The organism is Streptomyces sp. NPDC044704 (assembly GCF_056433525.1).
The window spans coordinates 787,679-829,525 of the sequence record NZ_JBWKGY010000002.1 but is presented as its reverse complement, the minus strand read 5'-3'; the positions used below and the strand labels follow the sequence as shown (position 1 = coordinate 829,525).

Here is a 41,847-nt window from a genome sequence, read left to right as displayed (position 1 = left end):
GGCTCACCCTCATCCGCACGGTCATCACGCGAATGGAAGACAACAGACCGCCGACCCGACACATCAGGCGCCGCAACCGCAATCTGAAGCTCCACCCCACCGTCCTCCGGCAGCACCAACGGCGCAGCCAGCGTCAGCTCATCCACCAGAGCACAACCGACCTGCTCACCCGCCCGCAACGCAAGCTCCACGAAAGCCGTACCGGGCACGAGGACCGAACCCATCACACGGTGGTCAGCGAGCCAGGGGTGGGTCGCCAGCGACAGCTGGCCGGTGAGGAGCAGCCCTTCCGCGTCGGCCAAGGCCACCGAGGCGCCTAGCAGGGGGTGATCGGCGGACCTGAGGCCCGCGGTGGTGACGTCCCCGCCGAGGGTGCCGGCGTCGAGCCAGTAGTGCTCGCGCTGGAAGGCGTAGGTGGGCAGGTCCACGTGCTCGGCGCCGGTGTCGGAGTGGTACGCGTGCCAGTCGACGGCGGTGCCTCGGACGTGGGCCAGGGCGAGGGCCGTGGTGACGGTCCGCGGCTCGGGGCGGGCGTGGCGGAGCATCGGGGCGAAGGCCGCGGAGCCGGATTCGCCGGTGAGGCAGGCCTCCGCCAGTGCGGAGAGGACGCCGTCGGGGCCGAGTTCGAGGTACGTCGTCACGCCAGCGGCTTCTAGTGTGCGGACGCCGTCGAGGAAGCGGACCGCTTCGCGGACGTGCCGGACCCAGAACTCCGCAGAACCCATCTCGTCCGACACCAGGGCACCGGTCAGGTTCGACACGACCGGGATGCGCGGAGCGCCGTACGTCAGTTCCTGCGCGATCTCGCGGAAGTCGTCGAGCATGCCGTCCATGTGCGGCGAGTGGAAGGCATGGCTGACCGTGAGGCGCTTGCTCTTGCGGTCGGGGAACGACCCCGCGACCGCCATCGCCGCGTCCTCGTCACCGGCGATCACCACCGACCGCGGGCCGTTGACCGCGGCCACACTCACCCGGCCCGTCAACAGCGGCAGGACCTCGGCCTCCGAAGCCTGGAGGGCGATCATCACACCGCCCGACGGCAGCGCCTGCATCAACCGGCCGCGCGCCGCGACCAGCACGCACGCGTCCTCCAGGGACAGCACGCCCGCCACGTGCGCCGCGGCGATCTCGCCGATCGAATGCCCGGACAGGAAGTCGGGCTTCACACCCCAGGACTCCAGCAGCCGGAACAGCGCCACCTCGACGGCGAACAGCGCCGGCTGCGTGTACTCCGTCCGGTCCAGCAGCTCCGCGTCGGAGCCGAACAGTACGTCTCGCAGCGGCAGTTCGAGGGCGAAGCGTGTGCACACCTCGTCGAGCGCCGCAGCGAACACCGGGTAGGCGTCGTACAGTTCCCGGCCCGTGCCCGGGCGCTGGCTGCCCTGCCCCGTGAACAGGAAGGCCACCTTGCCCCGGGCTCCGGTCTCACCCCGTACGACGTGCGAGGCGGCGGCGTCGTCGGATGCCAGGGCCGCGAGGTCGGCGAGGGCCTCCTCCCGGTCGCCGGCCACGACGACGGCACGGTGTTCGAGGGAGGCGCGGCCGGTGGCCAGCGAGCGGCTGATGTCCACGGCCGTCTGGCCGGGGTGGGCGCGCAGGTGGGTGAGCAGGCGGTCGGCCTGGGCCCGCAGGGCCTCTTCCGTGCGGGCCGAGACGGGCCACGGCACGACCGGAGGCACGACGGTCCGGCGCTGCGGGGCGGCCTCGGGGGCGGTTCCTTCCGCGTCCACGTCCGCGCCCGGATCCGCATCCGTATCCGTATCGGAGGGGCCGGCGGGCGTCGCCGGCGGGGCCTGCTCGATGATCGTGTGCGCGTTGGTGCCGCTGATGCCGAACGACGACACCGCGGCGCGCCGGGGCCGGCCGGTCTCCGGCCATTCCATGGTCCGGCGCAGCAGCGATACGGCGCCGGCGGACCAGTCGACCTTGGTCGACGGTTCGTCCACGTGCAGGGTCTTCGGGATCCGGCCGTGCCGGATCGCCATGACCATCTTGATGATGCCCGCGACACCGGCGGCGGCCTGCGTGTGGCCGATGTTCGACTTGACCGAGCCCAGCCAGAGCGGGCTGTCTTCGGTGTGCTCCCTGCCGTACGTCGCGAGCAGGGCCTGTGCTTCGATCGGGTCGCCCAGGGTCGTGCCGGTGCCGTGCGCCTCGACGACGTCGATGTCGGCCGCGGTGAGCCGGGCGTCGTGCAGGGCCTGGCGGATGACGCGCTGCTGGGAGGGGCCGTTCGGGGCGGTCAGGCCGTTGCTGGCGCCGTCCTGGTTGACGGCGGACCCTCGGACGACGGCCAGGATGCGGTGTCCGTTGCGCTGGGCGTCGGACAGCCGCTCCACGAGGAGCATGCCCGCGCCCTCGCCCCAGCCGGTGCCGTCCGCTGCGTCCGCGAAGGACTTGCAGCGGCCGTCGAAGGACAGGCCGCGCTGCTTGCTGAACTCGGTGAAGGTGCCGGGTGTCGGCATGACGGTGACGCCGCCGGCGAGGGCGAGGGAGCACTCGCCCTTGCGGAGCGCCTGCATGGCCAGGTGCAGTGTGACGAGGGAGGACGAGCAGGCCGTGTCGACGGTGAGCGCCGGGCCTTCCAGACCGAACGTGTACGAGACGCGGCCGGAGGCGATGCTGCTGGAGCCGCCGGTGCCGAGGTAGCCCTCGACTTCCGGAGGTACGGCACGCAGACGCGACGCGTAGTCGTGGTACATGACGCCCGTGAACACGCCGGTCCGGCTGCCGCGCACCGAGGTGGGGTCGATGCCGGCCCGTTCGAAGGCCTCCCAGGAAGTCTCCAGCAGCAGCCGCTGCTGCGGGTCCATCGCCACGGCCTCGCGGGGCGAGATCCCGAAGAACTCCGGGTCGAACCGGTTGGCGGAGTGGAGGAAGCCGCCTTCCTGCACGTAGCTGGTGCCGCGGCCGTCCGGGTCCTCGTCGAACAGTTGCCCCGTGTCCCAGCCCCGGTCGGTCGGGAAGGCGGAGATGGCGTCGGTTTCCTCGGACACCAGCCGCCACAGGTCCTCGGGGGACTCGACGTCTCCCGGGTAGCGGCAGCTCATCCCGATGATCGCGATCGGCTCCTGCTCCTCGGACTCGACCTCCTGGAGCCGGCGGCGCGTCTCGTGGAGATCGGCCGTCACCCGCTTCAGGAAATACCGGAGCTTTTCCTCGTTCATGCGTTCATCCCTCGTGCAGAAACCTGAAAGTCAGAGTGGTTGGAGCGGGCGGGGCGGGATTGCCGCGTCATGAGATGCCGAACTCCTTGCCGATGAAGTCGAAGAGGTCGTCGTCGGTCGCGCTCTCCAGGGCCTCGGCGACGTCGGCGCCGTCGGCGTCGGCTGGGTCGGCGGCCCGGTCTCCGGCTTCGCTCCAGGCGGCCAGCAGGGCCGCGAGGCGCTCGGTGATGCGGTCGCGCCCGGCGTCGTCGGGCGTGGACCCGACGAGCGTCTTCTCCAGCCGGTCGAGTTCGGCGAGCAGCGGGGGTACCGCCGCGGCTCCGTCCTGCCAGAGCTCGTCCCGCAGGTACTCCACGAGAGCCGTCGGCGTCGGGTAGTCGAAGACGAGGGTGGCGGGCAGCCGTACGCCGGTGGCGGAGCCGAGGCGGTTGCGGAGTTCGACGGCCGTCAGGGAGTCGAAGCCGACCTCGTTGAACGACCGTGCCGGGTCGACCGCTTCGGGCCCGGCGAAGCCGAGGACGCCGGCGACGTACGTGCAGACCAGCTCCAGCAGTGCTTCGTTGCGCGCGGCCGGCGAGAGCCCGGTGAGGCGCTCGCGCAGTTCGGCTCCGCCGTCCGCGCCGGGGGCGGTGCTGCCCGCGGCCCGGCGGGCGGGCGTACGGACCAGGCCCGACAGGAGCGGTGGAAGCATCCCGCTGCCGGCCTGGGCGCGCAGTGCGGCGAGGTCGAGCTTCACCGGTACGAGGAGTGACTGCCCGGAGGCCGAGGCGGCATCGAACAACGCCACCCCCTCGCCTGCGGACAGGGCGTTCACGCCGCCACGGCCCAGACGGGACACGTCCTCGGCATCCAGGGCACTCCCCATACCGCCGGCTTCGGCCCACAGGCCCCAGGCCAGGGACGTACCCGTCAGGCCCTCAGCCCTGCGGTGGGCGGCGAGGGCGTCCAGGAAGGTGTTCGCCGCCGCATAGTTGGCCTGACCGGCGCCGCCGAACACACCGGCGGCGGAGGAAAACAGCACGAACGCCGACAGGTCCAGATCGCGGGTGAGTTCGTGGAGGTTCCAGGCCGCGTCCACCTTCGGACGCAGGACTGCCGACAGCCGCTCGGCGGTGAGCGAACCGACCACGCCGTCATCCAGCACACCGGCCGTGTGCACCACGGCCGACAGCGGGTGCTCCACCGGAACACCGGCCAGTACGGCCTTCAACGATTCCCTGTCGGCCACATCACACGCCGCCCACGACACCTCGGCACCCAGAGCCGAAAGCTCAGCCGTCAGCACCGACGCACCCTCCGCGCCGGAGCCACGACGGCTCACCAGCAGCAGACGCCGCACACCGTGCTCGGTCACCAGATGACGCGCGAACAGCCCGCCCAGCGAACCACTCGCACCCGTCACCAACACCGTGCCCTCGGCACCCCACCCGGCAGCCGGCTCATCGGCGCCGACCACCGCACGCGCCAGCCGCGGCACCAGAACCGAACCTCCCCGGACCGCCACCTCGGACTCGCCCGAGGCGAGTACGGCGGGCAGGGTGCGGTAGGACGCGTCGGTGCCGTCCGTGTCGGCCAGGACGATCCGGCCCGGGTTCTCGGACTGTGCCGAGCGCACCAGACCCCACACCGCGGCGTGGACCAGGTCGGCCACGCCCTCGCCCGGCAGGGCCGCTACCGCGCCCCGCGTCAGGACCAGCAGGCGCGCATCCGCGAACCGGTCGTCGGCCAGCCATTCCTTCAGCAGGTCCAGTACGCGGCCGGTCGACTCGTGGACGGCACCCGCCACGTCCTGCGGATCGGTGACCGGGGGCAGCGGGAGGCACACGAGGGCCGGGGTCTTGAGCGTCGCGAGTCCGTCGTGGGGTTCGTGGCGGATCCCCACGGAGTCGAGGCCGGAGTGCCCGTCGCCGAGCAGGGCCCAGGGGCGCTGGCCGGTGGCGGGTACCGGGGTGAGCGGTACGGCGGTCCATTCGACCTGGAACAGGGACGCGTGGCGGCCGCCGCGTGTGGCGGCGCCGATCTGTTCGGGCGATACGGTCCGCAGTGCGAGGGAGTCGACGGAGGCGACGGGTACGCCCGCCGTGTCGGCGAGTTCGATCGACACCGCGCCGTGGCCGGCGGGGGCCAGCCGGACCCGTACCGCGGAGGCGCCGGTCGCGTGCAGCCTGACTCCGGTCCAGGCGAACGGGAGTCGTCCCTGCCCGGTGTCCTCGACGAGCGTGCCGAGGCCGGCCGCGTGGAGGGTCGCGTCGAGGAGTGCCGGGTGGAGGCCGAACCAGTCGGCCGTCTGCCCGGTCTCCTCGTCCAGGCTCACCTCGGCGTACACGGCGTCGCCGTGGAGCCAGGCCGACCGCAGGCCCTGGAAGGCGGGGCCGTAGTCGAATCCGGCGGCGGCGAGTCCTTCGTAGAGGCCGTCGACGTCGACCGGTTCGGCTCCGGCCGGCGGCCAGGCGGTGAGGTCGGTGGCCGGGGCCTCGGTGTCGCTGCCGCGGGTGGCGAGGACGCCGGCGGCGTGCCGGGTCCACGGTTCGTCGGCGGCGCCGTCCTCGTCGCGGGAGTACAGGGACAGGGCTCGGCGGCCGGACTCGTCGGCTGCGGCGACGGAGAGCCTGAGCTGGACCCCGCCACGGTCGGGGAGGACGAGCGGGGCCTCCAGGGTCAGTTCCTCCAGGAGGTCGCAGCCGACCTGGTCGCCCGCGCGGACCGCGAGTTCCACGAAGGCCGTTCCCGGCAGGAGGACCGAGCCGAGGACGGTGTGGTCGGTGAGCCAGGGGTGGGTGGCCGATGACAGCCGGCCGGTGAAGAGGAACCCGTCCGAGTCGGGGAGTTCGACGGCCGCGCCGAGCAGCGGGTGGTCCGTCGCGCCGAGTCCGAAGCCGGCCGCGTCGCCCGGGGCGTGCGGGGCGGTGGGGGCCGAGTCGAGCCAGTACCAGTCGCGTTGGAAGGCGTAGGTGGGCAGTTCGACCTGGGCGGCGCCGGTCGGGGCGAAGTACGCGCTCCAGTCGGGCGTCGCGCCGTGGGCGTGGGCGTGGGCGAGGGCGGTGTTCAGGGTTTCGGGCTCGGCGCGGCCGGTGCGGAGGGTGGGCGTGAAGCGGGCGTTCGTGGCGGGTTCCGCGGCCGTCAGGCAGTCCTGGGCCAGGGCGGAGAGGACGCCGTCGGGGCCGAGTTCGAGGTAGGTCGTCACGCCGGACGCTTCCAGTGTGCGGACGCCGTCGAGGAAGCGGACGGCCTCGCGGACGTGCCGGACCCAGAAGTCCGCCGAGCCCATTTCGTCGGTGACGAGGGCGCCGGTGAGGTTGGAGACGACCGGGATGCGGGGGGCGGCGTAGGACAGGCCTTCGGCGACCTTGCGGAAGTCGGCGAGCATGCCGTCCATGTGCGGTGAGTGGAAGGCGTGGCTGACGGTGAGGCGTTTGGTCTTGCGGTCGGGGAAGGATCCTGCGACGGCCAGTGCCGCGTCCTCGTCTCCGGCGATGACCACCGCACGCGGGCCGTTGACCGCGGCGAAGCCGACCCGGTCGGTCAGCAGGGGCAGGACCTCTTCCTCCGTGGCCTGGAGGGCGATCATCACGCCTCCGGCCGGGAGTGCCTGCATCAACCGGCCTCGGGCCGTGACGAGTTCGCACGCGGCGTCGAGGGAGAGGACGCCGGCCGCGTGGGCGGCGGCGATCTCCCCGATGGAGTGCCCGGACAGGAAGTCCGGGCGCACGCCCCATGATTCGAGGAGTCGGAACAGGGCCACCTCGACGGCGAACAGTGCGGGCTGCGTGTACTCCGTCCGGTCCAGCAGTTCCGTACGGGTGCCGAACAGTACGTCCTTCAGGGGGATTTCGAGGTGCATGCGGTCGCAGACGGCGTCCAGGGCGGCCGCGAACACCGGATGGGTGTCGTACAGCTCACGGCCCATGCCCGGGCGCTGGCTGCCCTGCCCGGTGAACAGGAAGGCGAGTTTCCCGGCCCCGGCCGCGCCCACGGCGCCCCGGGTGACCCCGGCAGCGGCCGGGTCGTCGTCCTGCAGCGCGGTCAGGCCGCGCAGCAGCTGCTCCCGGTCCCCAGCGACGACCACGGCGCGGTGGTCGAACGCGGCGCGTGCGGTGGCCAGCGAACGGGCCACGTCGGCGTCACGGAGCTCTGGCGAGTCCTCCAGGTGGGCCCGCAGGCGGGCCGCCTGCCCGCGCAGCGCCTCGGCGGACTTCGCGGAGAGGACGTACGGCAGCACCGGCGGGACGGGTCCGGTCGCCGACGTGCCGGGTTCGTCGGGGGCCTGCTCGATGATCGTGTGCGCGTTGGTGCCGCTGATGCCGAACGAGGACACGCCCGCGCGCCGCGGACGGCCGGTCTCCGGCCACGGAACGGACTCCGTGAGCAGCGACACCGCGCCGTCCTCCCACTCCACGTGCGGGGTGGGCTCGTCCACGTGCAGGGTCTTCGGCAGGACGCCGTACCGCATCGCCATGATCATCTTGATGACGCCGGCGACTCCTGCGGCGGCCTGCGTGTGACCCATGTTCGACTTGATCGATCCCAGCCACAGCGGTTCGTCCGCCGCGCGTTCCCGGCCGTACGTGGCCAGCAGTGCCTGGGCTTCGATGGGGTCGCCCAGGGTGGTGCCGGTGCCGTGGGCCTCGACCACGTCGATCTGGTCGCCGGTCAGGCCGCCGGAGGCGAGGGCCTGGCGGATGACGCGCTGCTGGGACGGGCCGTTGGGGGCGGTGAGGCCGTTGCTGGCGCCGTCCTGGTTGACGGCGGAGCCGCGGACGACGGCGAGCACGGGGTGGCCGTTGCGGCGGGCGTCCGAGAGGCGCTCGACGAGGAGCATGCCGGCGCCCTCGGCCCAGCTGGTGCCGTCGGCGGCGGCGGCGAAGGACTTGATGCGGCCGTCGGCGGCGAGACCGCGCTGGCGGCTGAACTCGGTGAAGGTGCCCGGCGTCGACATGACGGTGACACCGCCGGCGAGCGCCATGGTGCATTCGCCGTTGCGGAGGGCCTGGATCGCCCAGTGCAGGGCGACGAGGGACGAGGAGCAGGCCGTGTCGACGGTGACCGCCGGGCCCTCCAGACCGAAGGCGTAGGAGACGCGGCCGGAGGCGATGCTGCCGGAGTTGCCGGTGCCGAGGTAGCCCTCGACGCCGTCCGGCACGGAGGTGATCCGGGTGGCGTAGTCGTGGTACATGATGCCGGCGAAGACGCCCGTGCGGCTGCCGCGCAGGGTGGCGGGGTCGATGCCCGCGCCCTCGAAGGCTTCCCACGAGGTTTCCAGCAGCAGCCGCTGCTGCGGGTCCATCGCCACGGCCTCGCGGGGGGAGATCCCGAAGAACGCCGGGTCGAAGCGGCCCGCGTCGTGCAGGAAGCCGCCGGAGCGGGTGTAGCTGGTGCCCTTGCCGTCGGGGTCCGGGTCGTACAGCGACTCCAGGTCCCAGCCGCGGCCCTGCGGGAACTCCGAGATGGCGTCGACGCCGCCCACGACCAGGCGCCACAGGTCCTCGGGGGTCTCGACCCCTCCGGGGTAGCGGCAGCTCATGCCGACGATCGCGATGGGGTCGTCGTGGAGCGCCGTGCCGGGGGATGCGGCCGTGGCCGCTTCGGCGCTCTCCCCGTCCGGGGACAGTCCGAGGACCTCGGTCCTCAGGTACTCCGCGAGGACGGTCGGCGTCGGGTAGTCGAACACGAGCGTGGCGGGGAGCCGTTCGCCGGTGACGGCGCCGAGGCGGTTGCGGAGTTCGACGGCGGTCAGGGAGTCGAAGCCGAGCTCCTTGAACGCCCGGTCGGCCGGTACCGCGTCGGTCGAGGCGTGACCGAGCACGGCGGCCACCTCGGCCCGGACCGCCGCCAGGAGGGCTGCCGCCCGCTCGTCGGCGGGCAGCGCGGCCAGCCGGGTACGGAGCTCCGGCTCGTCGCCGCCGGCGGTCTGCCCCGCCGCCCGGCGGGCCGGTACGCGGACCAGGCCGCGCAGCAGGTCGGGCACCGCACCGGTGCGGGCCCGGGCCCGCAGGGCCGCCAGGTCGAGCGGGAGGGGGACGAGCAGCGGGCCGTCCGTGCGGCGGGCCGCGTCGAAGAGGGCCAGGCCGGTCTCCGGCGTGAGGGCTCCGATGCCGCCGCGGTTGATGCGTTCGCGGTCCCCGTCGGCCAGGTCGCCGCCCATGCCGCCGACGCCGGTCCACAGGCCCCAGGCCAGGGAGGTGGCGGCGAGCCCCAGGGCCCGCCGGTGCGCGGCCAGGGCGTCCAGGAAGACGTTGCCCGCCGCGTAGTTGGCCTGACCGGGGCCGCCGAAGACGCCGGCGGCGGAGGAGAACAGGACGAACGCGGAGAGGTCGAGGTCCTGGGTCAGTTCGTGGAGGTGCCAGGCGGCGTCCGCCTTCGGGCGCAGTACGGCCGACAGCCGCTCGGGGGTGAGGGAACCGAGCACACCGTCGTCCAGCACACCGGCCGTGTGCACGACCGCCGTCAGCGGGTGTGCGGCCGGGATGCCGGCCAGTACGGCGGCCAGCGCGTCCCGGTCGGCCACGTCGCAGGCCGCCCACGTGACTTCGGCGCCCAGTCCGGTCAGTTCGGCCGTCAGCTCCGGGGCCTCACCGCGGCGGCTGACGAGCAGCAGGCGCCGGATCCCGCACTCGGTCACCAGGTGGCGTGCGAAGAGCCCGCCGAGCGAGCCGCTCGCACCGGTCACCAGTACGGTGCCCGTGGTGTCCCATGCGGCGGCCGCGCCGTCGGTCCTCGTCGTCCGCGCGAGCCTCGGTACGAGCACGGAGCCGTTGCGCAGCGCCACCTCGGGCTCGCCGGAGGCCAGGGCGGCCGACAGTCCGTCGGTGAGGTCGGTTTCGGAGTCGATGTCGACGAGGACGAACCGGCCCGGGTTCTCCGACTGCGCCGACCGCACCAGACCCCACACGGGGGCGTGCACCAGGTCGGAGACGCCTTCGCCCGGTACGGCTTCCACCGCGCCCCGGGTCAGGAACACCAGGCGCGAGTCCGTGGGGTCGCCGTCCGCGGTCCAGTCCTGCAGCAGTCCCAGTACCCGGCCGGTCTCGGCGTGCACCGCGGCGGCCAGGTCCCCGCCGGCGGGCTCCACGCACTGCACCACCGAGGCGGTGGCGGTCCCGTCGCCCTCGCCGCGCATCGACCAGTCGTGGAAGGTTCCGCCACCGGCCGATCGCGTCCACTCGACACGGAACAGGGCGTCGCGGGCCGGGTCGGGCGCGGTGCCGAGCTGGTCGCCGCCGACCGTGCGCAGGGCCAGTCCGGCGACCGAGGCGACGGGCGCTCCGGTGGCGTCGGCGAGGGTGAGGGCCACTTCGCCGTTGTGGGCGGTGGTCAGGCGTACGCGCAGCTCGCAGGCTCCGACCGCGTGCAGGCGGACGCCGGACCAGGAGAACGGGAGTCGTCCTTCGGTGCCGTCGCCGTCCGGGGTGCGCAGTCCGAGCGCGTGCAGGGCGGCGTCGAGGAGGGCGGGGTGCAGGCCGAACCGGGCGGCGTCGTCACGGGCGGTGTCGGGCAGGGCCACCTCGGCGTAGTAGGCGTCGTCGTGCCGCCAGGCGGCGCGCAGGCCCCGGAACACCGGTCCGTACCCGAAGCCGGAGTCCGTGAGTCCCTCGTACAGGCCTTCCACCGGGACGGCTTCCGCGCCGGCCGGCGGCCATGCGGTGAGGTCCTGCGGGGCCGGACCGGCGGCGGTGGTGAGGGCGCCGGCCGCGTGGCGCGTCCACGGGGCGTCCGGGTCCGCGCCCTCGGGGCGGGAGTGCAGGGTAAGGCTGCGGCGGCCCGCGGGGTCGGCGGCTCCGGCGGAGAGCCTCAGCTGTACGCCGCCGTGCTCGGGGAGCACCAGGGGGGCTTCCAGGGTGAGTTCCTCGACCAGGTCGCAGCCGACGTGTTCGCCGGCGCGGAGCGCGAGCTCGACGAATGCCGTACCCGGCAGGAGGGCCGCGCCCGCGACCCGGTGGTCCCCGAGCCAGGGGTGGGTGGCCAGCGACAGCCGGCCGGTGAAGAGGTGGCCGTCGGAGTCGGGCAGTTGGACCTCGGCGCCGAGCAGCGGGTGGCCCGCGGTGCCGAGTCCGGCGGCCGCGACGTCGCCGTCCGCGCGGCCGGCGTCGAGCCAGTAGACGGCCCGCTGGAAGGCGTACGTCGGCAGGTCGTGGCGCTGGGCTCCGAGCGGGGCGTAGAACGCCCGCCAGTCGACGGTGGCGCCGCGCACGTACGCGGTGGAGAGCGCCGAGAGGAGGGTCTGGGTCTCGTCGCGGCCGGAGCGCAGGGCGGGGGCGAAGGCCGTGGCGGCGGGGTCTCCCGTCAGGCAGGTCTGGGCCATGGCGGAGAGGGTGCCGTCGGGGCCGAGTTCGAGGTAGGTCGTCACGCCGGCGGCTTCCAGTGTGCGGACGCCGTCGAGGAAGCGGACGGCTTCGCGGACGTGCCGGACCCAGAAGTCCGCCGAGCCCATCTCGTCGGTGACGAGGGCGCCGGTCAGGTTGGAGACGACGGGGATGCGGGGGGCGGCGAAGGACAGTCCCTCCACCACCCGGCGGAAGTCGGCGAGCATGCCGTCCATGTGCGGCGAGTGGAAGGCGTGGCTGACCGTGAGGCGCTTGCTCTTGCGGTCGGGGAAAGCCCCCGCGACCGCCATCGCCGCGTCCTCGTCACCGGCAACCACGACCGAACGCGGGCCGTTGACGGCGGCGATGGCCACCCGGCCGGTCAGCAGGGGCAGGACCTCATCCTCGGAGGCCTCGACGGCGATCATGGCCCCGCCCGCGGGCAGCGCCTGCATCAGCCGGCCGCGCGCCGCGACCAGCACGCACGCGTCCTCCAGCGAGAGGACGCCGGCCACGTGGGCGGCCGCGATCTCGCCGATGGAGTGCCCGGACAGGAAGTCGGGCTTCACACCCCAGGACTCCAGCAGCCGGAACAGGGCCACCTCGACGGCGAACAGCGCCGGCTGCGTGTACTCCGTCCGGTCCAGCAGTTCTCCGTCCGTCCCGAACAGCACCTCCTTCAAAGGCAGTTCGAGAGCGAGGCGTTCGCAGACCCCGTCCAGCGCGGCCGCGAAGACCGGGTGCGCGGCGTACAGCTCGCGGCCCGCGCCGAGACGCTGGCTGCCCTGTCCGGTGAACAGGAAGGCGAGCTTCTCCCCCGCGAGGGGCGAGCCCTGGAGCAGTCCTGTCGCCGGGCGTCCCTCGGTGAGGGCCGTGAGTCCGGCGCGGAAGCCGTCGAGGTCCGCGGCGACGACGGTCGCCCGGTGTTCGAAGACGGCCCGGGTGGTCGCCAACGCGTTCCCGATGTCGACGGGTTCGGCCGCCGGGTGCGCTTCCAGGTGGGACAGGAGCCGTTCGCCCTGGGCGCGCAGCGCCTCCGGGGTGCGGGCGGTCAGGTGCCACGGGAGCGCCACCGGAGCGGCCGGCACGGCCGGGGCGGGCGGGGCGGGCGGGGCGGGCGGGCTCGCGGGGAGTTCGACGATGGCGTGCGCGTTCGTACCGCTCATGCCGAAGGAGGAGACCCCCGCGCGGCGCGGGCGGCCGGTGTCGGGCCAGGACCGCTGCTCGGTGAGCAGCGAGACGGCGCCGGCCGACCAGTCCACGTGGGGCGACGGCTCGTCGACGTGCAGGGTCTTCGGCAGGATGCCGTGACGCATCGCCTGGACCATCTTGATGATGCCGGCGACACCGGCGGCGGCCTGGGTGTGACCGAAGTTGGACTTGACGGAGCCCAGCCACAGCGGGCTGCCTTCCGGCCGGTCCTGGCCGTACGTGGCGAGCAGCGCCTGCGCTTCGATGGGGTCGCCGAGCCGGGTGCCGGTGCCGTGGGCCTCGACGGCGTCGACGTCGGCGGCGGTCAGGCCGGCATTGGCGAGGGCCTGGCGGATGACGCGCTGCTGCGAGGGCCCGTTGGGGGCGGTGAGGCCGTTGCTGGCGCCGTCCTGGTTGACGGCGGTGCCGCGGACCACGGCCAGCACCTGGTGGCCGTGGCGGCGGGCGTCGGAGAGCCGCTCGACGAGGAGCATGCCGACGCCCTCGCCCCATGCGGTGCCGTCCGCGGCGGCGGCGAACGGCTTGCAGCGGCCGTCGGCGGCGAGGCCGCGCTGGCGGCTGAACTCGGTGAAGACGTCGGGGGTGGTGATGATGGTGACGCCGCCCGCCAGGGCGAGGGAGCACTCGCCGGACCGCAGGGCCTGCGCGGCGAGGTGCAGGGCGACGAGGGAGGAGGAGCAGGCGGTGTCGACGGTGACGGCCGGACCCTCGAAGCCGAAGGTGTAGGAGACGCGGCCGGAGGCGATGCTGCTGGAGCCGCCGGTGCCGAGGTAGCCCTCGACGCCTTCGGGGACGGTGTTCAGGCGGGACACGTAGTCGTTGTGCATCTGGCCGACGAACACGCCGACCTGCTCGCCGCGCAGGCCCGTCGGGTCGATGCCGGCGCGTTCGAACGCCTCCCAGGAGGTTTCCAGGAGCAGCCGCTGCTGCGGGTCCATGGCGAGGGCCTCGCGCGGGTTGATCCCGAAGAACGCGGGGTCGAAGTGGTGGGCGTCGTAGAAGAAGCCGCCTTCGCGGGCGTACGAGGTGCCGGGGTTGTCGGGGTCGGGGTCGTAGAGCGCCTCGGTGTCCCAGCCCCGGTCGGCGGGGAGGTGCGCGATGCCGTCGCGGCCTTCGGCGAGCAGCTCCCACAGGTCCTCGGGGCTGCGGACGCCGCCGGGGAAGCGGCAGCTCATGGCGACGATGGCGATGGGGTCGTCGGTCTCGACGGCGGTGGTGGCCGGGTGGCGCGGGAGGGCGGCCGCGGCCTCGGAGCCGAGGAGTTCGTCCTTCAGGTAGCCGGCGAGGACCGTGGGGGTGGGGTAGTCGAAGACGAGGGTGGCGGGGAGGCGGACGCCGGCGGTGGCGCCGAGCCGGTTGCGGAACTCGACGGCGGTCAGCGAGTCGAAGCCGAGGTCCTTGAAGGCGCGGCCGGGCTCGACGGCGTCGGGGCTGGCGTGGCCGAGGACGGCCGCGACCTGGTCCCGTACGAGGTCGAGGAGCAGCTGGTCGCGCTCGTGGTCGGGGAGTCGTACGAGCCGCTCCACCAGCGGGGTTCCGGTGCCGGCGGCGGTGGCTTCGGCGGCCCGGCGGGCGGCGGGCCGGACCAGGCCGCGCAGCAGGGCGGGGACCATGCTCGCGTCGGCCTTGCGCAGGGGCGCGAGGTCGAGCTGCATGGGGACGAGGTGGGCGTCGCCGGTGCGGTGGGCGGTGTCGAGGAGGGCCAGGCCCTCCTCGGAGGAGAGGCCGAGGACGCCGGAGCGCGTCATGCGGTCCTTGTCGGCGGTGTCCAGTTCGCCGGTCATGCCGCTGGCTTCGGCCCACAGGCCCCAGCCGAGGGAGGTGCCGGGCAGGCCGTGGGCCTGGCGGTGGCGGGCGAGGGCGTCGAGGAAGACGTTCGCGGCCGCGTAGTTGGCCTGGCCGGCGCCGCCGAAGGTGCCCGCGGCGGAGGAGAAGAGGACGAAGTCGGCCAGGTCGAGGTGGCGGGTCAGCTCGTGCAGGTGGAGGGCGGCTTCGGCCTTGGGCCGCAGGACGTGGTCGACGCGCTCGGGGGTGAGCGCCTCGGCGATGCCGTCGTCGAGGACTCCGGCGGTGTGGATGACGGCGGTCAGCGGGTGTGCGGCCGGTACGGAGGCCAGGAGGGCGGCGAGCGCGTCGCGGTCGGCGGCGTCGCAGGCGGCGACGGTGACGTCGGCGCCCAGGGCCCGCAGGTCCGCGGCGAGTTCGGTGGCTCCGGCGGCGGCCTCGCCGCGGCGGCTGGTCAGGATCAGGCGGCGGGCGCCGCGGGCGGTGACGGCGTGGCGGGCCACGAGGGCGCCGAGGGTGCCGGTGCCGCCGGTGATGAGGACGGTGCCGTCGGGGTTCCACTCGGCGGGGACGGTCAGCACGATCTTGCCGGTGTGGCGTGCCTGGCTGAGGTAGCGGAACGCTTCGGGGGCCTGGCGCAGGTCCCAGGCCGAGACCGGTACGGGGCTCAGGGAGCCGGCCCGGAAGAGGGAGAGGAGCTCGGTGAGCATCTCCTGGATGCGGTCGAGGCCGGCTTCGGTCAGGTCGAAGGCCTGGTAGCCGACGCCGGGGTGGGCGGCCGCGACGTCCTGGGGGTCGCGGACGTCGGTCTTGCCCATCTCGACGAAGCGTCCGCCGCGCGGCAGGAGCCGCAGGGAGGCGTCGACGAACTCGCGGGCGAGGGAGTCGAGGACGACGTCGACGCCGCGTCCGCCGGTGGCCGTGCGGAAGGTGTCCTCGAAGTCGAGGGTGCGGGAGGAGGCGATCTTGTCGTCGGTCAGGCCGAGTCCGCGCAGGGTGTCCCACTTGGCGGGGCTGGCGGTGGCGTAGACGTCGGCGCCCCAGTGGCGGGCCAGCTGGACGGCGGCCGTGCCGACTCCGCCGGCGGCGGCGTGCACGAGGAGGGATTCGCCCGCGCGGAGTCCGGCGAGGTCGTGGAGGGCGTAGTAGGCCGTCATGAAGACGATCGGTACGGCCGCGGCCTCGGCGAAGGTCCAGCCCTCGGGCATCGGGGCGATCATGCGGCGGTCCACGACCGCGAGCGGGCCGAAGGCGCCGGGCAGCATGCCCATGACGCGGTCGCCGGGGGCGAGGTCGGTGACTCCGGGGCCGGTCTCCACGACGGTGCCGGCGCCCTCGCTGCCCATGAGGCCGGGGTCGCCCGGGTACATGCCGAGGGCGTTGAGGACGTCGCGGAAGTTGAGGCCTGCGGCGCGGACGGCGACGCGGACCTGTCCGGGTTCCAGGGCCGCCCGGGACTCGGGGCTGGGGACGAGGGTGAGGTGGTCGAGGGTGCCCTTGTCCTCGATGTCCATGCGCCACGCCGGTTCGCCGGGGGGCGGGGTCAGGCGCGTGGTGGCGGGGATCCGGGCGAGGCGGGGGGCGTGGACGGTGCCGCGGCGGACGGCGAGCTGCGGCTCGCCGGTGGCGAGGGCGGCGGCGAGGAGGGCGCCGTCGGGGGTCGGGCCGTCGAGGTCGGCGAGGACGAAGCGGTCGGGGTTCTCCGACTGTGCGGAGCGGACCAGGCCCCAGACGGGGGCGTGGACGGGGTCGGCGAGGTCCCAGTCTCCCTGGGTGGCGACGGCGCCCCGGGTGACGAACACCAGGCGGGACGTGGCGAAGCGGTCGTCGGCGAGCCACGCCTGGACCAGGGCGAGTGCCCGGTGGGTGGCGGTGCGGACGGCGTCCGCGGTGAGCGCGCCCGCGGAGCCGGCGGGCGGGCAGGGGGCCAGGACGTACGAGGGGACCGTGGCGCCCGCGTCCAGGGCCGCCGCGAGGGCCGCGAGGCCGGCGTGTGCCCGGCCGGGCAGACCGGCGGCGCCGTCGGTTCCGGTGCCGGTGTTCTCGGTGCCGTGGTCGCCGTCGGTGCCGATGACGGCCCACGTGGCCGTGGTGTCCTCGGCGGAGGAGGAGCCGGCCGGCAGGGGCACGGTGGCCCACTCGATCCGGAACAGCGACTCGTGGTGGGCCGTGCGCGGGGCGGCGGCGAGCCGGTCGGCGGAGACGGGCCGCACCGTCAGCTGCTCGACGGCGGCCACGGGCGCGCCCGTGGTGTCGGCCAGCTGGAGGGAGAGGGTGTCCTCGCCGTTCGTGGTGAGGCGGACGCGCAGCCCGGCGGCGCCGACGGCGTGCAGGGACACGCCGCGCCAGGAGAACGGCAGCCCGGCGGGGCGGTCCGTGCCGGACGGCCGGACGAACGTGCCGTGCAGGGCGGCGTCCAGGAGCGCCGGGTGCAGGCCGAAGCGGGTGGCCTCGGTCTGCCGGTCCTCGGGCAGGGCCACCTCGGCGTAGACGTCGTCGCCGAGGGTCCAGGCGGCCCGCAGGCCCTGGAAGACGGGACCGTAGGCGAAGCCGCCCCGGCCGAGGTGTTCGTACAGCCCGTCGACGGTGACGGCCTCGGCGCCCGGCGGGGGCCAGGCGGTGAGGTCGAAGCCGGGGAGCGGTGCGCCCGTGGCGAGGACGCCGGTGGCGTGCCGGGTCCACGGTTCGTCGTCGGCGGCGTCGGGGTCGCCCGAGTACAGGTCGAGGGTGCGGCGGCCGTCTCCGTCGGGCGCACCCACCACGATCTGGAGGCGTACCGCGGTGTGCGGGGCCAGGACGAGCGGTGCTTCGAGGGTCAGTTCCTCCAGGACGTCGCAGCCCGCCTGGTCGCCGGCGCGGACGGCGAGTTCGACGAAGGCGGTACCGGGCAGCAGGACGGTGCCCATGACGGCGTGGTCGCCGAGCCAGGGGTGGGTGTCGAGGGAGAGCCGCCCGGTGAAGAGGAAGCCCTCTCCGTCGGCGAGCGGTACGGCGGCGCCGAGCAGCGGGTGGTGGGCGGCGCCCAGGCCCGCCGATTCGACGTCCCCGATGTGGCCGGGCGGGGCTTCGAGCCAGAACCGGCGGCGCTGGAAGGCGTAGGTGGGCAGGTCGACCCGGCGGGCGCCGGTCGTGGCGAAGTACGCGGGCCAGTCGAGCGGGACGGCGCGGGTGTGGACGGCGGCGATCGCGGCGGCCAGCGCCTCGGCCTCGCCGCGGTCGCGGCGCAGTGCCGGGACGAACACGGCGTCGCCGGAGGTGTCGGTGAGGCAGTCGCGGCCGAGGCCGGACAGGACGCCCTGCGGGCCCAGTTCGAGGTAGGTGGTGACGTGTTCGGCGTCCAGGGTGCGGATGCCGTCGAGGAAGCGGACGGGTTCGCGGACGTGGGCGACCCAGTGGTCGGGGGTGCGCAGTTCGTCGCCCGCGACGGTTCCGGTGAGGTTGCTGACGACGGGGACGGCGGGTGCCCGGTAGGTGAGGGAGGCGGCGACGTCGCGGAAGGCGTCGAGCATGCCGTCCATCAGCGGGGAGTGGAAGGCGTGGCTGACGGTGAGCCGCTTGGTGCGGCGGCCGCGCCGCTCGAACTCGGCGGCGATCTCCAGGGCGAGGGTCTCGTCGCCGGAGACGACGGTGCTGGAGGCGGAGTTGACGGCGGCGATGCCGATGCGGTCCTCGTGGCCGGCGAGCAGCGGCCGGACCTCGTCCTCGGTGGCGGTCAGCGCGATCATCGCGCCGCCCCGGGGCAGTTGCTCCATGAGGCGGCCGCGGGCGGCGACCAGGGTGGCCGCGTCGGGCAGGGTGAGGACGCCGGCGACGTGGGCGGCGGTGATCTCGCCGATGGAGTGGCCGGAGACGAAGTCGGGGCGCAGGCCCCACGATTCGACGAGGCGGTAGAGCGCGGTCTCCAGGGCGAACAGGGCGGGCTGGGTGTAGCCGGTCCGGTTCAGGAGGTCGCCGTCCTCGTCGAACATGACGTCCTTGAGGGGCTGTTCGAGGTGCGGGTCCAGGGCGGCGCAGACCTCGTCGAGGGCTGCGGCGAAGACCGGGTGGGTCGCGTAGAGCTCGCGGCCCGTACCGGGGCGCTGGCTGCCCTGGCCGGTGAACAGGACGGCGGTGCGGCCGTCGGCGGTGTCGTGGCGGACGAGGCCGGCGCTGTCGCGGCCCTCGGCGAGGGCGGCGAGGGCGGTGCGGAGCCCGTCGTGGCCGGGGGCGACGACGGCGGCCCGGCGGTCCAGGGCGGTGCGGGTGGTGGCCAGGGAGTACGCGACGTCGGCGGGGGCCGTGTCGGGGTGTTCCGCGAGGTGGGCGGCGAGGCGGGCGGCCTGGGCGCGCAGCGCGTCGGGGGTCCGGCCGGAGAGGACGAACGGCAGCGGGGTGCCCGCGGGCGTCCGGTCCCCGTCGGCGGTGCCGTCGGCGGGTGCGGGTCCGGCGTCCTGGTCGGTGGGCGGCTGCTCGATGATGACGTGCGCGTTGGTGCCGCTGACGCCGAAGGAGGAGATGCCCGCGCGGCGGGGGCGGCCGGTCTCGGGCCAGGCGGTGGCCTCGGTCAGCAGCTCGACGGCGCCGGCGGTCCAGTCGATGTGCGGGGACGGCTCGCCGATGTGCAGGGACGCCGGCAGGATGCCGTGGCGCATCGCCTGGACCATCTTGATGATGCCGGCGGCGCCCGCCGCGGCCTGGGTGTGGCCGATGTTGGACTTGACGGAGCCCAGGCGCAGAGGGGTGCCGTCGGGGCGGTCCTGGCCGTAGGTGGCCAGGAGGGCCTGGGCTTCGATGGGGTCGCCGAGGGTGGTGCCGGTGCCGTGGGCTTCGACGGCGTCGACGTCGGCGGCGGTCAGGCCGGCGTGGGCGAGGGCCTCGCGGATGACGCGCTGCTGGGAGGGGCCGTTGGGGGCGGTGAGGCCGTTGGAGGCGCCGTCCTGGTTGACGGCGGTGCCGCGGACCACGGCGAGGACCGGGTGGCCGTTGCGGCGGGCGTCGGAGAGCCGTTCGACGAGGATCATGCCGGCGCCCTCGGCCCAGCCGGTGCCGTCGGCGTCGGCGGAGAAGGACTTGCAGCGGCCGTCGGTGGCGAGGCCGCGCTGGCGGCTGAAGTCGATGAAGGTGTCGGGGGTGGACATGACGGTGACGCCGCCGGCGAGGGCCATGTCGCATTCGCCGCTGCGCAGGGCCTGTGCGGCCAGGTGCAGGGCGACGAGGGAGGAGGAGCAGGCCGTGTCGATGGTGACGGCGGGGCCCTCTAGGCCGAAGGTGTAGGAGATGCGGCCGGAGGCGACGCTGCCGGCGCTGCCGGTGCCGAGGTAGCCCTCCAGGCCCTCGGGTACGGCGGGGAGCCGCGTCAGGTAGTCGTGGTACATGACGCCGGCGAACACGCCGGTGCGGGTGCCGCGGACGGAGGCGGGGTCGATGCCGGCCCGTTCGAAGGCCTCCCAGGAGGTTTCCAGCAGGAGCCGCTGGTGCGGGTCCATGGCGAGGGCTTCGCGCGGGTTGATGCCGAAGACGTCGGGGTCGAAGTCGGCGGCGTCGTGGAGGAAGCCGCCCTCCCGGGTGTACGAGGTCCCGGCGCGGCCGGGGTCGGCGTCGTACAGCGCGTCGAGGTGCCAGCCGCGGTCGGTGGGGAACGGGGAGATCGCGTCGACGGAGCCGGCGACGAGCTGCCACAGCTCCTCGGGGGTGGTGACGCCGCCGGGGTAGCGGCAGCTCATGCCGACGATGGCGATGGGCTCGTCGGCGGTGGCCCGGGCGGCGGGCGTGATTGCGGTGGCGGTGGGGGCGGTCCGGTCGCCGAGGAGTTCGGTGCGCAGGAACGCGGAGAGCGCGTGGGGGGTGGGGTAGTCGAAGACGAGGGTGGCGGGGAGGCGGACTCCGGTGGCCGAGCCGAGGCGGTTGCGCAGTTCGACGGCGGTGAGCGAGTCGAAGCCGAGTTCCTTGAAGGCGCGGCCGGGGTCGACGGCGTCGGGTCCGGGGAAGCCGAGGACGGCGGCGACCTGGACGCGGACGGTGGCCAGCAGCAGCCGGTCGCGTTCGGCGGCGGTCAGCGGCAGCAGTCGTGCGGTGAGGCCGTCGGCGGGGGCGGCGTCCTGGGCGGCGGTGCGGCGGGCGGCGGGCCTGACCAGGCCGCGCAGCAGGGCGGGAACGCTGTGCGCGTCGGCGTGGCGCAGGGCGGCCAGGTCGAGGTGCATGGGGACGGCGGTGGGGTCGCCGACGGCACGGGCGGTGTCCATGAGGGCGAGGCCCTCGGTGGAGGACAGGGCGGCGACTCCGGCGCGGGTGATGCGTTCGAGGTCGGTGTCGGCGAGGTCGCCGGTCATGCCGCTGCGTTCGGCCCACAGGCCCCAGGCGAGCGCGGTGGCGGTGAGGCCGTCGGCGCGGCGGCGCTGGGCGAGGGCGTCGAGGAAGGCGTTGGCGGCGGCGTAGTTGGCCTGGCCGGCGGCGCCGAGGGTGCCGGCGGCGGCGGAGAACAGGACGAACGCGGCGAGGTCGAGGCCGGAGGTCAGTTCGTGCAGGTTGACGGCGGCGTCGACCTTGGCCGGCAGGACGTGGTCGATGCGCTCGGGGGTGAGTGCTTCGAGGATGCCGTCGTCGAGGACTCCGGCGGTGTGGACGACGGCGGTGAGCGGGTGTGCGGCCGGTACGGAGGCCAGGAGGGCGGCGAGCGCGGCACGGTCGGCGGCGTCGCAGGCGGCGAGGGTCACCTCGGCGCCCAGCGCGCGCAGCTCTTCGAGGAGTTCGGCGGCTCCGGTGGCGGCCTCGCCGCGGCGGCTGGTGAGCAGCAGGCGGCGTACGCCGTGGGCGGTGACGAGGTGGCGGGCGACGAGGCCGCCGAGGGTGCCGGTGGCGCCGGTGACGAGGGCGGTGCCGTCCTGGTCGAGGGGGCGGGCTTCCTGGCCGGGGGTGGCGGGGACGCGGGCGAGGCGGGGTACGACGGCGCGGCCTTCGCGGAGGGCGAGTTGCGGTTCGGCGGTGGCCAGCGCGGCGGGCAGGGCGCGCAGGGACTCCTCGCGGTCGTCGAGGTCGAGGAGGACGAACCGGTCGGGGTGCTCGTTCTGGGCGGAGCGGAGCAGGCCCCACAGCGGGGCGTGCGCGAGGTCGGGCACGTCGGAGCCGGAGGTGGTGGCGACGGCGCCGTGGGTGACGAACACGAGGCGGGAGCCGGCGTAGCGGTCGTCGGCGAGCCAGGCCCGGGCCAGGTCGAGGGCGTGGTGCAGGGCGTCGCCGACGGCGGCGGGCAGTGCGGCGTCGACGGGGGTACGCGACAGCCCGCCGGGGGCCGCTACGGAGACGAGGACGGCCTGCGGTACGGGGCCGCCGTCGGCGAGGGCCGTACCGAGGGCGGGGAGGCCGGTGTGGGTGGCGGCCGTGGGCAGGACGGCGGTGAAGCGGGGGCCTGCCGCGCCGAGCAGGGCCCACTGGCCGGGGGCGACGGTGGTGGCGGCGGGCAGCGGCAGCGGGGTCCATTCGACGCGGAAGAGGGCGTCGTGGAAGGCGGTGCGGGCGGCCCGTACCTGGTCGGGGGTGACGGGGCGGAGCAGTAGCGCGTCGACGGAGGCGACGGGGGCTCCGGTCTCGTCGGCGAGGTCGACGGAGACGGTGTCCTGGCCGGCGGGGGCGAGGCGGACGCGCAGGGTGCGCGCGCCGACGGCGCGGAGGGTGACGCCGCTCCAGGAGAACGGCAGCCTGCCGTGCTCGGTCTCCGCCAGCAGGGAGCCCATGCCGACGGCGTGCAGGGCGGCGTCGAGCAGGGCGGGGTGGAGGCCGAACAGGGCCGCTTCGGCGTGCGCCTGATCGGGGAGGCGGACTTCGGCGAAGACCTCGTCGGCGCGCTGCCAGGCACCGGTCAGGCCCTGGAAGACGGGCCCGTAGGCGAAGCCGGAGGCGGTGAGGTGTGCGTAGAGGCCGTCGACGGGGAGGGCGGTGGCGTCCTTCGGGGGCCAGGTGGCCAGGTCGGTGCCGGCGCGGGGGTTGTCCTGGGCGGTGGCGGGGGCGAGGAGGCCGGTGGCGTGCCGGGTCCAGGCGCCTTCGCCCCAGGTGTCGTCGGCGGCGTCCTCGGGCCGTGAGTGCAGGGTCAGGGAGCGGCGTCCGTCGGGGTCGGGGGCGCCGACGGCGAGCTGGATCTGTACTCCGCCGTGCGGGGGCAGGGCCAGGGGTGCCTGGAGGGTGAGTTCGTCGAGGAGTTCGCAGCCGGTGTGCTCGCCGGCCCGCAGGGCGAGTTCGACGAAGGCGGTGCCGGGCAGCAGGACGGTGTCCATGACCGTGTGGTCGGCGAGCCAGGGGTGGGTGGCCAGGGAGAGCCGGCCGGTGAACAGGTAGCCGTCGCCGTCGGCGAGGGCGATGGCCGCGCCGAGCAGCGGGTGGTCGGCGGAGCCGATCCCGGCGGCGGTGACGTCGCCGGTCCAGGCGGTGGGCTGTTCGGGCCAGTACAGGCTCCGCTGGAAGGCGTACGTGGGCAGGTCGATGCGGGTGGCGGGGCGGCCGGCGAAGACGGCGGACCAGTCGACGGGGACGCCGTGGACGTGGGCGCGGGCGACGGCGGCGGCGAACGCGGCCGCTTCGGGCCGGTCGCCGCGCAGGGCGGGGACGAACTCGGCGTCGTCCTGGCCGGTGAGGCAGTCCTGTGCGAGGGCGGTGAGGACTCCGCCGGGGCCGACCTCGACGAAGGTGGTGACGCCGAGTGCGGCGAGGCCGCGTATGCCGTCGTGGAAGCGGACGGCCTCGCGGACGTGCCGGACCCAGTAGTCGGCGGTGCAGATCTCCTCGGCGGTGACGGAGGCGCCGGTGAGGTTGGAGACGATCGGGATGACGGGCGGCGCGTAGGAGACGGCTTCGGCGGCCTCGCGGAACGCGTCGAGCATGCCGTCCATGAGCGGCGAGTGGAAGGCGTGGCTGACCGGGAGGCGCTTGGTGCGGCGGCCTCGGGCGCGCAGGGCCTCGGCGATGTGCTCGGCGGCGTCCGCGTCGCCGGAGACGACCACGGAGCGGGGGCCGTTGACGGCCGCGACGGACACCCGGTCGGTGAGCAGCGGGGTGACCTCGTCCTCGGTGGCCTCGACGGCGATCATCGCGCCGCCCGCGGGCAGGGCCTGCATGAGGCGGCCGCGGGCGGCGACGAGGGCGGCCGCGTCGGGGAGGGTGAGGACGCCGGAGACGTGGGCGGCGGCGAGTTCGCCGATGGAGTGCCCGATGAGGAAGTCGGGGGTGACGCCCCACTGTTCGAGCTGCCGGTGGAGGGCGACCTCGACGGCGAACAGTGCGGCCTGAGTGTGGGCGGTGGCGTCGAGCAGCGCCGCTTCGGGGCTGTCTTCGGCGGCGAACAGGACGTCGTACAGGGGCCGTTCGAGGTGCCGGTCGAGTTCGTCGCGGACGGCGTCGAGGGCGCGGGCGAAGCCGGGGTGGGTGGCGTACAGTTCGCGGCCCATGCCGAGTCGCTGGCTGCCCTGGCCGGTGAACAGGAACGCGGTGTTGCCGTCGTCCACGGCGCCGAGCACGGCGGTCGGGGGCTCCTCGCCGGCGGTGAGCGCGTCGAGGTCGGCGAGGAGCCGTTCGCGGTCGGCGGCGAAGAGGACGGCCCGGCGGTCGAGCGCGGAGCGGCTGGTGGCGAGGGAGAAGCCGAGGTCGGTCAGGGACGCGGGGTCCGCGGCGAGTTCGGGGTGGGCGCGCAGGTGGGCGGCGAGGCGGCCGGCCTGGGCGGCGAGGGCTTCGTCGCCGTGGCCCGACAGCAGCAGCGGTACCGGTCCGGTGGCGCCCGCCGCGCTGTCCGGGGTGGCCGTGTCCGGGCGGCCCGTCGTGCCGGGTCCGGCCGGGGCGGGTTCGGCGGGCGGGGCCTGCTCGATGACGGTGTGGGCGTTGGTGCCGCTGACGCCGAAGGAGGAGATGCCGGCGCGGCGCGGCTGCCCCGTCTCGGGCCACGGTACGGCCCGTGTGAGCAGTTCGACGTCGCCGGTGGCCCAGTCGACGGCCGTGGACGGCTGGTCGATGTGGAGGGATTCGGGCAGCACGCCGTGCCGCATCGCGAGGACCATCTTGATGATGCCCGCGACGCCGGCGGCGGCCTGGGTGTGCCCGATGTTGGACTTGACCGAGCCCAGCCACAGCGGCCGGCCCTCGGGCCGGTTCTGGCCGTAGGTGGCCAGGATGGCCTGCGCTTCGATGGGGTCGCCGAGGGTGGTGCCGGTGCCGTGCGCCTCGACGGCGTCGACCTGCGCCGGGGTGAGCCCGGCGTTGGTCAGTGCCTGGCGGATGACGCGCTGCTGGGAGGGCCCGTTGGGGGCGGTCAGGCCGTTGGAGGCGCCGTCCTGGTTGATGGCGCTGCCCCGCACGAGGGCGAGGACGGGGTGGCCGTTGCGTCGGGCGTCGGAGAGCTTTTCGACGAGGAGCATGCCGACGCCCTCGCCCCAGCCGGTGCCGTCGGCGCCGTCGGCGAACGGCTTGCACCGGCCGTCGGGGGCGAGTCCGCGCTGCCTGCTGAACTGTACGAAGGCGCGCGGGCTGGACATGACGGTGACACCGCCGGCCAGGGCCATGGAGCACTCGTCGTTCCGCAGCGCCTGGACGGCGAGGTGGAGGGCGACGAGCGAGGCCGAGCAGGCGGTGTCGACGGTGACGGCGGGACCTTCGAGGCCGAAGGTGTAGGACAGCCGGCCGGAGACGACGCTGGCGGCGTTGCCGGTGAGGAGGTACTGCTCGACGCCCTGGGGGACCTCGCGGAGCAGGTCGGGGTAGTCCTGGCCGTTGGTGCCGATGAAGACGCCGGCCTTGCTGCCGCGGAGGGTCGCCGGGTCGATGCCGGCGCGTTCGAAGGTCTCCCACGAGGTTTCGAGGAGCAGGCGCTGCTGCGGGTCCATGCCGAGGGTTTCGCGGGGGCTGATCCCGAAGAAGGCGGCGTCGAACTCGCCGACCCCGTCGAGGAATCCGCCTTCGCGGGTGTACGAGGTGCCCCGCTGCTCGGGGTCGGCGTCGTACAGGGACTCGATGTCCCAGCCGCGGTCGGCGGGGAAGTCGGTGATGGCGTCCCGGCCGCCCGCCACCAGGCCCCACAGGTCCTCCGGCGACTGGATGCCGCCGGGGAACCTGCAGGCCATGCCGACGATCGCGATCGGCTCCGGCTCCTGGGCCTCGACTTCGCGAAGGCGCTGCCGTGTCTGGTGCAGATCGGCCGTCACCCGCTTCAAGTAGCCGAGGATCTTGTCCTGATCCGCCACCTGATCCGCCATTGGAACCTCACCCATGCTCGTCACAAACCCTTGTGCTGCTACTGCCTGCTGACCGCTGTGCTAGATGCCGAGCTCGTTCTCGATGAAGTCGAAGAGCTCGTCGGGGGTGGCTTCCTGGAGCTTCTCGGCCACGGCCCCGTCGCTGGATTGGGCTTGCGGTTCACCCCATTTCGCCAGGAGGGCCTGCAGGCGCGAGGCGATGCCGGCGCGCGTCTCCCCGTCGGGGTCGAGGACGGACAGCGCGGATTCGAGCCTTTCGAGCTCCGCGAGACCGGGCGCGGCGGCGGTGCTGCCGTCCTGGACGATCTCGGCCCGGAGGAACTCGGCGAGTACCGCCGGCGTCGGGTGGTCGAAGACCAGCGTGGCCGGGAGCTTCAGTCCGGTGGCGGCGTTCAGGCGGTTGCGGAGCTCCAGCGCGATCAGGGAGTCGAAGCCGAGCTCCTTGAACGCACGGCCCGCGCCCACCTCGTCGGTGGTGGGGTGCCCGAGCGCGGTCGCCGCGTGCGAGCGGACCAGTTCCAGGACGGCCAGGGCCTGTTCGGTCTGCGGCATCACCGACAGCCGTCGGCGCAGCGCCTCGGCCGGGGTTCCCTCCCCGCCCGCGCCGCCCGCTCCACCGGCGGCCTGCGCGGTCGGTGCCAGCCTGCGGACGTCGGGCAGGTCGCCGAGGAACGGGCTGGGGCGTACCGCGGTGTAGCCGGGGGTGAAGCGTTCCCACTGGATGTCGGCGACGGCGACGGCCGGCTCGGTGTGGTCGAGGGCCTGCTGGAGTGCGCGGATCGCGGCGCCCGGCGCCATGGCGGGTACGCCGCCTCGGTCGAGGCGTTCGCCGATGGCGCCGCCCGCGGCCAGCCCGCTGTCACCCCAGCGGCCCCAGGCCACCGAGGTCGCGGGCAGGCCGTCGGCGTGCCGCTGCTCGGCGAGGGCGTCGAGGTAGGAGTTGGCGGCGGCGTAGTTGCCCTGGCCGGCGTCGCCGAGCGTGCCTGCGATTCCGGAGAAGAGCACGAACGCGGACAGGCCGAGGTCGCGGGTCAGCTCGTGCAGGTGCAGGGCGGCGTCCGCCTTGGGGGCGAGTACGGTCGCAAACCGTTCGGGGGTCAGCCCGTCGATGACTCCGTCGTCGAGGACACCGGCGGTGTGGACGACCGCGGTCAGGGGCTGGTCGGCGGGGACGGCGGCGAGGAGCGCGGCGAGCGCGTCGCGGTCGGCGACGTCGCAGGCGGCGAGGGTGACCCGGGCGCCGAGCGCGGTGAGTTCCTCACGCAGCGCCTCGGCGCCGGGCGCGTCGGGCCCGCGGCGGCTGGTCAGGACCAGGTGCCCGGCTCCGTTCTCGGCGAGCCAGCGGGCCACGTGCGCGCCCAGCGCCCCCGTACCCCCGGTGACCAGCGTCGTGCCGTGCGGCTTCCAGGCGGGCGCGGTCGGCGCGTCGGCGAGCGGCGCGCGGGCCAGCCGCCGGCCGAACAGCCCGGAGGTACGGACGGCGACCTGGTCCTCGGCTCCGTCGCCGGCGAGGACGCCCGCGAGACGTTCCAGGGTCCGGTCGTCGGCCTGCGCGGGCAGGTCGATCAGGCCGCCCCAGCGGTCGGGGAACTCCAGTGCGACGGTCCGGCCGAAGCCCCACAGGAGCGCCTGTGCCGGATCCAGGAGCCTCTCCGACCGGGCCACGGAGACGGCACCTCGGGTCAGGCACCACAGGGGCGCCGACACGTCGGCGTCGCCGAGGGCCTGGACGAGCGCGGCGGTGCCGAGGAGTCCGGTGTGCGCACCCGGTGACGGCGTGGCGTCGGCGTCGGCGTCGAGGGCGAGGAGGGAGAGGACTCCGGCGGGGTCGTCCTGACCGTCGGTGGCGGCCTTGAGGGTGGCGGCGAGCGCGTCCCGGCCGGCCGCGTCGGCGGCCACGGTGACGGTACGGACCTCGGCGCCACGGTCGGCGAGGGTACGCAGGACCGCGCGGGCCCGCTCGTCGGCGGGACCGGTCAGGCCCTCGGGTACGACGACCAGCCAGGTTCCGGTGAGCCGGGTCGTGGTGGCTTCGGTCAGGGGCTTCCAGGTGACGCGGTAGCGCCAGCCGTCGACGGTGGACTGTTCGCGGCTCTGCCTGCGCCAGGAGGACAGCGCGGGGAGCAGGGCGGTCAGTGGCTGGTCGCCCTCGACGCGCAGTTCGGCGGTGAGCGCGGCGAGGTCCTCGCGTTCGACGGCTTCCCAGAAGCGTGCGTCGACGGCGCTCTCCGCGGCCGGAGCCTCCGCCTCGACGGGCGCTGCCTCCGGCCAGAACCGCTGCGACTGGAACGCGTAGGTCGGCAGGTCGACCCGGCGGGCACCCGTCCCCGCGAATACGGCCTCCCAGTCCACGGTGACACCACGGACGTACGCCTCGCCCAGGGACAGCCAGAACCGCTCCAGACCCCCCTCGTTACGGCGGAGCGAACCGAATACCGCCGCCTCACGGCCCGCGTCCTCCACCGTCTCCTGCATCCCGACGGTGAGGACGGGGTGGGGGCTGGACTCGATGAACACACCGAAGCCCTGACCGAGGAGGGTCCGGGTGGCGTCCTCCAGCTCCACCGTCCGGCGAAGGTTCCGGAACCAGTAACCGGCATCCAGCTCCGGCCCCTTCACCCACTCCCCCGTGACCGTCGAGAGGAACGGCACCTGCGCGGGCTGCGGGACGACCGGCGCGAGGAGCTCGTCGAGTTCCTCCCGGAGCAGTTCGACCTGCGCGGAGTGCGAGGCGTAGTCCACCGCGATCCGCTTGGCACGTATCCCGTCCGCCTCGCAGGCGGCCAGAAGTTCTTCCAGGGCCTCCACCTCGCCCGAGACGACCACGGAAGATGGGCCGTTGACGGCGGCGACGGAGATCCGCTCCTCACCCCAGGGTGCGATCCGCTCGCGGACTTCGGTGGCCGGCAGGGGCACGGACACCATGCCGCCGCGACCGGCCAGCACCCGCCCGATCGCCTGACTCCGCAGAGCCACCACGCGGGCGGCGTCTTCGAGGGAAAGGATCCCGGCGACGCATGCGGCAGCGATCTCGCCCTGCGAATGCCCGATCACCGCACCCGGACGCACACCCGCCGCACGCCACACCTCGGCCAGGGACACCATCACCGCGAACAGCGCAGGCTGCACCACGTCCACCCGGTCGAACGAGGGCGCGTCATCGGCACCCCGGAGCACGTCCACCAACGACCAGTCGGTGAAGGGTTCCAGGGCCTTGGCGCAGTCATCAACCCGGGCAGCGAACACGGGTGAAGCGTCCAACAGGGCGTCGGCCATGCCCACCCATTGCGACCCCTGTCCGGGGAACACGAACGCCGTCTTGCCCCCGATGACCGACCCCTGGACGAGCAGGGGTGCGGTGCCTCCGGCGGCCAGGGTGGCCAGGCCCGCGAGGTGTTCGTCCCGGTCCCGTCCGATGAGTACCGCGCGCCGGTCGTGCGCCGTGCGGCTGGTGGCCAGGGAATGGCCGATGTCGGACTGTCGCAGGTCAGGACGGGTGGCGAGGTGGTTCAGGAGGCGTTCGGCCTGGCCGCCGAGCGCCTTCTCGGTCTTGGCCGTCAGCGGCCAGGGCAGCGGCGTCGACGGGTCGGTACCGGTGTCGTGCGGGGTCGTCGTGGTCAGTAGGGGGTGGCCGGTCGCGGACGCAGGGGTCCCCCGCCCGTCGGCCCCCCGCCCGTCCGGCCCCTGTTCCGAGGTGCCCGGTTCCGGGGAGCCGGCTGCGGCCGGGGCCTGTTCGATGATGGCATGGGCGTTGGTCCCGCTGAACCCGAACGACGACACACCCGCGCGCCAGGGGCGGTCGGGGGTCTCGGGCCAGGCCCGCTGTTCCGTCAGCAGGGCGACCTCGCCCGCGCTCCAGTCGACGTGCGGGGTGGGTTCGGCGATGTGCAGGCTCTGCGGCAGCACGCCGTGCTGCATGGCGAGCACCATCTTGATGACGCCGGCGACGCCGGCCGCGGCCTGCGCGTGCCCGATGTTGGACTTGATCGAGCCGACCAGCAGCGGCCGGTCGGCCGGGCGGTCCTGCCCGTACGTCGCCAGCAGCGCCTGGGCCTCGATCGGGTCGCCCAGGGTCGTACCGGTGCCGTGCGCCTCGACCACGTCGACCTCTGCGGCCGACAGGCGGGCGTTGGCGAGGGCCTGGCGGATGACGCGCTGCTGGGACGGGCCGTTGGGCGCGGTCAGGCCGTTGCTCGCGCCGTCCTGGTTGATCGCCGTCCCCCGGATGACGGCCAGTACCGGGTGCCCGTTGCGCTGCGCGTCCGACAGGCGCTCCACGAGGAGCATGCCGACGCCCTCGGCCGGGCTGAAGCCGTCTGCGTCGGAGGAGAAGGCCTTGCAGCGTCCGTCGGTGGACAGTCCGCGCTGGCGGCTGAACTCGATGAAGGTGCCGGGTGTGGACATGACCGTCACCCCGCCGGCGAGGGCCATGGAGCACTCACCGCTCCGCAGCGCCTGGACGGCGAGGTGGAGGGCGACGAGCGAGGCCGAGCAGGCGGTGTCGACGGTGACGGCCGGGCCTTCGAGACCGAAGGTGTACGAGAGGCGGCCGGAGACGACGCTGCCCGCGCTGCCGGTGGCCAGGTGCCCCTCCAGGCCGTCGGCGGCGCCCCGTACGAGGTGGGAGTAGTCGGAGCCGTTGGTGCCGACGAAGACACCGGACTGGCTGCCGCGGAGGGTCTCCGGGTCGATGCCGGCCCGTTCGAAGGCCTCCCACGTGGTCTCCAGCAGCAGCCGCTGCTGCGGGTCCATGGCCAGGGCCTCGCGCGGGGAGATCCCGAAGAACCCGGGATCGAAGGCGGCCGCGCCGGAGAGGAACCCGCCTTCGCGGGTGTAGGAGGTGCCCTGGGCGTCGGGGTCGGGGTCGTACAGCGCCTCGACGTCCCAGCCCCGGTCGGCGGGGAACTGCGAGAGCCCGTCACCGCCGGAGGCGAGCAGCTGCCACAGTTCCTCGGGGCTGCGGACGCCGCCGGGGAAGCGGCAGCTCATCGCGACGACGGCGATCGGTTCGGCGTCGGCCCCCGAGGGGGCCGCCGTCGGTACGTACGCGGTGCCCGGCGCGCCCTGGCCGGCGAGCTCGGCCCGCAGGTGCCGGGCGAGGACGGTGGGCGTCGGGTGGTCGAAGACGAGGGTGGGCGGCAGGGTGAGCCCGGCGGCGGAGTTCAGGCGGTTGCGCAGCTCGACGGAGGTGAGGGAGTCGAAGCCGAGCTCCTTGAACGCCCGGCCGGCCTCCACGGCGTCGGGCCCGGCGTAGCCGAGGACGGCGGCGACGGCCGTACGGACCAGGTCGAGCAGCAGCCGTTCCTGTTCGGCCTCGGGCTGCCCGGCGAGCTGCCGGGCGAGGACGGCGGCGCTGCCACTGTCCTCCGCCGCACCGGTGCCGGCGCTGTCCATGACCTGCCGGGCTTCGGGCAGGTCGTGCAGCAGCGGCCGGGCGCGGCCGGAGGTGAAGGCCAGGACGAAGCGCTTCCACTCCATGTCGGCGACGGTCAGGGTGGTTTCGTCGCGGTCCAGCGCGTGCTGGAGTGCGGTGACCGCTCGCTCGGGGGCCATTTCGATGACGCCGTGGCGGCGCATGCGGTCGCCGACGGCGCCTTCTGCCATGCCCCCGTCGCCCCAGGGCCCCCAGGCGACGGAGGTCGCGGGCCGGCCGGCGGCGCGCCGGTGCTCGGCGAACGCGTCGAGGAATGCGTTCCCGGGCGCGTAGTTGCCCTGGCCGGGGGCGCCGAAGGTGGCGGCGAAGGAGGAGAACAGCACGAACGCGGACAGGCCGAGGTCGCGGGTCAGCTCGTGCAGGTGCAGCGTCGCGTCGACCTTGACCCGCAGCACCCGTTCGATCTGTTCGGGGGTCAGCGCCTCGATGACCCCGTCGTCGAGGACGGCCGCGGTGTGGACGACGGCCGTGAGGGGCTGGTCGGCGGGAATGGTGGCGAGGAGCGCGGCGAGGGCGTCGCGGTCGGCGACGTCGCAGGCGGCGAGGGTGACCCGGGTCCCGAGCGCGGTGAGTTCCTCCCGCAGCGCCTCGGCGCCGGGCGCGTCGGGCCCGCGGCGGCTGGTCAGAACCAGGTGCTCGGCGCCGTTCTCGGCGAGCCAGCGGGCCACGTGCGCGCCCAGCGCCCCCGTACCCCCGGTGACCAGCGTCGTCCCGCCGGGCCGCCAGTCCCGTACGGCCGGCGTCTCGGCGAGCCGGGCCCGCACGAGACGCCGTACGAACAACCCCGAGGACCGAACGGCGACCTGGTCCTCGACGGCGTCACCGGCCAGGACGCCCACGAGGCGTTCCAGGGCCCGGCCGTCGGCCTGCGCGGGCAGGTCGATCAGACCGCCCCAGCGCTCGCCGTGCTCCAGGGCCGTCACCCGGCCGAGACCCCAGACCGGCGCCTGCGCGGGATCGGTCTGCCGCTCGGAGCGGGCCACGGAGACCGCTCCCCGGGTGACGCACCACAGCGGCGCGGCCACGTCGGCGTCGCCGAGGGCCTGGACGAGGGAGAGCGTGGCGATCACTCCGGCGGACGCGGACCCGCCGATCGGTTCCGCTTCCGTTCCGGCGCGGGTCAGGAGGGACAGCACACCCTGTGCCGCAGGGCCGTCGGCGAGCGCCTCGCGGAGCCGCCCGGCCAGCTCGGCCCGGGCGCCGTGGCCCCCGGGGACGCTGATCTGCCGTACGTCGGCGCCGCGTTCGGCGAGCGTACGCAGGACCGCGCCGACCCCCTCGTCCACGGCGCCGGTCAGCGCCTCGGGAACCGCGACCAGCCAGGTCCCGGTGAGCCGGGCGGTGGTGGGCTCGGGGGCCGGCTTCCAGGTGACCCGGTAGCGCCAGCCGTCGACCGTCGACCGCTCTTGGCTCTGGCGCCGCCAGGAGGACAGCGCGGGCAGGAGGGCGGTGAGCGACTGGTCCGCGTCGATGTCCAGCTCGGCGGTGAGGGCCGCCACGTCGTGCCGCTCGACGGCCTCCCAGAAGCGGGCATCGACGGAGTCCACCGGGGAGCCGGCGCTGCCGGGTTCCTCGGCGGTGCCGCTTTCGAGCCAGAAGTGCTCCTGCTGGAAGGCGTAGGTGGGCAGGTCGACCCGGCCGGCACCCGTCCCCGCGAACACGGCGTCCCAGTCCACGGTGACGCCGCGTACATAGGCCTCGCCCAGGGACAGCCAGAACCGCTCCAGACCCCCCTCGTTACGGCGGAGCGAACCGAGGACCGCCGCCTCACGGCCCGCGTCCTCCACCGTCTCCTGCATCCCGACCGTCAGGACGGGGTGCGGGCTGGACTCGATGAACACACCGAAGCCCTGACCGAGAAGGGTGCGGGTGGCGTCCTCCAGCTCCACCGTCCGGCGCAGGTTCCGGAACCAGTAGGCGCCGTCCAACTCCGGCCCCTTCACCCACTCCCCGGTGACCGTCGAGAGGAACGGCACCTGCGCGGGCTGCGGGGCAACCGGCGCGAGCAGTTCGTCGAGTTCCTCCCGCAGGAGCTCGACCTGCGCGGAGTGCGAGGCATAGTCCACCGCGATCCGCTTCGCACGGACCCCGTCCACCTCACAAGCGGCCAGGAACTCCTCCAGAGCCTCCACCTCGCCCGAGATCACCACCGAGGAAGGACCGTTGACGGCGGCGACGGAGATCCTCTCCTCACCCCAGGGCGCGATCCGCTCGCGGACTTCGGCGGCCGGCAGGGGCACGGACACCATGCCGCCCAGACCAGCCAGCACCCGTCCGATCGCCTGACTCCGCAGAGCCACCACCCGGGCCGCGTCCTCCAGCGACAGGATCCCGGCGACGCACGCGGCAGCGATCTCGCCCTGGGAATGCCCGATCACGGCACCCGGACGCACACCCGCCGCACGCCACACCTCGGCCAGGGACACCATCACCGCGAACAGCGCAGGCTGCACCACGTCCACCCGGTCGAACGAGGGCGCGCCTTCGGCACCGCGGAGCACGTCCACCAACGACCAGTCGGTGAAGGGTTCCAGGGCCTTCGCACACTCGTCGATCCGCGAGGCGAACACGGGCGAGGTGTCCAGCAACCCGGCCGCCATACCCACCCACTGCGAACCCTGCCCCGGGAACACGAACACCGTCTTGCCCCCGATGACCGACCCGGTCACCACACCCGCAGCCAGCGCACCCGACGCCACCGCACCCACACCAGCAGCATGGTCACCCAGCACCACCGCCCGGTGATCCAGCCCCGCACGCGTCGACGCCAAAGACCAGCCCACATCCAACGGATCAACCGACGGCACACCCGCCAGCCACCCCGACAACCGCTCCGCCTGCGCCCGCAACGCCCCCGCACTCTTACCCGACAGCACCCACGGCACCACCGGCAACGCCACGTCCCCGGCCGCCTCAGCCACCTCACGCTCCGGCGCCTGCTCCACGATCACGTGCGCGTTCGTCCCGCTGAACCCGAACGACGACACCCCCGCACGACGGGGGGCACCGGTCTGCGGCCAGGCGACGTTCTCGCCGATCAGGGAGACGGCGCCCGCCTCCCAGTCGACGTGCGGGGTCGGCGCGTCGAGGTGGAGGGTCCTGGGCACGAGGCCGTGCCGCATCGCCTCGACCATCTTGATGATGCTCGCGACGCCGGCCGCCGCCTGGGTGTGTCCGATGTTGGACTTGATGGAGCCGAGGAGCAGCGGCCGCTCGGCCGGGCGGTCCTGCCCGTACGTCGCCAGCAGCGCCTGGGCCTCGATCGGGTCGCCGAGGGTGGTGCCGGTGCCGTGCGCTTCGACGACGTCGACGTCGGCGGCCGACAGGCGGGCGTTGGTGAGGGCCTGGTGGATGACCCGCTGCTGCGAGGGGCCGTTGGGGGCGGTCAGTCCGTTGCTCGCGCCGTCCTGGTTGATGGCCGAGCCGCGGATCACGGCGAGCACCGGGTGCCCGTTGCGCTGTGCGTCCGAGAGCCGCTCCACGAGGAGCATGCCGACGCCCTCGCCCCACCCGGTGCCGTCGGCGGCCGCGGCGAACGGCTTGCAGCGGCCGTCGCTCGCGAGTCCGCGCTGGCGGCTGAACTCGGTGAAGGTGGCCGGGGTGGCCATGACGGTGACGCCGCCGGCGAGGGCCATGGTGCACTCCCCCGCCCGCAGGGCCTGTACGGCGAGGTGCAGGGTGACCAGGGAGGAGGAGCAGGCCGTGTCGACGGTGACGGCGGGGCCTTCGAGGCCGAAGGTGTACGCGACCCGGCCGGAGGCGATGCTGCCGGAGCTGCCGGTGCCGAGGAAGCCTTCGACGCCTTCGGGGACGGAGTCCAGGCGGGCGGTGTAGTCGTGGTACATCACGCCGGCGAACACGGCCGTGCGGCTGCCGCGCAGGGACGTCGGGTCGATGCCGGCGCGTTCGAACGCCTCCCAGGAGGTTTCCAGCAGGAGTCGCTGCTGCGGGTCCATGGCCAGGGCCTCGCGCGGGGAGATCCCGAAGGGCGCGGGGTCGAAGCGGGCGGCGTCGTAGAGGAAGCCGCCTTCGCTGACGTAGCTGGATCCGGCGCTGTCGGGGTCGGCGTCGTAGAGCGACTCGACGTCCCAGCCACGGTCGGCGGGGAATCCGGAGATCGCGTCGTCGCCGTCGGCGACGAGCCGCCACAGGTCCTCGGGGGTGCGGACACCGCCCGGGTAGCGGCAGCTCATCGCGACGATCGCGACGGGTTCCTGGTTCTGCTCCTCCACTTCGCGCAACCGCCTGCGGGCCTGGCGCAGATCGGCGGTCGCCCGCTTGAGGTAGTCGCGAAGCTTGTCCTCGTTCACCATGTGCGTGGGCTCCATGCCAGAGAGGCGGTCGTACGGGTGTGTCCGTGGTGGTGGTCGGGCTGCCGGGCGGGGCGGGTGCCCCGCCCGGCGTGCTCGGGGAGCGGCCGGTTCAGGCGCCGAGTTCGTCGTCGAGCAGGTCGAACAGCTCGTCGTCGGTGACCGTGTCGAGGTCGTCGTCGGAGTCCTCGGCGGTGCCGGTGCCGGTTCCGGGGGCGGTGCGCCCGGTGTCCTGGGTGGCGTGCCATTTGGCCATGAGGGCCTGGAGGCGCATCGTGATCCGCGAGCGGGTGACGCCGTCCGCGTCCGTGGCGCCCAACGCGGCTTCCAGCCGGTCGAGTTCGCCGAACACGGTGGGTCCGTCGGTGTCGAGGGGCAGTGCGGAGCGCAGGTGGGCGCTGAGTCCCTCGGGGGTCGGGTAGTCGAAGATGAGCGTGGCCGGGAGCCGGAGTCCGGTGGCCGCGCCGAGGCGGTTGCGCAGTTCGACGGCCGTCAGGGAGTCGAAGCCGAGTTCCTTGAACGCGCTGCCGGGTTCGATGGCGGCCGCGCCGCTGTGGCCCAGTACCTGGGCGACGTGGGTGCAGACCGTGTCGAGGAGTACCCGGTCCCGTTCGGCGGGCGGCAGCTGGGCCAGCTGTTCCGCGAGTGATCCGGGGGCGTCCGCGGCGGCGCCGCCGCTCGTCCTGCGTCGTACGGTCGTACGGAGCAAGCCGCGCAGCAGGGGTGCGACGGAGTCGCCCGTCTGGGCTTGGAGGGCGGCCAGGTCGAGCCGGGCGGGCACGAGCAGGCTCGGAGCCGGCGCCCGCAGCGCCGTGTCGAAGAGGGCCAGGCCGTCGGCCGCCGACAGGGCGTTCATGCTGCCGCGGCCGAGGCGCTGCCGGTCCTGCGCGTCGAGGGTCGCGGCCATGCCTGCCTCGTCGTCCCACAGGCCCCAGGCGAGCGAGAGGCCCGCCAGGCCATGCGCCCGGCGGTGCTGGGCGAGTGCGTCGAGGAAGGTGTTGCCGGCCGCGTAGTTGGCCTGTCCCGGGTTGCCGAACACACCGGCCGCCGAGGAGAACAGGACGAACGCGGCCAGGTCGAGGTCCCGGGTCAGCTCGTGCAGGTTCCATGCCGCGTCGGCCTTGGGCCGCAGTACCTTCGCGACGCGTTCGGGGGTGAGGGAGGTGACGGTGCCGTCGTCGAGGACGCCGGCGGTGTGTACGACGGCCGTCAGCGGGTGCGCGGCCGGTACGGAGTCCAGCAGCGCGGCCAGGGCGTCCCGGTCGGCGGCGTCGCACGCCGCCCAGGTGACCCGGGCTCCCGCCTGCGTGAGTGCGTCGGCGAGTTCGGTGGCGCCGGCCGCTTCGCCGCCGCGGCGGCTGGTGAGCAGCAGGTGCCGTACGCCGTGTTCGGCGACCAGGTGCCGGGCGAGGAGCCCGCCGAGGGTGCCGGTGGCTCCGGTGACGAGGACCGTGCCCTCGGGGTCCGGGCGGTGGCCGGCGGTGGCGCCGTCGGCGGGCGGGGAGAGGGCGGCCCGGGCCAGGCGGGGGACCCGTACGGTTCCGTCGCGCAGGGCGAGCTGCGTCTCGTCGGTGGCGAGGGCGGTGGCGAGGGCGGTGGCCAGGGCCGTGCGGGACGTGTCCTCGCCGTCGAGGTCGACCAGGACGAACCGGTCGGGGTGTTCGGCCTGCGCGGAGCGCACCAGGCCCCACACGGCGGCGTGCGTGAGGTCGGTGACGTCCTCGTCGGGGGCGGTGGAGACGGCGCCGCGGGTGATGACCGCGAGCCGGGACGCGGCGAACCGTTCGTCGGCCAGCCAGCCCTGGACGAGTTCCAGGGCGTCGGCGGTCGCAGCGTGCGCGGCGGTGCCGGGGCGGCTCGCCGTGGCGGGGTCGGGGGCCAGGGAGACGAGGACCGTCTCCGGTGCCCGCTCCCCCAGGGCCTCCGCCAGGTCGACGGCCTCGCCCAGGGCGGTCAGGTCGGCGTGGGCGGAGGCGGCCGGGTCTTCGAGGACTCCGGCCCGTTCCAGGCCGGTGCCCGTCCTGAGGGGGTCCGGACCGAGCAGCGCCCAGTGGCTGCCGGCCGGGGCCGGTGCCTCGGTCAGCGGCAGGTCGTTCCAGTCGATCCGGAAGAGTGCCTCGTGTGCGGGCCCGGCGGTGACGGTGTCGGTGGCGAGGGGCCGCAGGACCAGGGAGTCGGCGGTCAGGACCGGCTGTCCCGCCCCGTCCCACAGGGTCAGCGCGACCGCGTCCCGGCCTGCCGGTGTCATCCGTACGCGCAGGGCGGCGGCCCCGGCCGCGTGCAGGCGTACGCCGTCCCAGGCGAAGGGAAGCCGGGCGCCCTGCGGGCCTTCGGGGAAGAACTCCCCGAACCCGACGGCGTGGAGGGCGGCGTCGAGGAGTGCCGGGTGGAGGCCGTAGAGGGCGGCTTCGGGGAGGCGGTCGTCGGCGAGGGCGACCTCGGCGAACACCTCGTCCCCGAGCCGGTAGGCGCGGCGCAGGTTGCGGAAGGCGGGGCCGTAGCCGAGTCCGATGGCGTCGAATCCGGGGTACAGGTCGTCGACGGGGCAGGGGACGGCCCCGGCCGGCGGCCACTCCCCCGAGGTCTCGACGCCGGTGTCCGTGTCCTGGCCGTCGGGGGCCAGAACGCCGTCGGCGTGACGGGTCCACGGTGTGTCGGGGGCGGCGGGCTCGGAGCGCGAGTAGATCTGGAAGGCGCGGCGTCCGTCCGCGTCCGGTCCGGCGACGGTCAGCCGGAGCTGTGTCCCGCCCGGGCCCGTCTCCGCGAGCACCAGCGGTGCTTCGAGGGTGAGGTCGTCCAGGCGTCCGCAGTCGGCGTGGTCGCCCGCGCGGACGGCCAGTTCCACCAGTGCGGCGCCCGGCAGCAGGACGGTGCCCGCGACGCGGTGATCGGCGAGCCAGGGGTGGGTGCGCGGGGAGAGCCGGCCGGTGAAGAGGAACCCGTCCGAGTCGGGCAGGTCGACCGCCGCGCCGAGCAGCGGGTGCGCGGTGGCGCCGAGGCCCGCGGAGGTGACATCGCCCGCGAGGGCGTGGGCGGGGGCCTCCAGCCAGTACCGCTGGCGCTGGAAGGCATAGGTGGGCAGGTCGACGCGGTGGGCGCCGGTGCCGGCGTAGTACGCGTGCCAGTCGACGGCGATCCCCCGCAGGTGTGCCCCGGCGAGGGCGGAACCGAGGGCAGCGTCCTCGGGCCGGTCGGCGCGCAGGGCGGGGAGGAAGGCCGCGCCGTCGCGGGTGACGCAGTCCTGCGCGAGCGCGGAGAGCACCCCTTCGGGGCCGAGTTCGAGGTAGGTGGTGACCCCGGCGGCCTCCAGGGCGCGGATCCCGTCGAGGAAGCGGACTCCCTCGCGGACGTGCCGGACCCAGAAGTCCGCCGAGCCCATCTCGTCGGAGACAAGGGCACCGGTCAGGTTCGACACGACCGGTATGCGCGGGGCCTGGTAGGCGAGCCCATCGGCCACCTTCCGGAAGTCGGCCAGCATGCCGTCCATGTGCGGGGAATGGAACGCGTGGCTGACCGTCAGCTTCTTGGTCTTGCGGCCGGGGAAGGACTCCGCGACCGCGGTCACCGCGTCCTCGTCACCCGCGACGACCACCGATGTCGGCCCGTTGACCGCGGCGATGCTCACCCGATCGGTCAGCAGCGGCAGGACCTCGTCCTCCGACGCCTCCACCGCGACCATCACCCCACCGGACGGCAGCGCCTGCATCAGCCGACCACGCGCCGCGACCAGCGTGCACGCGTCCTCCAGCGACAACACCCCGGCCACATGCGCGGCCGCGACCTCACCGATGGAGTGCCCGGACAGGAAGTCCGGGCATACACCCCATGATTCGAGGAGTCGGAACAGGGCCACCTCGACGGCGAACAGTGCGGGCTGGGTGTACTCCGTCCGGCCGAGGAGTTCGGCATCTGACCCGAACAACACGTCCTTCATGGGCAGTTCGAGATCGATGTGCTCGCACACCGTGTCCAGTGCGGACGCGAACACCGGGTAGGTCCCGTACAGTTCGTGGCCCATTCCCAGCCTTTGACTGCCCTGTCCGGTGAACAGGAGGGCCAGTTTCCCGGAGGCCGGGGAGCCCTCCAGCAGGCCGGGTGCCCAGCCGCCTCCGGCGAGCGCGGCGAGTGCGGCCAGGTAGCCGTCACGGTCCTCCGCGAGGACCGCGGCCCGCCGGTCGAGGGCGGTCCTGCTCGTCGCCAGGGAGTAGCCGATGTCCGCGAGGGACGGCTCGGAGTGGTCGGCCACGTGCGCCGCCAGGCGTGCGGCCTGGTCCCGCAGGGCCTGCGGGTCCTTGGCCGAGAGGAGCCACGGCAGGGTGGCGGGCGCCCGACGGGTGGGATCGGGCCGCACCTCGGTCTCCGGCGGCTCGGGGGCCTGCTCGATGACGGCGTGGGCATTGGTACCGCTGAAGCCGAAGGAGGAGACGGCGGCGCGGCGCGGGCGGCCGGTCTCCGGCCAGGGAGTGGCGGCTTCGAGCAGGGAGACGGCTCCCGCCGACCAGTCGACGTGCGGAGTCGGCTCGTCCACGTGCAGGGTCTTCGGAAGCACCCCGTGGCGCATCGCCATGACCATCTTGATCACACCCGCGACACCGGCCGCGGCCTGGGTGTGGCCCATGTTCGACTTGATGGATCCGAGCAGGAGCGGCTGCTCGGCCGGGCGTTCCTGCCCGTACGTCGCCAGCAGCGCCTGGGCTTCGATCGGGTCGCCGAGCGTGGTACCCGTTCCGTGCGCCTCGACCACGTCCACCTCGGCGGCCGACAGGCCGGCGTTGGCGAGGGCCTGGCGGATCACACGCTGCTGGGAAGGGCCATTGGGCGCGGTCAGGCCGTTGCTGGCGCCGTCCTGGTTGATCGCCGAGCCACGGACCACGGCCAGCACGGGGTGCCCGTTCCGGCGGGCGTCCGACAGGCGTTCCACCAGCAGGACCCCGGCCCCCTCGGACCAGCCCGTGCCGTCGGCGCCGGCGGAGAAGGCCTTGCAGCGGCCGTCGGCCGCGAGGCCCCGCTGCCGGCTGAACTCCACGAAGGCCGCGGGGGTCGCCATCACGGTCACGCCGCCCGCGAGGGCGAGCGTGCATTCACCGTTGCGCAGCGCCTGCACCGCGAGGTGCAGGGCCACCAGGGAGGACGAGCAGGCGGTGTCGACGGTGACGGCCGGCCCCTCCAGGCCGAACGTGTACGACAGCCTGCCGGAGATGACGCTGCCCGCGTTGCCGGTGCCGAGGAAGCCCTCGACGCCTTCGGGCAGTGCCGGGAGCCGGGAGGCGTAGTCCTGGTACATGACACCCGCGAAGACGCCGGTCCGGGTACCGCGCAGGGAGCGCGGGTCGATGCCGGCCCGCTCGAACGCCTCCCACGAGGTCTCCAGCAGCAGCCGCTGCTGCGGGTCCATCGCCACGGCCTCGCGCGGCGAGATGCCGAAGAACGCCGGGTCGAAGGCGGAGGCGTCGGTGAGGAAGCCGCCCTCGCGGGCATAGCTCGTACCCTCGTGGCCGGGGTCGGCGTCGAAGAGGCCGTCGACGTCCCAGCCCCGGTCGTCGGGGAACCCGGAGATGACGTCCCGGCCTTCCAGGACCAGCTCCCACAGGGCGTCCGGGCTCTCCACGCCGCCGGGGTAGCGGCAGCCGAGTCCCACGATCGCGATCGGCTCGTCGTCCCGGACGGCGACGGCGACCGGCTCCGACGGCGCCACGGGCACCGTCCCGAGCAGCTCGCCCCGCAGGTGGTCGGCCAGGACGGTCGAAGTCGGGTAGTCGAAGACGAGGGTGGCGGGCAGGCGCAGCCCGGTGGCGGCGCCGATCAGGTTGCGCAGTTCGACGGCGGTCAGGGAGTCGAAGCCCAGCTCGCGGAAGGAGCGTTCGGGCTCGACCGCCCCCGGCCCGGCATAGCCGAGTACTACGGCGACCTGCGTACGTACCAACTCCAGCACGAAGTAACGCTGCTCAGCGTCCGACAATCCGATGAGGCGGGCAGTCGGCGCGGAGGCATCGGGGGTGGTGCCCGTGGCCCGGCGGGCGGGCGTACGGACCAGGCCGGACAGGAGCGGCGGAAGCATCCCGCTGCCCGCCTGGGCGCGCAATGCGGCGAGGTCCAGCTTCACCGGGACGAGCAGCGGGTCGTTCGTGCGCGCGGCCGCGTCGAACAACGCGAGGCCGGTCTCCTGCGAGAGCGCGTTCACACCACCACGGCCCAGACGCGACACGTCCTCGGCGTCGAGCGCGTCACCCATACCGCCGACTTCGGCCCACAGACCCCAGGCGAGAGACGTACCCGTCAAGCCCTCAGCCCTGCGGTGGGCCGCGAGGGCGTCCAGGAAGGTGTTCGCCGCCGCGTAGTTGGCCTGACCGGCGCCACCGAACACACCGGCGGCCGAAGAGAACAGCACGAACGCCGACAGGTCCAGATCGCGGGTGAGTTCGTGGAGGTTCC

Annotated in this window: 4 protein-coding genes (1 of these 4 running past the window's edge); all 4 read right to left on the bottom strand. The window is 74.3% G+C overall.

Features of this window, described 5'->3' with window-relative positions:
• Positions 1 to 3,167 (bottom strand): type I polyketide synthase (locus tag AC07B0_RS07495; RefSeq protein WP_478897222.1); only part of this gene is annotated, 3,167 nt, incomplete at its 3' end.
• Positions 3,168 to 3,234: 67 nt separating this feature from the next.
• Positions 3,235 to 25,659 carry an SDR family NAD(P)-dependent oxidoreductase gene (locus AC07B0_RS07490; protein WP_478897260.1) on the bottom strand — a complete coding sequence of 7,475 codons (22,425 nt, stop codon included), beginning with the start codon at positions 25,657 to 25,659 and terminating at the stop codon, positions 3,235 to 3,237.
• 72 nt (positions 25,660 to 25,731) lie between these two features.
• Positions 25,732 to 35,415, bottom strand: a complete 9,684-nt coding sequence (locus AC07B0_RS07485; RefSeq protein ID WP_478897258.1) for a type I polyketide synthase — start codon at positions 35,413 to 35,415, stop codon at positions 25,732 to 25,734.
• 112 nt (positions 35,416 to 35,527) lie between these two features.
• On the bottom strand, positions 35,528 to 41,847 hold the 3' end of the coding sequence (locus tag AC07B0_RS07480) for a type I polyketide synthase (RefSeq protein WP_478897220.1). 9,868 nt of this gene lie beyond the right edge of the window; only the last 6,320 of its 16,188 coding nucleotides appear in the window; its start codon lies beyond the right edge, outside the window; the stop codon is at positions 35,528 to 35,530.